Annotated in this window: 55 protein-coding genes and 1 riboswitch (2 of these 56 running past the window's edge); of the genes, 32 read left to right on the forward strand and 23 right to left on the reverse strand. The window is 41.3% G+C overall.

The window, feature by feature from the left end; genetic code table 11:
- Window positions 1-441 carry the 5' end (the start) of a cytosolic protein gene (locus tag QUE46_RS00820; RefSeq protein WP_286245814.1) on the reverse strand. 591 nt of this gene lie to the left of the window's left edge, so the window shows 441 of its 1,032 coding nt (coding positions 1-441); the start codon lies at window positions 439-441; its stop codon lies off the left edge, out of view.
- Window positions 442-563: 122 nt separating this feature from the next.
- Window positions 564-1,022 (reverse strand): EVE domain-containing protein, encoded by a 459-nt coding sequence (locus tag QUE46_RS00825; protein WP_286245815.1) that lies wholly within the window; start codon window positions 1,020-1,022, stop codon window positions 564-566.
- A gap of 79 nt (window positions 1,023-1,101) precedes the next feature.
- Between QUE46_RS00825 and tesB the strand changes: the two genes are divergently transcribed.
- A complete protein-coding gene (gene tesB / locus QUE46_RS00830) occupies window positions 1,102-1,959 on the forward strand; it encodes an acyl-CoA thioesterase II (protein ID WP_286245816.1) in 858 nt (285 codons plus the stop codon).
- A 130-nt stretch (window positions 1,960-2,089) separates the two neighbouring features.
- On the opposite strand, the gene plsB is transcribed toward tesB, so the two are convergent.
- Window positions 2,090-4,528, reverse strand: coding sequence for a glycerol-3-phosphate 1-O-acyltransferase PlsB (plsB, locus tag QUE46_RS00835; protein ID WP_286245817.1), 2,439 nt, complete (start codon window positions 4,526-4,528; stop codon window positions 2,090-2,092).
- Window positions 4,529-4,941: 413 nt separating this feature from the next.
- Between plsB and rpsJ the strand changes: the two genes are divergently transcribed.
- From rpsJ to rpsQ, 11 genes are read left to right on the forward strand one after another with little or no spacing between them, the layout of a single operon-like run.
- The gene (rpsJ, locus tag QUE46_RS00840; protein ID WP_002957900.1) at window positions 4,942-5,253 is read left to right on the forward strand and encodes a 30S ribosomal protein S10; all 312 of its coding nucleotides are present in this window, start codon (window positions 4,942-4,944) and stop codon (window positions 5,251-5,253) included.
- 27 nt (window positions 5,254-5,280) lie between these two features.
- Window positions 5,281-5,916 carry a 50S ribosomal protein L3 gene (gene rplC, locus QUE46_RS00845; RefSeq protein WP_004588685.1) on the forward strand — a complete coding sequence of 212 codons (636 nt, stop codon included), beginning with the start codon at window positions 5,281-5,283 and terminating at the stop codon, window positions 5,914-5,916.
- 17 nt (window positions 5,917-5,933) lie between these two features.
- The gene (gene rplD / locus QUE46_RS00850) at window positions 5,934-6,539 is read left to right on the forward strand and encodes a 50S ribosomal protein L4 (protein WP_004588686.1); all 606 of its coding nucleotides are present in this window, start codon (window positions 5,934-5,936) and stop codon (window positions 6,537-6,539) included.
- The gene (rplW, locus tag QUE46_RS00855) at window positions 6,536-6,838 is read left to right on the forward strand and encodes a 50S ribosomal protein L23 (RefSeq protein WP_004588687.1); all 303 of its coding nucleotides are present in this window, start codon (window positions 6,536-6,538) and stop codon (window positions 6,836-6,838) included. Before rplD ends, rplW begins: the two co-directional genes overlap by 4 nt.
- A gap of 17 nt (window positions 6,839-6,855) precedes the next feature.
- Window positions 6,856-7,680 carry a 50S ribosomal protein L2 gene (gene rplB, locus QUE46_RS00860; protein ID WP_089346354.1) on the forward strand — a complete coding sequence of 275 codons (825 nt, stop codon included), beginning with the start codon at window positions 6,856-6,858 and terminating at the stop codon, window positions 7,678-7,680.
- Between the two features lie 16 nt (window positions 7,681-7,696).
- Window positions 7,697-7,975 carry a 30S ribosomal protein S19 gene (rpsS, locus tag QUE46_RS00865; protein WP_010376377.1) on the forward strand — a complete coding sequence of 93 codons (279 nt, stop codon included), beginning with the start codon at window positions 7,697-7,699 and terminating at the stop codon, window positions 7,973-7,975.
- Window positions 7,976-7,989: 14 nt separating this feature from the next.
- Entirely contained in the window at window positions 7,990-8,322 is a 333-nt protein-coding gene (rplV, locus tag QUE46_RS00870) for a 50S ribosomal protein L22 (RefSeq protein ID WP_004588690.1), read from the forward strand.
- 11 nt (window positions 8,323-8,333) lie between these two features.
- Entirely contained in the window at window positions 8,334-9,035 is a 702-nt protein-coding gene (gene rpsC, locus QUE46_RS00875; RefSeq protein WP_004588691.1) for a 30S ribosomal protein S3, read from the forward strand.
- 12 nt (window positions 9,036-9,047) lie between these two features.
- Window positions 9,048-9,461, forward strand: a complete 414-nt coding sequence (rplP, locus tag QUE46_RS00880; RefSeq protein ID WP_002957890.1) for a 50S ribosomal protein L16 — start codon at window positions 9,048-9,050, stop codon at window positions 9,459-9,461.
- Complete coding sequence (gene rpmC / locus QUE46_RS00885; protein ID WP_004588692.1) at window positions 9,461-9,652, forward strand: 50S ribosomal protein L29; 192 nt, start codon at window positions 9,461-9,463, stop codon at window positions 9,650-9,652. The genes rplP and rpmC overlap by 1 nt, the downstream gene beginning before the upstream one ends.
- Window positions 9,652-9,909 (forward strand): 30S ribosomal protein S17, encoded by a 258-nt coding sequence (gene rpsQ / locus QUE46_RS00890; protein WP_006791355.1) that lies wholly within the window; start codon window positions 9,652-9,654, stop codon window positions 9,907-9,909. The genes rpmC and rpsQ overlap by 1 nt, the downstream gene beginning before the upstream one ends.
- A gap of 262 nt (window positions 9,910-10,171) precedes the next feature.
- On the opposite strand, the gene QUE46_RS00895 is transcribed toward rpsQ, so the two are convergent.
- Window positions 10,172-10,717 carry a helix-turn-helix domain-containing protein gene (locus QUE46_RS00895; RefSeq protein WP_286245820.1) on the reverse strand — a complete coding sequence of 182 codons (546 nt, stop codon included), beginning with the start codon at window positions 10,715-10,717 and terminating at the stop codon, window positions 10,172-10,174.
- 181 nt (window positions 10,718-10,898) lie between these two features.
- Between QUE46_RS00895 and QUE46_RS00900 the strand changes: the two genes are divergently transcribed.
- Window positions 10,899-11,372: a hypothetical protein gene (locus QUE46_RS00900; protein ID WP_286245821.1), complete on the forward strand. Its 474-nt coding sequence runs from the start codon at window positions 10,899-10,901 to the stop codon at window positions 11,370-11,372.
- Between the two features lie 105 nt (window positions 11,373-11,477).
- Entirely contained in the window at window positions 11,478-12,080 is a 603-nt protein-coding gene (locus tag QUE46_RS00905) for a hypothetical protein (RefSeq protein ID WP_286245822.1), read from the forward strand.
- A gap of 23 nt (window positions 12,081-12,103) precedes the next feature.
- Here the strand turns inward: QUE46_RS00905 and QUE46_RS00910 are convergent, their stop codons facing one another.
- Window positions 12,104-13,729 carry an endonuclease gene (locus QUE46_RS00910; RefSeq protein ID WP_286245823.1) on the reverse strand — a complete coding sequence of 542 codons (1,626 nt, stop codon included), beginning with the start codon at window positions 13,727-13,729 and terminating at the stop codon, window positions 12,104-12,106.
- A gap of 306 nt (window positions 13,730-14,035) precedes the next feature.
- On the opposite strand from QUE46_RS00910, the gene QUE46_RS00915 reads away from it, so the two are divergent.
- From QUE46_RS00915 to QUE46_RS00930, 4 genes are all read left to right on the forward strand, one after another.
- A complete protein-coding gene (locus QUE46_RS00915) occupies window positions 14,036-15,847 on the forward strand; it encodes an assimilatory sulfite reductase (NADPH) flavoprotein subunit (protein ID WP_286245824.1) in 1,812 nt (603 codons plus the stop codon).
- Window positions 15,848-15,907: 60 nt separating this feature from the next.
- Window positions 15,908-17,605, forward strand: coding sequence for an assimilatory sulfite reductase (NADPH) hemoprotein subunit (cysI, locus tag QUE46_RS00920; protein ID WP_286245825.1), 1,698 nt, complete (start codon window positions 15,908-15,910; stop codon window positions 17,603-17,605).
- A 42-nt stretch (window positions 17,606-17,647) separates the two neighbouring features.
- Window positions 17,648-18,388, forward strand: coding sequence for a phosphoadenylyl-sulfate reductase (locus QUE46_RS00925; RefSeq protein WP_286245826.1), 741 nt, complete (start codon window positions 17,648-17,650; stop codon window positions 18,386-18,388).
- A 127-nt stretch (window positions 18,389-18,515) separates the two neighbouring features.
- Entirely contained in the window at window positions 18,516-19,058 is a 543-nt protein-coding gene (locus tag QUE46_RS00930) for a DUF4124 domain-containing protein (protein ID WP_286245827.1), read from the forward strand.
- 59 nt (window positions 19,059-19,117) lie between these two features.
- Here the strand turns inward: QUE46_RS00930 and acnA are convergent, their stop codons facing one another.
- From acnA to QUE46_RS00945, 3 genes are all read right to left on the reverse strand, one after another.
- Window positions 19,118-21,859 (reverse strand): aconitate hydratase AcnA, encoded by a 2,742-nt coding sequence (gene acnA / locus QUE46_RS00935; protein ID WP_286245828.1) that lies wholly within the window; start codon window positions 21,857-21,859, stop codon window positions 19,118-19,120.
- 219 nt (window positions 21,860-22,078) lie between these two features.
- Complete coding sequence (locus tag QUE46_RS00940; protein ID WP_286245829.1) at window positions 22,079-22,507, reverse strand: hypothetical protein; 429 nt, start codon at window positions 22,505-22,507, stop codon at window positions 22,079-22,081.
- Between the two features lie 107 nt (window positions 22,508-22,614).
- Window positions 22,615-22,998, reverse strand: a complete 384-nt coding sequence (locus QUE46_RS00945; protein ID WP_286247640.1) for an RNA-binding S4 domain-containing protein — start codon at window positions 22,996-22,998, stop codon at window positions 22,615-22,617.
- Between the two features lie 268 nt (window positions 22,999-23,266).
- On the opposite strand from QUE46_RS00945, the gene QUE46_RS00950 reads away from it, so the two are divergent.
- On the forward strand, window positions 23,267-23,554 hold the full coding sequence (locus QUE46_RS00950; RefSeq protein WP_286245830.1) for a hypothetical protein: 288 nt from the start codon (window positions 23,267-23,269) through the stop codon (window positions 23,552-23,554).
- A gap of 55 nt (window positions 23,555-23,609) precedes the next feature.
- Window positions 23,610-24,275: a hypothetical protein gene (locus tag QUE46_RS00955; RefSeq protein ID WP_286245831.1), complete on the forward strand. Its 666-nt coding sequence runs from the start codon at window positions 23,610-23,612 to the stop codon at window positions 24,273-24,275.
- 9 nt (window positions 24,276-24,284) lie between these two features.
- Here the strand turns inward: QUE46_RS00955 and QUE46_RS00960 are convergent, their stop codons facing one another.
- The 5 genes from QUE46_RS00960 to glnA form a co-directional block, all read right to left on the reverse strand.
- Window positions 24,285-24,743, reverse strand: coding sequence for a cyclic nucleotide-binding domain-containing protein (locus QUE46_RS00960; protein ID WP_286245832.1), 459 nt, complete (start codon window positions 24,741-24,743; stop codon window positions 24,285-24,287).
- A gap of 28 nt (window positions 24,744-24,771) precedes the next feature.
- Window positions 24,772-26,157 (reverse strand): nitrogen regulation protein NR(I), encoded by a 1,386-nt coding sequence (gene glnG / locus QUE46_RS00965; RefSeq protein WP_286245833.1) that lies wholly within the window; start codon window positions 26,155-26,157, stop codon window positions 24,772-24,774.
- Between the two features lie 15 nt (window positions 26,158-26,172).
- The gene (gene glnL / locus QUE46_RS00970; RefSeq protein ID WP_286245834.1) at window positions 26,173-27,243 is read right to left on the reverse strand and encodes a nitrogen regulation protein NR(II); all 1,071 of its coding nucleotides are present in this window, start codon (window positions 27,241-27,243) and stop codon (window positions 26,173-26,175) included.
- Window positions 27,244-27,332: 89 nt separating this feature from the next.
- Window positions 27,333-27,845, reverse strand: a complete 513-nt coding sequence (locus QUE46_RS00975; protein WP_286245835.1) for a DUF4124 domain-containing protein — start codon at window positions 27,843-27,845, stop codon at window positions 27,333-27,335.
- A gap of 132 nt (window positions 27,846-27,977) precedes the next feature.
- Entirely contained in the window at window positions 27,978-29,384 is a 1,407-nt protein-coding gene (glnA, locus tag QUE46_RS00980; protein WP_286245836.1) for a glutamate--ammonia ligase, read from the reverse strand.
- A 506-nt stretch (window positions 29,385-29,890) separates the two neighbouring features.
- On the opposite strand from glnA, the gene typA reads away from it, so the two are divergent.
- A complete protein-coding gene (typA, locus tag QUE46_RS00985; protein ID WP_286245837.1) occupies window positions 29,891-31,714 on the forward strand; it encodes a translational GTPase TypA in 1,824 nt (607 codons plus the stop codon).
- A gap of 300 nt (window positions 31,715-32,014) precedes the next feature.
- Here typA and QUE46_RS00990 read toward each other — a convergent pair whose 3' ends face one another.
- From QUE46_RS00990 to QUE46_RS01000, 3 genes are all read right to left on the reverse strand, one after another.
- Window positions 32,015-32,746 (reverse strand): CBM9 family sugar-binding protein, encoded by a 732-nt coding sequence (locus QUE46_RS00990; protein ID WP_286245838.1) that lies wholly within the window; start codon window positions 32,744-32,746, stop codon window positions 32,015-32,017.
- 57 nt (window positions 32,747-32,803) lie between these two features.
- Window positions 32,804-33,895 (reverse strand): MBL fold metallo-hydrolase, encoded by a 1,092-nt coding sequence (locus tag QUE46_RS00995; RefSeq protein WP_286245839.1) that lies wholly within the window; start codon window positions 33,893-33,895, stop codon window positions 32,804-32,806.
- A 132-nt stretch (window positions 33,896-34,027) separates the two neighbouring features.
- Window positions 34,028-34,684: a DUF2959 domain-containing protein gene (locus tag QUE46_RS01000; RefSeq protein WP_286245840.1), complete on the reverse strand. Its 657-nt coding sequence runs from the start codon at window positions 34,682-34,684 to the stop codon at window positions 34,028-34,030.
- An 85-nt stretch (window positions 34,685-34,769) separates the two neighbouring features.
- On the opposite strand from QUE46_RS01000, the gene QUE46_RS01005 reads away from it, so the two are divergent.
- A complete protein-coding gene (locus QUE46_RS01005) occupies window positions 34,770-35,672 on the forward strand; it encodes a virulence factor BrkB family protein (RefSeq protein WP_286245841.1) in 903 nt (300 codons plus the stop codon).
- A complete protein-coding gene (gene dtd / locus QUE46_RS01010; RefSeq protein ID WP_286245842.1) occupies window positions 35,673-36,110 on the forward strand; it encodes a D-aminoacyl-tRNA deacylase in 438 nt (145 codons plus the stop codon). It begins immediately after the preceding gene.
- Here dtd and QUE46_RS01015 read toward each other — a convergent pair.
- Window positions 36,107-36,820 (reverse strand): spermidine synthase, encoded by a 714-nt coding sequence (locus tag QUE46_RS01015; protein WP_286245843.1) that lies wholly within the window; start codon window positions 36,818-36,820, stop codon window positions 36,107-36,109. The genes dtd and QUE46_RS01015 overlap by 4 nt on opposite strands.
- Before the next feature lie 312 nt (window positions 36,821-37,132).
- On the opposite strand from QUE46_RS01015, the gene QUE46_RS01020 reads away from it, so the two are divergent.
- Window positions 37,133-38,026, forward strand: a complete 894-nt coding sequence (locus QUE46_RS01020; RefSeq protein WP_286245844.1) for a bifunctional GNAT family N-acetyltransferase/hotdog fold thioesterase — start codon at window positions 37,133-37,135, stop codon at window positions 38,024-38,026.
- Window positions 38,027-38,092: 66 nt separating this feature from the next.
- On the opposite strand, the gene QUE46_RS01025 is transcribed toward QUE46_RS01020, so the two are convergent.
- The 5 genes from QUE46_RS01025 to dapA form a co-directional block, all read right to left on the reverse strand.
- Complete coding sequence (locus tag QUE46_RS01025; protein ID WP_286245845.1) at window positions 38,093-39,127, reverse strand: phospholipase A; 1,035 nt, start codon at window positions 39,125-39,127, stop codon at window positions 38,093-38,095.
- 207 nt (window positions 39,128-39,334) lie between these two features.
- Window positions 39,335-40,456 (reverse strand): succinylglutamate desuccinylase/aspartoacylase family protein, encoded by a 1,122-nt coding sequence (locus tag QUE46_RS01030; RefSeq protein ID WP_286245846.1) that lies wholly within the window; start codon window positions 40,454-40,456, stop codon window positions 39,335-39,337.
- 5 nt (window positions 40,457-40,461) lie between these two features.
- Window positions 40,462-41,667 carry a PLP-dependent decarboxylase gene (locus tag QUE46_RS01035; protein ID WP_286245847.1) on the reverse strand — a complete coding sequence of 402 codons (1,206 nt, stop codon included), beginning with the start codon at window positions 41,665-41,667 and terminating at the stop codon, window positions 40,462-40,464.
- Window positions 41,667-42,407: a 2,3,4,5-tetrahydropyridine-2,6-dicarboxylate N-succinyltransferase gene (locus QUE46_RS01040; RefSeq protein WP_006791320.1), complete on the reverse strand. Its 741-nt coding sequence runs from the start codon at window positions 42,405-42,407 to the stop codon at window positions 41,667-41,669. The genes QUE46_RS01035 and QUE46_RS01040 overlap by 1 nt, the downstream gene beginning before the upstream one ends.
- A 15-nt stretch (window positions 42,408-42,422) precedes the next feature.
- A complete protein-coding gene (gene dapA / locus QUE46_RS01045) occupies window positions 42,423-43,307 on the reverse strand; it encodes a 4-hydroxy-tetrahydrodipicolinate synthase (RefSeq protein ID WP_286245848.1) in 885 nt (294 codons plus the stop codon).
- A 128-nt stretch (window positions 43,308-43,435) separates the two neighbouring features.
- Window positions 43,436-43,632: riboswitch (Lysine riboswitch) on the reverse strand.
- A 191-nt stretch (window positions 43,633-43,823) separates the two neighbouring features.
- Between dapA and QUE46_RS01050 the strand changes: the two genes are divergently transcribed.
- The 7 genes from QUE46_RS01050 (at window position 43,824) to QUE46_RS01080 (ending at window position 56,733) form a co-directional block, all read left to right on the forward strand.
- Window positions 43,824-44,528 carry a DNA-3-methyladenine glycosylase I gene (locus QUE46_RS01050; protein ID WP_286245849.1) on the forward strand — a complete coding sequence of 235 codons (705 nt, stop codon included), beginning with the start codon at window positions 43,824-43,826 and terminating at the stop codon, window positions 44,526-44,528.
- A gap of 2 nt (window positions 44,529-44,530) precedes the next feature.
- Window positions 44,531-45,937: a YdiU family protein gene (locus QUE46_RS01055; RefSeq protein WP_286245850.1), complete on the forward strand. Its 1,407-nt coding sequence runs from the start codon at window positions 44,531-44,533 to the stop codon at window positions 45,935-45,937.
- Window positions 45,938-46,272: 335 nt separating this feature from the next.
- Entirely contained in the window at window positions 46,273-47,331 is a 1,059-nt protein-coding gene (locus tag QUE46_RS01060) for an OmpA family protein (RefSeq protein WP_286245851.1), read from the forward strand.
- 309 nt (window positions 47,332-47,640) lie between these two features.
- Window positions 47,641-50,238 carry a bifunctional aconitate hydratase 2/2-methylisocitrate dehydratase gene (gene acnB, locus QUE46_RS01065; RefSeq protein WP_286245852.1) on the forward strand — a complete coding sequence of 866 codons (2,598 nt, stop codon included), beginning with the start codon at window positions 47,641-47,643 and terminating at the stop codon, window positions 50,236-50,238.
- A 218-nt stretch (window positions 50,239-50,456) separates the two neighbouring features.
- Entirely contained in the window at window positions 50,457-54,635 is a 4,179-nt protein-coding gene (locus tag QUE46_RS01070) for a hypothetical protein (RefSeq protein ID WP_286245853.1), read from the forward strand.
- 220 nt (window positions 54,636-54,855) lie between these two features.
- On the forward strand, window positions 54,856-55,488 hold the full coding sequence (locus QUE46_RS01075) for a 2OG-Fe dioxygenase family protein (RefSeq protein ID WP_286245854.1): 633 nt from the start codon (window positions 54,856-54,858) through the stop codon (window positions 55,486-55,488).
- Window positions 55,489-55,497: 9 nt separating this feature from the next.
- On the forward strand, window positions 55,498-56,733 hold the full coding sequence (locus QUE46_RS01080; protein WP_286245855.1) for a cysteine desulfurase-like protein: 1,236 nt from the start codon (window positions 55,498-55,500) through the stop codon (window positions 56,731-56,733).
- 74 nt (window positions 56,734-56,807) lie between these two features.
- Here the strand turns inward: QUE46_RS01080 and QUE46_RS01085 are convergent, their stop codons facing one another.
- Complete coding sequence (locus QUE46_RS01085; RefSeq protein ID WP_286245856.1) at window positions 56,808-57,512, reverse strand: 2OG-Fe(II) oxygenase; 705 nt, start codon at window positions 57,510-57,512, stop codon at window positions 56,808-56,810.
- A gap of 36 nt (window positions 57,513-57,548) precedes the next feature.
- Between QUE46_RS01085 and QUE46_RS01090 the strand changes: the two genes are divergently transcribed.
- A protein-coding gene (locus QUE46_RS01090; protein WP_286245857.1) for a thioesterase family protein crosses the window boundary here: on the forward strand, window positions 57,549-57,671 show its start. Its footprint extends 267 nt past the window's final position; 123 of the gene's 390 nt are visible here — the first part of the coding sequence; the start codon lies at window positions 57,549-57,551; the stop codon falls past the right edge of the window.

A 57,671-nucleotide genomic window follows, 5' to 3' on the forward strand; every position in this document is an offset into this window, starting at 1 on the left:
GCTACTCACAGGATGAAAAAATAAAACCTGGTCAAGCTTTAATAATTTAGCAAATGCACCCACAGCAAAACCACCGCGACTTAAGCCATAGCCTAAGCGGCATTTAAAAGGTTCAAGTAACGTTGCGAGCTGTTCTAAAAAGAAAATTAAATTGCGGCTTCTAAACCAATTACTTTTTCCTAAATGCTGAAATGAAATTACATTAACGTTTTGCTTTTGCGCTAAGTGGTAGCCCCAGGGGGCAAAGTCATCGGTTAGGTCGTGTTCTTGGACGTTAGTGCCTGCGGGGGAAAAAGTAAAAAGCAGGGGTTTATTTAAATCAACAAATTCGTATTTTACATACACATCGCCGAGTAAGTCGCCACCACACATAGGCAGTTTAGTTTGTTGTTCATCACGACAAAGCGTTAACCATTCATCTAACCAATACAGTAATTTCATTAATCCCCCAATTATATCTCGGCGGGGATCGTATCAAACCCAGTTAAAAGAGGTCAAACAGAGCCAAGCTTTAGCCCGTTAATGATTAGCGACTATTACAGCTTGATATTTGCTTACTGAGCTTAATTGCCCATGACTATTATGTGCTCCCAGTCGCTTTGTGTGACTGGCATTACCGAGAGGCGGCCAGCTTTTTTAAGGGCTAATTCGGTAATTGCCTCGTTAGCTTTAATGTCCTTTAAGCTCACGCGTTTGTTTAAATGGCTTTTATAGGTTACTTCAACTACAAACCAGCGTGGCTTGTCGGGCGTGGCTTTCGCATCGTAATAGTCACTATTTAAATCAAACTGAGTTGGGTCGGGGTAGGCTTCTTTAGTAACGGTTGCTATGCCCACAACGCCTACGTGTTTGCAGCTAGAGTGGTAAATAAATACTAAGTCACCTAATTTTATATCGTCGCGCATAAAGTTACGTGCCTGATAATTACGCACGCCTTCCCACAGGGTGGTTTGTTGCGGCGCTGTTTTTAAATCATCAATCGAAAAAGCATCAGGCTCAGTTTTAAATAGCCAATAATTCATGGTGTTACTCATTTAGTTAGATTTACATAGCTGCATTGTATAGTATCATTAGCTTATCTGGGGATTGAGAGAACAGCAAATGAGCCAAGTATTAGATGATTTATTATCGTTATTGTCACTTGAAGAAATTGAACAAGGTTTATATCGTGGGCAAAGCCAAGATTTAGGGTTTAGAGCGGTATTTGGTGGTCAAGTAATGGGGCAGGCGTTGTCTGCTGCAAAAGAAACGCTACCAAAAGGACGTGTTGTTCATTCATTACACTCTTACTTTTTACGCCCCGGCGACGCCGCAAAACCGATAGTTTACGATGTGGAAACCATCCGCGATGGTAAAAGCTTTAGCACACGCCGAGTAAGCGCTATTCAATACGGTAAACCTATTTTTTATATGACTGCGTCGTTTCAGGGTGAAGAAGAGGGCTTATCGCATCAGGCAACTATGCCAAATGTGCCGCCACCTGAGGAGCTTCGCTCGTCGCTTGAGTTTTATCAAGAAAATGCCCACCACATACCCGAGGCAATTCGTAATAAATTTATTCGCGAAATGCCCATTGAAATGCGTCCGGTTACGTTTCATAACCCGTTTAAACCAGAGGTTATAGAACCAGTAAAGCATATTTGGATTAAAGCTAACGGTGAAATGCCTGACGATCAACGCATTCATAACTACTTATTAGCATATGCCTCTGACTTTGAGTTTTTACCTACGGCATTACAGCCGCATGGTGTATCGTTTATGCAGCCAAATATGCAAGTGGCAACGATTGATCATGCTATGTGGTTTCATCGCCCATTTAGAATGGACGATTGGATTTTATATACCATAGATAGCCCAAGCGCTAGCTCTGGTCGAGGTTTAGTGAGAGGCCAGTTTTTTGACCGAGAAGGCAATTTAGTCGCATCAACTATACAAGAAGGGGTTATGCGCCAGCGCTAAGTAAATAACTCTATTTACTATTATTTAAAGTGTTTTGTGAGCATTTAAGTTTAATAGCTAAGCTCATAAAAAAGCCTCAATATTTTGAATGTTGAGGCTTTTTAATGGTATTTAATTAATATGTTTAGCGTTAGTTACATTGATCTTGCACTATATCGCTAACCGATTGCCAAATACGAGCCGGTAGCAAGGTTTTTAAATACATGTATATTTCGCATAGTTGCGCGCTACCGTGAATACCATTTTCACCTTCAGTAATTAGTAGCTCACCGCGTAAATTATCAATAAAGCTTACCAGCACTTTTTTATCAAAAAACTCCGGAGTTTTAATGCCGTGTAAGGTGCCTAAACGGTTTGCTAGTACTTGGCTTTCACGCTCCAGTTCAGCTTTTTCAATTCCGTTACTGGTTTGGATAAAGCCCACTACAATGGCATAACGTTGCAACGTAAAGCTAAGCGACCTACCTAGCATTTCAAGTTTAGCTAAAGAGTCGTTAGTGTTAGTTACATGAATAGTATCGCCATCAAGCTCAATTAAGTTTTGATCGCTAAAGTTGGCCAAAATACGCGTAATATAGTTTTCATCAAGTGGCTGTAAATACCACTCTTTGGCAAATAAAGGGTAAAAAGCAGAAACAAGCTTTTGGCATTGCTCAACGGTACTACTGTGTTGCTTAAATAAGTGCAAAGCAATCAGGCTTGGCACCGCAAATAAGTGCAAAATATTATTACGATAATAGTTAAACAAAGTTTTTTCTTTATCGTTTATGGCAATAATTTCACCAAACTCATCGCTAATCACATCAAACTTATTAAGCTTAATGGCGTGCGTTAATAGTTGCTCTGGTGTTTCATCGGGCGCAGTAACTTTGTCGCTGTAGCTAGCATCACGCTGTAAGCGTAAGTAAAAATCAAGTTGTGCTAATAGCTTAGGTTTACTTAACGCGTGCTTATCGTTAACTAGCAAAATCATAGCCAGTAAATTCACAGCGTTAAGTGCTGCGGCATTATTAATTTTTACCATTACTTGGTCGGCAAGCGCCGCTACTTGCGGCCCTAACCATTGTGGCTTTTGTACATCAGTTGGATGCACAGCATCGCGCCAATCAGGTTGGTTATCGTTTAAGTATTGGTTAATCGAAATAGGATCGCCAAAGTTTAAGTAACCACGGCCATAGTTTTTAAGGTTTTTAATGGCTTTAAAAATACCAAAAATAGACTCACCTTTTTTATCTTTACCGGCAAGCTCTTTTAAGTAGGTATTAATTTCCATCACATGCTCGTAACCAATATATACCGGCACTATAGATACAGGGCGGTCTATACCTCGCAGCATGGCTTGCAACGTCATGGCGAGCATACCGGTTTTTGGCGGTAGTAATCGGCCTGTGCGGCTGCGGCCACCTTCAGTGTAAAACTTAACTGAGTAGCCTTTAATAAATAGCTGGCTTAAATATTCTTTAAATACCGCTGAATATAGCTTATTACCGGCAAACGAGCGGCGGATAAAAAATGCGCCTGAGCGGCGAAAAATACCGCCGGCAGGGAAAAAGTTAAGATTAATACCTGCAGCAATATGGGGCGGCACTAAGCCCTGGTGGTATATAGCATAGGTAAGTAACAAGTAATCCATGTGGCTACGATGACACGGCATATAGATTATCTCGTGGCCTTTATTGGTTAGCTCATGAATTTGTTCGGTGTATTTTATATCTATACCGTTGTAGAGCTTAGTCCAAAGCCACGTTAAGATTCTATCGCCTACGCGTATCATTGCCTCAGAGTAATTAGCCGCAATCTCATCGAGTAGCTTTAATGCATTTTGACGGGCTTCGGTTTGGCTTATCCCTTTTGATTTAGTTTCATCTTGAATCGCTTTTTTTATTGTGGGCGAAGCTAAAAGTGAGTTAAATAATTGCTCGCGTGAAGGCATTTTAGGGCCAGTAGCCGCAAGCTTTTGGCGCTTAAAGTGTACACGAGCAACGCGCAATAGTTTTTGTGGTAACTCGTTTACGTCGGCTTTCTCGTTCACAATAAGTGATAAATCGAGCGGCTGGCTAAAGCGAATAAAGTTATCGCGTCCAGAGAACAACACAACAAAAAACTTTCTAAACCAGCTCGGGGTAAGAGAGTGGGTAATTAAAGTACGAATTCCCGGCTTTTCTTTACCTGGGTCGCGCCCCCATAAAATAGTAACTGGCACAACCTGTACATTTTTTTGGCCGCTATTTAATAGGTGCTCTACTATTTGCTTACCTTGCGATAATGCTGCAGTTGGTTTTGCAGTGTCACCAAATAACGGTGGTGGGTTTTTTATACCTATAAAACGTTCAAGCTCTTGGTTTCCTAGTGTTTGATAGTCGCTTGGATCAGGTAAACCATGCTTTTTACACACATTAGTGAGCGCCGCCAAATCGAAACGCGAATTTAAACGTACTATATAAAAAGTAGGGTGTTCAGGGTTAAGGTCATATTGTTCTATTGGGCTTTGCGGTAGGACCTTACTTTTTACCAAAATACGGCTTACGCAGCTAGTAAGAAAATTCAAACAATAATTTAATAAACGCATCGACTCACCATATTGAGAGTGTTAAAAGCAAAATTAGCGCATAGGATATCATAATATCTATAAAATCCTGTAATTTACGCAATTGATTAAATTGTAAACATAAGACTGTTGCGACGCTTAGCAGTTCAATTATAGCTATTAATAGCTAATGGAGGTTATTTATACAGCACAAGTCCCGTAATTAATTTGCAATTAGTTGTTGCATTTATCACCAATATCACTATAATACGCAGGCTTTCAAGATTCCTCTGGAACTTGAAGGGATAAATTAAGCTTGGATTTCAAGCTAATAAACAGGAGTTCCGATTTGGAACTCATCGTAGATATAAATCAACAACCGGCATCTTAATTATTGAGATTGTTTCGGTCGTTTTTTTATGCTCTTTAAATGCTCTTTATATTGAGGTTTAAGAATGTCAAATCAACGCATTCGTATTCGCCTAAAAGCTTTTGACCACCGTTTGATTGACCAATCAACGGCGGAAATCGTGGAAACTGCGAAACGCACAGGCGCACAAGTACGTGGTCCAATTCCACTACCTACACGCTTTGAACGTTTTACTGTACTAACTTCACCGCACGTAAACAAAGATGCGCGTGATCAGTACGAGATCCGCACCCATAAACGTCTGATCGACATCGTAGAACCAACTGACAAGACTGTTGACGCATTAATGCGTTTAGATCTTGCTGCTGGTGTTGATGTTCAAATCAGCCTGGGTTAATCGAAAGATTAGAGAGGTTATAGGAAAATGGCATTAGGTCTAGTCGGTCGTAAAGTGGGTATGACACGTATCTTCACTGAAGATGGTGTATCTATCCCTGTGACAGTTATCGAAGCGACTCCTAACCGCATTGCTCAGATCAAATCTGACGCAACTGACGGTTATAACGCGCTTCAAGTAACCGCAGGCACTAAAAAAGCAAGCCGTGTAAACAAAGCCGCAGCGGGTCACTTCGCTAAAGCTGGTGTTGAAGCGGGTCGCGGTCTGTGGGAATTCCGCCTAAATGGTGGTGAAGGCGATTTTGAAGTAGGCGCTGAGCTTACTGTTGAATTATTCAACGAAATCAACAAAGTTGACGTAACCGGTACTTCTAAAGGTAAAGGTTTCCAAGGTGGTGTTAAGCGCTGGAATTTCAGCATGCAAGACGCTACTCACGGTAACTCTCTATCTCACCGTGCTCCTGGTTCAATCGGTCAAAACCAATCACCTGGTAAGGTGTTTAAAGGTAAGAAAATGGCCGGTCATATGGGTGCTGAGCGTGTAACGACTCAAAACTTAGAACTAGTTCGCGTTGACGCTGAGCGTAACTTGCTTTTAGTTAAAGGTGCAGTACCTGGCGCTATCGGCGGTGACGTTATCGTTAAACCAGCTGTTAAAGCATAAGTCCTGGAGATTTAGTGATGGAATTAGCAATTAAAGACGCTTCTGGCGCTCTTGAAGTTTCTGAAGCTACTTTTGGACGTGAGTTTAACGAAGCATTAGTACACCAAGTAGTTGTTGCATACGCAGCAGGTGCTCGTCAAGGTACTCGTGCTCAGAAGACACGTTCTGAAGTAAGCGGTGGTGGTAAAAAACCATGGGCTCAAAAAGGTACTGGCCGTGCACGTGCTGGTACAATCCGTAGCCCAATTTGGCGTTCAGGTGGCGTTAGCTTCGCAGCTAAACCACAAGACCACAGCCAAAAAGTAAACCGTAAAATGTACCGCGGTGCGATCAAAAGCATCTTATCTGAATTAGTTCGTCAAGAGCGTTTAATCGTTGTTGAAAGCTTTGGTTTAGAAGCACCAAAAACTAAAGAACTAGTTTCTAAGCTTAAAGAACTTGAGCTTAAAGATGTTCTTATCGTGACTGAAGAAGTAGATGAAAATCTTTTCTTATCGGCACGTAACCTGTACAAGGTTGACACGCGTGATGTAGCTGGTATCGATCCTGTAAGCTTAATTGCTTTCGACAAGGTACTTATTACAGCTGCTGCTGTTAAGCAACTTGAGGAGGCGCTAGCATGATCCGTGAAGAACGTCTTTTAAAAGTGATCCTTGCTCCACATATCTCTGAAAAAAGCACAATTGCTGCTGAAGAAAACAATACTATTGTTTTTAAAGTAACAAATGACGCAACTAAAGCTGAAATTAAAGCAGCAGTTGAGAAGCTTTTTGAAGTAGAAGTAACTGGTGTTCGCACACTTAACGTTAAGGGTAAAACAAAACGTACAGGCATGCGTTTCGGTCGTCGTAGCGACTGGAAGAAAGCTTACGTTACTCTTAAAGAAGGTAGCGAGCTAGACTTTGTCGGCGGCGCCGAGTAATAAGGGGAGTTAGAATTATGGCACTTCAAAAGTGTAAACCAACTTCTGCGGGTCGTCGTCACCTAGTTAAAGTGGTTAACCCAGATTTACATAAGGGTAAACCTTACGCTCCACTTTTAGAGAAAAACTCTAAATCAGGTGGTCGTAATAACAACGGTCGTATTACGGTTCGTCACATTGGTGGTGGTCATAAGCATCATTACCGTGTAATCGATTTTAAACGTACTAAAGATGGCATTCCTGCTACTGTTGAGCGTTTAGAATATGATCCAAATCGTAGCGCAAACATCGCTCTTGTATTATATGCAGACGGTGAGCGTCGTTACATTATCGCACCAAAAGGCTTAAAAGCTGGCGATGCAATCCAGTCTGGTGTTGATGCACCAATTAAACCTGGTAATGCATTACCAATGCGTAATATGCCTGTAGGTTCGACTGTTCACAACGTAGAATTAAAACCAGGTAAAGGTGCTCAAATCGCACGTTCTGCTGGTGCATACGTTCAAATCCTTGCGCGTGATGGTCAATACGTAACATTACGTCTTCGTTCTGGCGAAGTTCGTAAAGTACAATCTGATTGTCGTGCAACACTAGGTGAAGTAGGCAATGCTGAGCATATGCTTCGTTCACTTGGTAAAGCAGGTGCAAATCGCTGGCGTGGTATCCGTCCGACAGTTCGTGGTGTTGCCATGAACCCGGTAGATCACCCACACGGTGGTGGTGAAGGTCGTACATCTGGTGGTCGTCATCCTGTGTCTCCATGGGGTAAGCCGACTAAAGGTGCTAAGACACGTAAGAACAAGCGTACTGATAAATTCATCGTACGTCGTCGTACTAAATAATAGTTGAGGAATAGCCATGCCACGTTCTCTCAAGAAGGGTCCATTTATAGACCTACACTTGCTGAAGAAGGTAGAGAAAGCGTTGGAAAGCGGTGACAAGAAGCCAATTAAAACTTGGAGCCGTCGTTCAATGATCATACCTAACATGATCGGATTGACCATCGCTGTCCATAATGGTCGTCAGCACGTTCCTGTGTTTATCACAGACGAAATGATCGGTCACAAACTGGGTGAATTTGCACCAACTCGCACTTACCGCGGCCATGCTGCGGATAAGAAAGCGAAGAAACGTTAAGAGGGGAATGATAAATGCAAGCATTAGCTAAACATAAATTCGCCTCTGGTTCGGCGCAAAAAGCACGTCTAGTTGCAGATCAGATCCGCGGATTACCTGTCGATCGCGCTCTAGAAATCCTGGCGTACAGCCCTAAGAAAGCGGCTGTATTAGTAAAAAAAGTACTTGAGTCTGCTATTGCTAACGCAGAGCATAACGAAGGTGCTGACATTGATGAGCTTCGTGTAACTACGATTTTTGTGGACGATGGTCCTACAATGAAACGTATTATGCCACGTGCTAAAGGACGCGCAGACCGCATCCTTAAGCGTACAAGCCACATCACTGTTGTGGTTTCAGATAGCTAGGAGTATAAGTAATGGGACAAAAAGTTCATCCTACTGGTATTCGCCTAGGTATATCTAAACCTTGGGTTTCTACCTGGTACGCGAGTTCTAAAGATTTCTCTGATCAGCTTTTTGGCGATCACAAAGTACGTACTTTCCTTACTAAGGAATTAAAAGCGGCTTCTGTGTCTAAAATCGTTATTGAGCGTCCAGCTAAATCTATCCGTGTAACAATTCATACGGCTCGTCCGGGTGTTGTTATCGGTAAAAAAGGCGAAGACGTAGAAAAATTACGTCAAGCGGTAACTAAGATTGCTGGTGTACCTGCTCAGATTAATATTTCTGAAGTACGTAAACCAGAATTAGATGCACAACTAGTAGCAGACGGCATTGCCTCTCAGCTAGAGCGTCGTGTTATGTTCCGTCGCGCTATGAAGCGTTCGGTACAAAATGCAATGCGCATCGGTTCTAAAGGGATCAAAGTTGAAGTTAGCGGTCGTCTTGGCGGCGCAGAAATCGCACGTTCAGAATGGTATCGTGAAGGTCGTGTACCTCTACATACTCTTCGTGCTGATATCGACTACGCAACTTCTGAAGCCTTAACCACTTATGGTATCATTGGTGTTAAAGTTTGGATCTTCAAAGGCGAAGTTATTGGTGGTTTACCACTAGTACAAGAGCAAGAGAAGCCAGCTAAACGCGCACCAAAGAAAGCCAAAAAAAGTGCTAAGTAGAGGTAGCGAGTAATGTTACAGCCAAAACGTACAAAATTCCGTAAAATGCACAAAGGCCGCAACCGCGGTTTAGCGCAAAACGGTAACAAAGTAAGCTTCGGTACTTTCGGTTTGAAAGCTACTGGTCGTGGCCGCATGACTGCTCGTCAAATCGAAGCAGCTCGTCGTGCTATGACGCGTCACGTGAAACGTCAAGGTAAAATCTGGATCCGTGTCTTCCCTGACAAGCCGATCACAGAAAAGCCTCTTGAAGTTCGTATGGGTAAAGGTAAAGGTTCTGTTGAATATTGGGTTGCTGAAATTCAGCCTGGTAAAGTACTTTACGAAATGGAAGGTGTTTCTGAAGAGCTTGCTCGTGAAGCATTTGACCTTGCAGCTCGTAAACTGCCATTCAAAACAACTTTCGTAACTCGGACGGTAATGTGATGAAAGCAAGCGAACTAAAAGACAAAAGCGTAGAAGAGCTTAATGCTGAACTTCTAGGACTTCTTCGTGAGCAGTTTAACCTGCGCATGCAAGCAAGCACTGGTCAGTTAGCTCAGACACACACGCTAAGAACAGTACGTCGCGATATCGCGCGTGTAAAAACAATTATTAACCAGAAGGCAGGTCAATAATGAGCGATAAAATTCGTACTCTTCAAGGCCGTGTAGTAAGCGACAAGATGGAAAAATCTTTCACTATCGCTATCGCACGTTACGTGAAGCACCCAATCTATGGGAAATTCATCAAACGTACTACTAAGCTACACGTACATGACGAAAACAACACAGCAAAAGCGGGTGACGTAGTTACTATCCGTGAATGCGCGCCAATTTCTAAGAATAAATCTTGGACTTTAGTAGACGTTGTTTCTAGTCCAAAGCAAGCTTAATTTTTAAATTAAGTTAGTTTTGTAAAAAGCCCTGGCATTAGCCGGGGCTTTTTGTTTGTATAGAAAGAAGCTATAAGCGGTAAGCTTTTGGCTGTAAGCTGCCCAAAGTGAATATGAGCATCGCAGAGTGGCTTGAGTTTAGGGCATTGCTTGGCATAAGAGAGCCTATAATACGCAATAATCAAATTGCCAACCTGCAATAATACTTAATTTATTTGAGGGGGGATCTAACACTGCGGGCGTTAAGATTTCTTACAACGCATTATCGGGATTCTACATTAATAAACCTATGTCTTTGTGAAAGCAAAGCTGTAACAATAGATATGAATATGCATATGGCAGAGCCTACTACTAAGAAGCGGTTCTCGATTCGACTTACTTGCCTTTCGCCTACAATTTGGTAGGTTACATCCCCTTCAATAAAGCGTTCCCCTTGATATTGTTGAGTAACATTAAATGCTAAAAAATCACCTAACTTTGCTTGATAGGTAAAGTAAGTTTGTGGATAAAAAATTTCATATGTTGCACATAACCACGCTATCAGCCCACACATAAATAAAGTCAGGCTCATAATTAAAATGATGTGTGAGGGCTTATGTATAGCCGAATTTATAGGTAGGCATTTATCAATACAGGCTTCGCCATAGCAAAGTTTGAGCTTTTCAATTACCTCAGTTGAGGGGATAAACTGTCCATTTTCAAGCTTTGAAAGGTACGACTGTTGAATTCCAATTTCACGGGCTGCAAAAGCTTGAGTCCACTTTTTATTTGCTCTAAGGCGCTTTAACTCCATTCCTAACGCTTGCATACCCTTTGCTCTTATTTGATTAATTAAGCGTTTTATTATCGCTAAAATTTGTATTTATAAACAGCCTAAAAGCGCATATTCATGCTTATTAATATAAAGAATATTATGAATATTAATAGCTTATATTTAATTTAACAAAATATAAGGTATGCTCAATTCGATTTTAATAAGGAGATATAATATGTCGAATAATTTTACTAGCGCTATTTTAGTGCTTATCAGTTCACTGTTGTTTGTTAAGCCCAGTTACGCAGAGCCTGTTTTTGCAATTAAAGCCAGTATTTATAAATTACAGAATGAGATTACCGTAGATAGTAAAATAGAGCAGGCTTTAAAAAACTTAAGCCCTACCCATCAACCTCAGCTACTCACACTATTAAATAAAAGTGCAATGATAGAAATTGGTGATGATCGCCAAATGACGGCGCTTGAAGTAAAGCCAAACGCAGAGGGGTCGCACTTTAACGCTAGCTTGAAGTTAAAAGAGCAGGTTGATGGCAAGTGGGAATCTATTTCTTCTTTTATGCCGCAAATCCCAAATGGGCAAACTGTGTATTTAAGCCGTACTTTTACAGATAAAGTATGGCTGATAAAAATTACAGGCAAACGCTACGAATCAATAGAGCGTGCGGAGCAGGGCTTAAATCAAAAGTAATGTTTGCTATACAGTGAGTGGTTGAAAAAAAAGTTTAATATAAGTTTGCTGGTAGAGAGCGGCGGGCACGTTAGTATGCGTTAATAAAGGTACAAGGATCGTAATATGGTTAAGCAATCAGTGTTAATTATAGGTAATGGCCCCGTTGAAAAGGATGTAAGTAAAGCCCTTAACGGCTTTGATAGAGTGGTGCGCTTTAATATGTGTGCAAACATGCCCGCATACTTAGGCAGAAAATGTACTGATTTATGGCTAGTAGGAAAAGGGAAGCAAGGCGCAATACTGTGCGCAGCGTTTCCAGATATAGACATAACACAGCTGAAAAATGTCATGATCACTGACCCAAAACCTAACTTATTTACTCAACCTTTTTATAAGCTAATCAATCGCAGGGGCTGTATTGACCATGGTGATGAAATAATACGTAAATATAGCCCGCATGCAAACGTGAGTCGAATCGCCCAGCACGATAAAACAGCATTATTAAAACATTTATGTACGTTTGGCAAACCTGCTTTTAAAGCTAAAACACCCAGTTCAGGAATGTTAGCCATAGAGTACTTTTTAAAGCAGCAAACACAGGTGTATATTATCGGCTTTGGTTTTAAGGGCTGGAAACGCCACCCCTGGAATTTAGAAAAGCGGTATGTGGAGTCACTTATTGCTGAGCAAAAAGTACAGGTATTAAAAAGCCCCAGTCAGTGCTGAGGCTAAACCTTATAAACTATTTGCTACCAAATCATCTCTACAAATTCCGGGTGATCGATATACGGGTTGCGATTACCTTGAAATTCATAAGCAGCTTGGTTGCGGTCAAGCTCCATTTGGCTAACAGGGTCAGCGTTATGCCAATTAAGTAACATAGTAACCACCCAGCTTTCGAATACTTGATTGCTAGTACCGTTAAGTACCGCGTTACTGGCAGTTGTATTATTTTGCCAAGCGCCAATCACATTTTCGTAGCGGGTCGCCATGTAAAAGTAAGCGCGGGCAAAGTCACCTTTAAATTCATCAATGGGTTCAAAAACCGTTCCTGAGTAATTTAATGAACTAGCGGCACTGCCTAACTTACTACCGTTTGTTGATGTGAAGGTTGCGCTTGCTACTTCGCCAAATGGGAAGTTACTGCGTTTTGAATTTACATAACCGTCAGTAGCATAGATGTGATGTACATCAGAGTTCATCGGTTCAACAGTGCCACCAAACCAGCTTTTAGGGAATGAATGCTCACGGTTGTAGCAATCGGCTTCACTGTTATACGTACCACACTGATCGCTCACCGGGGTGTAAGTGTAACTGTCGTTACCATTTGGTTTTTCACTATACATATCTAAAATACTATTATCGTTTTCAAAGTATTTATCACGGGCTGAGGTATCATAAAAGTTCCAAATAGCCGAATATCCTTGCGAGCTGTGATTTTTAATAATGTTATAAAGCTCAGTTTTTAGCGCATAACCAGATAAACCTTGCGTTGTTACGTAGTAACCTGTTGGAGTAGGGTTAGAGCCGCCGCCCGTATCACCGCTATCGCCCAATTCGAAGGTTGTACTTTCTGTGTTATTAAAACTTGCGCCACTGGCAAGTGTGGTGCTGCCTTGGGTGAGGGCATAATTTCCATTACCTACATTACAGCACATACCGTCGCCGTAGCTGTCACTTATAACTAGGGTATATGCGCCATCAGTTAAACATAACTGCTCATTGTATTGTGTATTAGAGGCATATCCACTGCCACTAGCTACGCTGCTACCTTGGCTGTTGTTAACTACCCAGCTGGTTTCGCTCCCGTAGTTATCGGTATTGAGTGTTAAAGTAAGGCTGTAGTCGTTACAGCTGCCTGAAGCGCCGCCATCGGTATTGGGTAAAAAGTTATCCACGTAAACGGTTTCATTGCCATCAAAGCCGCTTATATCGTAAAAACGTAAACCCACATTAATTGTTTTGTTACTGCTTGGCGTATAGCTGTGGCTAATAGTTTGCCATTGATTTGTTTGCGCTTGGTTTGAGTAGCCTTGATAGCCATCTACATACAGGCGGGCTCTTATATTCCCTTCAGTGTGATATACATCCACTGAAAAATCATATGTTTTACCAGCCTCCACACTCACTTGCTGTAGTAAATCAGTGTTGCTTTGCGAGCCTGTTGTTACATTAACAGCTGCTGCGCTACTTCCGACTTTAACAGTGCTGGTTGAGCGCGCTAAGCTAATACCGCTGTCAATTGTTGTCCACGCGTCAGGGGTATTCCCTGTCCACTGTTCAAAGCCACCATTAGTAACATTGGCCATTGCAGGAGCAGCGGCAATCAGTAATGCTGTGCTAAGTAACTTATTTTTGTATGTCCCGTGTGACATGATTGTTCCTATTTTTATAGTTGAGTAAATAACATACACTATCTGTATAAAGTTACAAATTTGTTAAATACAAAATTAATAAAATAGCAATAATAAGCCTTTAAGCTGTTTTTGAAGGTCTTAATATAAATTAATAACTAAATGGAATAACAAAGCAGATTCTATTCTTTTTTTATCACCGCATAGCCCGCTATCCTGCACACTAATAAAACCTCAAGCAGAGCTACTCTGGGTGAGGTAAAACTCATTTTGAACAGCACTTAATGTTGGCTGTCAGTAATTTTCAGGGTTATGGGGAACAAATTCATGTTGTTAGGTCAACTTAACGCAGCGGCAAGCCCGCTATCGCAAGAGCAAGTACAAAAGCTGCAAGGCTTAGTGGCAGAACTTAATCCGATTCAGCAAGCGTGGGTAAGTGGTTACTTAGCTGCAAATGCAAACGCGTCAGCTCTTGGTGGGCAAGCTCCCACTGCGGCTGCAAGCGATGCTGCGCCACTAACTATTTTGTATGGTTCGCAAACGGGTAACGCAAAAGGTGTGGCAACTAAGCTTAAAGAACAAGCTGAATCGCGCGGTTTAGCTGTAAAACTTGTGAGCATGGCAGACTACAAACCTACAGCCCTGAAAAAAGAAAAGTTTTTAACCGTTGTTGTCTCTACCTACGGTGAGGGTGAACCACCTGAAGATGCTGAAACCCTATATGAATTTTTAACCACCAAAAAAGCGCCTAAGCTTGATGGTGTTAAAGTAGCAGTACTGGGTTTAGGCGACTCTAGTTATGAGTTTTTCTGCCAAACAGCAAAAGATTTTGAAGAGCGTTTAAACAAACTAGGTGCAGAAACCATTTTTCAACGTGCCGACCTAGACGTTGATTACGATGATGAGGCAGCAACGTGGATCGCCGGTGCACTTGATGCATTTGAACCTGATTTAAATGCACAGCAAGGTGCTGCGGGTGGGCAAGTTGTATCTATGCCATTTGGCGCGCCAACAGCGGCAGCAAGCCAATACACTAAGCAAAACCCATTTGCGGCAGAGCTTGTTACCGTACAAAAAATTACAGGGCGCGATTCTACAAAAGATGTACGCCATGTTGAGATTTCGCTTGAAGGCTCAGACATCACCTACTTACCTGGTGACTCATTAGGCGTGTATTTTTTAAATGATGAAATGCGCGTAGATGAGCTACTAACACACACGCAAATCGATGCAAGTGCACAGGTAAAAGTGGGCGAAGAGTCATTGTCTATTCGCGATGCATTAATCGAAAAGTTAGAGCTTACTCAGTCATACCCAGGCTTTGTAGAAAAATACGCAGTTGCAACGGGCACGCCTGAGCTACTTAAGCTTGTTGAAGATAAAGCTGCTATGCGTGAGTATATTGAACCTCGTCAAATCTTTGATGTAGTGGCACAAAATCCTGCAAAAATAGATGCACAAGCCTTAGTCGATTGCCTACGTAAACTACAAGCGCGCTTATACTCAATCGCTTCAAGCCAAAGCGAGGTTGAAGAAGAGGTGCACTTAACGGTAGGTTTAGTTGAGTTTGACGCCTTTGGCAGCGAACATTTAGGTGGATGCTCTGGTTATTTAGCGCGCCGTGCCGAAGAAGGGTGTAAAGTTAAAGTATTTAGTGAGCACAACGATAACTTCCGTTTACCTAGCGATGATAATACCCCCATTATTATGGTTGGCCCAGGTACCGGTATTGCGCCATTCCGTGCATTTTTACAAGAGCGTGACTCGCGAGAAGCACAAGGCAAAAATTGGCTGTTTTTCGGTAACCCACACTTTACACAAGACTTCTTGTACCAAGTAGAAATCCAAGGTTATTTAAAATCAGGCCTATTAAGCAAAGTTGACGTTGCATTTAGCCGTGACCAAGCCGAAAAAGTATACGTACAAGACAAACTACGCAAAAACTCAAAAGAAATTTTTGAGTGGCTAGAAGCAGGCGCGCATTTTTATGTGTGTGGTGATGCAAACCGCATGGCAAAAGATGTACACAATGCCTTGGTTGATATCATCAGCGAAAACACCGGCAAAAGCTACGAAGACGCAGAGCAATATTTAAAAGACTTACGTAGCGCCAACCGCTATCAGAAAGACGTGTATTAATCACGTTTCTTATTTTATTAACAGCTAGCAGCCGTCACTGTAACAAATTTAGGATTTAAAATGAGCGAACAAGATAAAAACGTAAAACTTTCTGATAACGAACGTTTGAAAAGAGAAAGTAACTTTTTACGTGGCACCATAGAGCAAGACTTAAAAGATGAAATTACCGGTGGTTTTACGGCCGATAACTTCCAACTTATACGTTTTCACGGTATGTACCAGCAAGATGACCGCGATATACGCCCAGAGCGTGCCAAGCAAAAGCTAGAGCCGCTGCACAATGTAATGCTACGTGCACGTATGCCTGGCGGTATTATCAAGCCAGAGCAATGGCTAGCAATTGATAAATTTGCCGATGAAAAAACAAGCTACGGCAGTATCCGTTTAACAACACGTCAAACGTTTCAATTTCATGGCGTATTAAAGCCAAATATTAAAGGCATGCACCAAATGCTTAATAGCGTTGGCATTGACTCTATTGCCACCGCAGGCGATGTAAACCGTAACGTACTATGTACGACTAACCCTGTTGAGTCAGAGTTACACCAAGAAGCTTACGAGTGGGCTGCAAAAATTTCTGAACATTTACTTCCAAAAACGAAAGCGTACGCTGAAATTTGGTTAAATGGCGAAAAGGCAGAAACCACAGAAGAGCCAATTTTAGGCTCTAACTACTTACCGCGTAAGTTTAAAACCACGGTCACTATTCCGCCTAACAACGAAGTTGATGTGCATGCGAATGACTTAAACTTTGTTGCCATTGCCGAGGATGGCAAGCTTGTTGGTTTTAACGTACTTGTAGGTGGTGGCCTTGCTATGACCCACGGTGATACGGCTACGTATCCGCGTAAAGCTGATGATTTTGGTTTTATACCACTTGAGCATACACTGAAAATTGCTGAGCACGTTGTATCAGTGCAGCGCGATTGGGGTAACCGCTCTAACCGTAAAAATGCAAAAACTAAATACACACTAGACCGTGTTGGGTCTGACGTATTTAAAGCAGAAGTAGAAAAACGTGCCGGTGTAAGCTTTGCACCAAGCCGCCCTTATGAGTTTACTCACCGTGGCGATCGTATCGGTTGGGTAGAAGGCATTGATGGCAAGCACCACCTTACGCTTTTTATACAAAGCGGCCGTATTTTAGACTACCCAGGCAAGCCATTAAAAACAGGTTGTCGTAAAATCGCAGAAGTGCACCAAGGTGATATGCGCATGACGGCTAACCAAAACTTAATTATTGCTGGGGTACCTGCCGATCAAAAAGCAGTCATTGAAGAAATTGCTCGTAACCACGGCCTAATTGATGACAAAGACACTGAGCAACGTAAAAACTCAATGGCATGTGTAGCATTACCAACGTGTCCGCTTGCTATGGCTGAGGCTGAGCGTTACTTACCAAGCTTAATTGAAAAAACCGAAGCACTACTTGCTAAACATGGCATACCAGATGACAGCATTATTATGCGTGTTGTAGGTTGCCCTAACGGTTGCGGCCGCGCAATGCTTGCAGAAGCTGGTTTAGTAGGTAAAGGCCCTGGTAAATACAACGTTTATCTTGGCGGAAACTTAGAAGGTACACGCATTCCTAAACTGTACCTAGAAAACGTAGGTGAAGATGTTTACCTAGACGCGTTTGATAAGCTAATTGGCCAGTGGGCAAGTGAGCGAAACGACGGTGAATGTTTTGGTGACTTTGTAATTCGCAAAGGCATCGTTGCTGAAGTAAAAGTTTCAGTAACCGATTTTCACGCTTAATTAAATACCCACGCGGAGCGTGGGTGAGGTTTAAAATTGACCATGAGTGAATTTAAAAACATATTACAGCTTGATAAGCAAAGCCAAGCGGCATTGCTTGCAGATGCAAACGGCATACTAGCACCAATGAGTGCAGAGCAGCGTGTTGCATGGGCACTAGAGAACTTACCGGATACTGCTTTTTTATCATCAAGCTTTGGCATTCAAGCGGCGGTAATGCTGCATTTAGTAACATCTCAGCGTCCTGATATTCCTGTGGTATTAACCGATACGGGTTATTTATTTCCAGAAACGTATCAGTTTATTGAGCAAATGAGAGCGCGCCTATCACTTAATTTAAAAGTGTATAAAGCTGAGCTAAGCCCTGCATGGCAAGAAGCTAAATACGGTAAATTATGGGAGCAAGGCGAGGACGGTATTAAGCAATATAATCAGCTTAATAAAGTTGAGCCAATGACTCGCGCGTTAAAAGAAATTGAAGCAGGTACTTGGTTTAGTGGCCTACGTCGCGATCAATCATCGACCCGTGCAGATAAACAGTTTGTAGAAATAAGCCGAGGTACGGTAAAAGTGTACCCGATTATTGAATGGTCAAACCGTGATGTATATCAATACCTTACCAAGCATGATTTACCATACCACCCATTATGGGAGCAAGGTTATGTGTCGATGGGCGATGTGCATACTACGCGTAAACTTGAGCCAGGTATGAGCGAAGAAGAAACGCGCTTTTTTGGTTTAAACCGCGAATGCGGGCTGCATATTGACGGTGATGGTATTTAAAAAAAGCGAATGCTAAACAATGTTTTAAACGCAACTTAGGTTGCGTTTTTTATTGCAAAAAAATTGCCTGATTAAGTATTTTTTATTAGACTTGCCTTTCAAGGATTCATTTTTAAGCAGGAACGCTATGAAATACTTCACCTACTTGGCAATATCAGTCATGATCATTGCTGTTATCTCTTTGTTTTACCTTAAAAAGCCTGATGGCCAAACGTGGCTTTCTGGTTCGTCAATTAGTGCTGAATCTCACAAAATTAAAGAAAAAATGGTCGCGTTATCTACTAATACGCTTAATCAGGCTGTGCAAGGTGCAAAGCAAGCGGGCGATAAAATTGCGCAAAGTGTAAACAGTGATGCCGCAACAATTAAACCAGGTAGCAAAATTTATAAGTGGCAAGATAAAAACGGCCAATGGCATTTTTCTGATACGCCTAATGCAGATGGTAAAAGCATTGAGGTAACACTTGATGCTCGTGACGTGACGGTTGTAGCCGCTGAAGACACCTCGATTTTAAGTAGCAGTGCAAGCACCTCAAAAAAGAGTATTCAACCACCTACCCCTACCGTTTACAACGCTGAATCTATTCAAAAACTGTTTGAAGATGCCGAAAAGGCAAAGCAAAAATTAGAGCAGCGTAGTAAAGAAATACAAAGCATAGGTGGGTACTAAATTTTATTGTGCATAAAAAAGCCTAGCAACTGCTAGGCTTTTTAGTTTTAAGTATATGATTAGTCAAGCATGTTACGTAAAACGTATTGTAGAATACCGCCGTGTTTGTAGTAATCCCACTCTTTAGGGGTATCTATACGTACATCGGCACTAAAGCTGACTTTTTTGCCCTCAGCATTAGTGGCAATAATGCTTACTTCGTTGGTTTTGTCGTACAAGCCTTCAATATCAAATTGCTCTTGGCCAGTTAAACCTAACGATTCATGGCTTTCACCTTCTTTAAATTGCAGTGGCAATACGCCCATACCAATGAGGTTAGAGCGGTGAATACGCTCATAACTTTGTGCAACCACAGCTTTTACCCCTAAAAGGAGCGACCCTTTTGCTGCCCAGTCCCGAGATGAGCCGGTACCGTATTCTTTACCAGCTAACACAATGAGTGGTGTATTACTCTTTTCATACTCCATTGCTGCATCGTAAATACTGGCAAGCTTGTCATCGGGTTGAGTGCGAGTAACACCGCCTTCTGTACCTGGTGCGAGTAAGTTTTTAAGCCTAACGTTCGCAAATGTGCCTCGCATCATTACTTCGTGGTTACCACGGCGTGAACCGTATGAGTTAAATTGCGCTTTTTCTACGCCTTTTTCCTGTAAGTAAATACCGGCCGGCGCTTCCGCTTTAATCGCCCCAGCAGGAGAAATATGGTCGGTTGTTACTGAGTCGCCCAGTTTAGCCAAACAACGCGCCCCTTCAATTGTCGGAATACCCGGAGGCTCAACACTCATACCATCAAAAAATGGTGCTTTTTTAATATAAGTTGACCCATCATCCCAATCGTAAAGCTTGCCATCAGGTATTTGGATTTTTTGCCAACGGCTGTCGCCTTCGTATACGTTGGCATAGCTTTTTTCGAACATTTCTCTGGTTACCGTTTTTTGTACTAGTTCGTTGACTTCGCTTACGCTTGGCCAAATATTCTTCAGGTAAATATCGTTACCGTTTTCATCTTGCGCTAATGGCTCGTTGTATACATCTATGTCTGTACGCCCTGCAATGGCATACGCTACTACAAGTGGAGGCGAGGCTAAAAAGTTCATTTTAACATCTTGGTGTATCCGCCCTTCAAAGTTACGGTTACCCGATAAGATAGAGCTTACAACTAGCTTATGTTTTTGAATGGCTTCGCTAATTTCATCTGCAAGGGGACCTGAGTTACCTATACACGTTGTACAGCCATAACCGACCAAATTAAAGCCTAAACTTTCTAGGTCATCCATTAGGCCTGCTTTTTCAAGGTAGTCGGTTACCACTTGCGAACCCGGTGCAAGCGATGTTTTGACCCATGGTTTTACGTTAATGCCGAGCTGTTTAGCTTTTTGAGCCACTAAGCCTGCGGCTAAAATAACACTGGGGTTAGAGGTGTTTGTACAGCTTGTAATAGCGGCAATAACACAGGCGCCATCGTTTAGTTCAAATTCTTGGCCTTTAAACTTCACTTTGGCTGCACCCATAAACTGCGCTTCGTCTACCGGTTCATTTGGGTTGGTTGTTGGGCCTTCACTTTCAATGCGCGCTTGTTCAATATCGCTTTTATCACGACGAGCCATACGCTCATCTTGGAAACCTTTTAGGTGCTGGCCTATTACATCACCGGCTTTATCAAGTGTAATTCTGTCTTGTGGACGCTTAGGGCCTGCAAGGCTAGGTACTACGTCGTCTAATTTAAGCTCAAGGGTGTCTGTGTAATGCGCTTCGTCGCCTTCGTGGCGCCATAAGCCTTGGTGTTTTGCATAGTCTTCAATTAGTTTAAGCTGGTCTTCATCACGGTTTGTTAATCGTAGGTAGTTAATGGTTTCATCATCGATTGGGAAAATACCACAGGTTGCACCGTACTCTGGCGCCATGTTGGCAATGGTTGCTCTGTCGGCTAGCGGTAAATCAGCTAGGCCATCACCATAAAACTCAACAAACTTACCTACTACTCCGTGGTTACGTAGCATTTCAGTTACGGTGAGCACTAAATCGGTAGCAGTGGTTCCCTCGGGTAAGCGGCCATTTAATTTAAAACCCACTACTTGTGGGATAAGTAAACTAATTGGTTGCCCAAGCATGGCGGCTTCAGCCTCTATACCACCTACGCCCCAGCCTAATACACCTAAACCATTAATCATGGTGGTGTGTGAATCAGTCCCTACAAGGGTGTCTGGGTAGGCGATAGATTTACCGTTTTTACTGTCGTTAAAAACAACGCGCGCCAAAAACTCTAAGTTTACTTGGTGCACTATACCTGTAGCAGGTGGCACTACTTTTAAGTTATCAAAAGCTGTTTGCCCCCAGCGTAAAAATTCGTAGCGTTCTTTATTTCGCTCGTACTCAAGCTTGGCATTTAAGTCAAACGCACCGTCGTCACCGTAACCATCTACTTGCACTGAATGATCAATTACAAGTTCAGCAGGAGAAAGCGGATTTATTTTTGCAGGATCGCCACCTAGCTTTTCCATTGCATCACGCATAGCAGCTAAATCAACAATGGCAGGAACACCCGTAAAGTCTTGCATTACAACGCGTGCCGGCGTAAAGGCCACTTCAGCTGAGGGTTTTGCTTTAGGGTCCCAGTCAAGAAGGGCTTGAATGTCTTGTTCTTTAATATTTACGCCATCTTCATTACGTAACAGGTTTTCTAATAATACTTTGAGAGAAAAGGGCAATCGCTTTGCTTTGTCGCCTAATCCTTTAAGTGAGTGAATATGGTATTGCTCGCCATTAATCGTTAATTGTTGTTGGGTGTCGAAACTATTCATTTTTTGCCCCTTTGATAGTTAGGATTATGTCCTTGATAAAATAACGTGTTTATTTGCCAGTAGTTTGCAAAGTGCATACCAGAGATAATAAATATGGCAAAACAGGCTAAAAAGCAGGTAGTACAATGCATGTTTTTTAGACAGTACTAAGTATAGAAGTGCTACCTAAAATTGTTTTTTCAAGTAGCAAAATAATGAGTTTACAAAAAGGGGGAGAAGTTAGTTTAGCCAACCTTGTTGTTTGCTTTTTATACTTAAATATAAAAGCAAAAACGCAATAACAATCACTAAAATAGGCATAAACACCGCGCTTATACCCAGCATTTTAATGCTATTTATAACAATAAAATTATAAAACTGCTGAATAAATATCGCGACTAACGAAAGCACCAGTGTAGGTGTTGCAAGGGCATTTTTGGCCAATAGTAGTATGCAGCCAAGGGTGCCACCAAACACCGCTACAGCAAATGCAATGGTAGACCATAAAGGCACGTTTGAATATGCAGCTTGTTGATCTAGCGGAAGTTTACTTATCATTTCGGGGGTCATCATAAGGTGCATTATAAATGCAAATACACCTAATAAATTCCAGATAAGTGCTGCCCATAGGGCGGGTTTAAACCAATTGGGTGTGGCTGAGGTTGTCATATTATTACCTTGTTTTTATTGTATTTTACGAGGTAATTAAAGAGTAAAAAGGCTAACTGTTCAAGCTAGCCTATGCATATAATAAAAACCGCACAAAGCGCTAATGGCTAGCCAAATGAGATAGGGCGGCGTCCAGTATTTTCATCAACCTTTGGTTTTTTAGTGCGTTTTCTTTTATTTTTTGCCGGCTGTTGAGCAGTTTCATTGGGTATTTTTTCTTGCTGTGGCTGGGTTGTTACCACTGGACGTTCTACAGGAGTTGCATCTTCACTTAAAGTGAGCTGAAAAAGCTCGCCATCAAATTCAAGTACGTCGCCACTGTATAATTTTTTCCGTTTTATTGTACATATTTCATGGTTAACCCCAACATAGCCTTGCGCTATTAGGTTCTTAGCTTGCCCGCCACCTTCTACTAAATCGAGTACTTTTAGTAATTTACAAAGCTCTATAGGTTCTTCTTCAAGTTCAATTTCAATGTATTCTTCTGACATGGTTATCTCTGTTGGTGGCGCATAAGCAGCAAGTATAAAGGCTTGCACCGTTTTTTGCACCTAGCAAGCCCGCCCTAGCGGGATAAAAAAGTGTGATAAATATTAAACTTTTTTCAACTTTAAAAAAACTGCAGCATTTGATGCGTATGCTCTGGCAAAAATTTGGTGCGCTATTTGCTATTGCTTTGGCAAATAAAAAGCGTACCTAAAACATGGTAATAATTTAACCGTTTTAATTGTTTAGGTCTGCATATAATTGGAGCAGTAAATGGGCATAAGATTAGCAATGAAAAAAGAGCTAATGGGCTTAGATAATTCAGATATGCTGACAGCAGATGATGTAAGAGCTCACTTAGCTAACTCGGTAAAAAAACAAAAAGAGCAAGATGAACGCGGCTTTTCGGTTATTTCTAAGTTTAACGATACGCACAGTCGACTAATTAGTGGCGATCCACTTAAAAGATCAAAGTTGGAATTTGAACGCCACCGTTTATTTAATGAAGTTTTATATACCCGACAAAGTGTTGATGCATGGCTAGACAGCCAAACACGTTAAATTGCTATCAATAGTTACTTTTATTAGACTACACTTGTAATCATTAGGAGTAACCATGAAAAATGGCATTTTAATCTGTATGTGGGCACTTTTATTAACTGCGTGCCAACAACCTACCGTTTATGTTTTTAGCGAAAACTTGCAAGAGGAGCAGCGCAGGCAGTTAGATGCTGCACTAAATGCACAAACACTTCCCTATGAATACGTAGAGCTAGCGATCCCATCGGATTTTGGTGAAGCCACATTGCTTTTATCAAGTGATAAAATTTACCAAAAAGAGACTGAGCAACTAGCTATTATTATGCAGGGGCTAGGTTACGAGCCACAAGTTAGCTATACAACACGATCAAACCACTTTTATGGCGATGGCAATATTGGTTTTTATTTAAAGAATACTGATGGAGAAGACGCTTTTACTATGGCGTCTCGGCTAAGAACAATCCAATGCAGCGACGATAAATACAATGATTTAGCGGTTAGATTTTCAAATGAATACGCTGAATTTACATTACCCAGCGGTGCAGTGGTGAGGCTGAGGTGGGAATATTTATATGGTTATGTTGTTATTTATTATAAATCCTACTCGCAGACATACAGCCACTCACAGCCATTGGTAAATACCCCCTTTGGCGCAAAACCATCCGATACTTACACATTTACGGCACACGTAAATAATCCCGGTTGGCTTGATTGCTCATTGCAAGTCGTTTATATGGACTGAGTGATAGAGTTAACCGTGGGTTTCTATGTGCTCACTAAGCTTTGCGATACGCAGGCTCATACCTTCTATAATTCTATCTTTAATTTTTTCACGTATTACATTTGGTAAGCGAGTCAGTGCTTCTGGTGTAATAGCAAGTACTATGGTGTCGGTTTTAGCGCGAGCGCTGGTACTACGCTCGCGGTTATTTATAAAGGCGCCTTCACCAATAAACTCACCAGGCTCTATAGTGCCAAGCTCCAGCAAGTGGTTATGTTTAAAAACAAGTAACGCACCACTTAATACAATGTATAAGCGTTTGTCGTTATCGTATTGTTTAAACAAAAATTGATGCTGGTTAACTAAATACAATAACCCAAACGACTCTAGTAGCATTTGTCGTTCAGCAAGGGTGAAGTCTTTAAAAAAGTGTAATCTATTCACTATTTCCATTTGTTTAAATAATGGAATGTGTTCTATTAATTTCATCCTAGGGCCAACGAGTAACAGTTCGAAACTAGCTAATATTGCGCTCTTTTAATTTGCGGGTCAACGTGTTGCGCCCCCAACCAATTTTTATGGCTGCATCTTGTTTGTGGCCAGAGCAATTAGCCAGTGCTGTTTTTATAAGGCGAGTTTCAAGCTGAGCTTGAATATCTGGCCAAATGTTTTCTTTACCTTGCTTAAGTTCTTGATTTAGCCATTGCTGAAACGCATCGAGCCAGTCACCTTCTTGTTGAACAGGTGCCGCATCAATGATCTCTGGCGGGAGGTCTTGCTCGCTAACCAGCTCCCCAGGGGCCATAACAGTTAACCAGCGGCAGGTGTTTTCAAGCTGGCGAACATTACCAGGCCAGCTAAATAGCTTAAGTTGCTCTGTAGCTTTTGGGCTTAGTACTTTACTTTCTACTTGCAGATCTTTAGCACTTTTATGTAAAAAGTGCTGTGCTAGGCGCTCAATGTCTTCGGTGCGTTCGCGTAGAGCTGGCAAGCGAAGGCGCACAACGTTTAAACGGTGAAATAAGTCATCTCTAAATTTGCCCTGTTTTACTAAATCTTCTAAATTTTGGTGTGTTGCAGCAATAATACGTACATCAACCTTAATACTTTGATGTCCGCCTACACGGTAAAATTCACCATCGGCAAGTACACGTAATAAACGTGTTTGCACATCTAGTGGCATATCACCAATCTCATCTAAAAACAGTGTACCGCCATTAGCCTGCTCAAAGCGGCCTTTTCGCACGCTATCAGCGCCGGTAAATGCGCCTTTTTCATGGCCAAATAATTCAGACTCCACAAGCTCTTTTGGAATAGCGGCCATGTTTAATGCAATAAACTGGTTTTCTTTACGTGGGCTGTGGTTATGTAAAGCACTGGCCACAAGCTCTTTACCTGTGCCTGACTCACCATTGATGAGTACGCTCATACTTGAAGCTGACAGTTTACCTATCGCTCTAAACACTTCCTGCATAGCAGGGGCTTCACCAATAATATGGGCACTTTTTGGTGGAACTTGTTTACGCTTCGTTTTTTTAGTTGAATTTGCTCTGCAAGCGCTTTCGATTAACGCAACAGCTTCGTTTAAATCAAATGGCTTGGCTAGGTACTCAAACGCACCTTTTTGAAATGCGTTAACCGCAGAGTCTAAATCTGAGTGGGCGGTCATTATAATAACCGGCAGTCCTGGGTTTTGCTCTGCTATGAGTTCTAGTAGTGCCATGCCGTCCATACCTGGCATCCGTACGTCAGATACCAACACGGTTGGCTGGCTAAACTTTAGCGCGCTTAATACGTCTTGCGCATTTGCAAAGCTTTCTGCTTCAAACCCTGCACGAGTGAGCGCTTTTTCTAATACAAAACGAATTGATGCGTCATCATCTACAAGCCAAACTGTTTTCATGCCAACTCCAAAACATTAATCTGCAAAAGGCAGATAGATATTAAATTCAGTATGGCCAGGCCAGCTATCGCAGTCTATATAACCGTCGTGCTGATCTATGAGCGTTTGTGCGATTGAAAGCCCTAGCCCTGAGCCACCTTCTTTATTGGTGATCATTGGGTAAAACAATGTTTCGCGAACGCTTGGGTCTATGCCTGGTCCATTATCAGAAACCTGGATCAACAAGGCTTTTTTAGGGGCTTTTCCGGGGCGGCGGTACTGATGATTAATGCGGGTTTTTATTTTTATTTCACCGCCATCAACTAACGCCTGTTGAGCATTACGTACAATATTAAGTACCACTTGCTGAATCTTGCCTTGGTCAATAAACACATCAGGAATACTTGGGTCGTAATCTTTAACTAGTCTAATATTTTTACAATTATCTAATGTACTTAATTTAACAACAGACTCAAGTGTTTGGTGAATATTGCCATACGACTTTTGCGGAAGCTGATTTGGCCCAAGTAGCCTATCAACTAATTCGCGTAATCGGTCGGCTTGCTCAATTATAAGCTCAGCGCATTCGTCCCTTTCTTGTTGATCTACCTCATACTGCAATAACTGCGCCGCTCCGCGTATTCCCCCTAAAGGATTTTTAATTTCGTGGGCAAGGCCCCTTATTAAATTACGTGCAGCTTGGTATTGATGCATTTGGTTAGAGGCTTTGTCGTGTTTTATTTCTTCATCAGTTTTACGACATTCAAGTAAAATATAGCGTTCGTTTTTAAGCTTAACTTGGCGCGATGTAATGGCTATTTTTGCATGGCGAGAATCGATAAAGACCACGTCAGCTCTGTGCTGACTGCAGTCTACACCATCCACAAGTGAGTACTGGGCTATGCGCTCTAAATCCACAGAGTGATAATTAAATAAGCTGTTAAAGGTTTGCCCAATAATGCGCTTTTTACCTAATCCGAGGAGTTCGCTGGTGCTGGTGTTGGCATAAACAAGGGTAAAACTTTTATCAAGTAACATGACCGATGTTGTTTGGTTTTGCCAAATGGCATTAAGAAGTTCGGGGCTGAAATTTTGATTGTTTGACATTTTTGCACCACTTTAGTGCGTTAATATTTGCAAGCAAGTTTTAATCAGTAAATACTGCTGCGCTAATTCTATTATCTGAGTCATTGTACTTAGTTTATAGCCTTTCTCTGCATAACAAAGGTGCTAGGCTGGCTGATTGCAATGGCTTGATTTTGTTTATTATAAAGTTTGAGATACAAAGTATGAGTGCCGTTTTCTACATCCCGTATAGCAAACGTTGATAAACCGCTTGCGGGTCCATACGCATTACCGTTTAAAAATAGCTGTACAGTAAAGCCTGCCTCAAAACGCGGTGTTATTCTGCTTGTTACGTACACTGAGCCTGTGTTCTCGCGCACAGTTTGGTTATGAGTAGGTGACGATATCATAATTTGAAAACGATTAAGGCGCGTTGGTTGTAGTGAATCAGGGGTGTGTTTATCGGTATCAGACAAAGTAAGATCTTGGCTATTTAATTTTATTTCATGCGCGCCACTGCGTGGTGTATCTGAGAACACTAAAACACCATTTTTATCTTTCCAAGCATAAATCTTATCATTGCCTGCATAACTATAAATGCTTAATCCTAAAGCAAAAAATAGTAATAATATCCTGTAATTCACATTGCTACCCTGCATCTTTTGTAATTACATAACTTTAGTGGAGATAACCCTAATTTACCATAAAAAAAAGCCCGCTAAGCGGGCTTGAGAACACACATTTATTATCTTATCGATAATTTACTCTGCAGCGTATTAAACGCTGTAGTACATTTCAAACTCAACAGGGTGAGTTGTCATGTTAAGCTTTTCAACTTCTTGAGATTTAAGTGCAATGTAAGCATCGATTAAATCATCAGTAAATACGCCACCTTGCGTTAAGAATTCACGGTCAGCACTAAGTGCTTCTAGCGCTTCATCTAGTGAAGATGCAACTTGAGGAATTTCTGCTGCTTCTTCTGCTGGTAGGTCGTATAAATCCTTATCCATAGCATCACCAGGGTGGATCTTGTTTTTAATACCGTCAAGGCCAGCCATAAGCATTGCAGAGAAAGCAAGGTATGGGTTAGCAGTTGGATCTGGGAAGCGTACTTCGATACGACGACCTTTTTCAGATGGTACCACCGGAATACGAATTGATGCAGAACGGTTACGTGCAGAGTATGCAAGCATTACCGGTGCTTCAAAACCTGGTACTAAACGTTTGTACGAGTTAGTAGAGGCATTTGCAAACGCATTAATTGCTTTAGCGTGCTTAATAATACCGCCAATGTAGTAAAGTGCATCTTCAGAAAGACCACCGTACTTATCACCAGCAAAAAGGTTAACGCCGTCTTTTGCTAAAGATTGGTGACAGTGCATACCAGAGCCGTTATCGCCAACAACAGGCTTAGGCATAAACGTAGCTGTTTTTCCGTAAAGGTGAGCCATGTTATGGATAACATATTTCATCTCTTGGATTTCATCCGCTTTTAATACCATAGTATTAAAGCGAGTTGCGATTTCGTTTTGACCTGCTGTTGCTACTTCGTGGTGATGCGCTTCTACTACTTGACCTAGTTCTTCAAGTACTAAACACGTAGCTGAACGCCAGTCTTGTGAAGAGTCAACAGGTGAACATGGGAAGTAACCACCTTTAACACCTGGACGATGACCCGTGTTGCCGCCTTCATACTCTTTATCTGAGTTCCATGCTGCTTCAACAGCATCAATTTTGTACATAGAACCTGACATATCTGATTTGTATTTAACATCATCAAATAAGAAAAATTCTGGTTCAGGACCAAATAAAACTGTATCTGCGATACCGGTAGATTTCATGTACTCTTCAGCGCGTTTAGCAACTGAACGAGGGTCACGCTCGTAACCTTGTAGTGTAGATGGCTCTACAACATCACAACGTACAATTAGCGTTGCTTCTTCTGTAAATGGGTCTAATTTTACTGAATCAGCCACTGGCATAAGTACCATGTCTGATTCGTTAATGCCTTTCCAACCTGCAATTGAAGAGCCGTCAAACATTTTGCCGTCTTCAAAAAAATCTTCATCTACTTGGTGATGAGGAATAGAAACATGTTGTTCTTTACCTCTAGTATCAGTAAAGCGTAAATCAATGAACTTAACGTCATTTTCTTTAATAAAATCTAAAACCGATTGTGACATGTGTCCTCCAACTGTTGGGTTTTATTATTGCTGCATTAAATGCTTTGGTTTTTAGTAAGCTGATTCTATGCCATTATTTTAACCTACTGTTTATTAAGTTAAAAAATATGACTGCACAAAAATGGCCATGCGCATTGCACTTTATTGGTGCGTAAAATATCCATAATGGTGCAAAAAATTCACACTTAAATTTGCATGTATTTTAATCACCTAAATCAGCTTAACTGAAATAGTAAATAGTGCCAAAGCAATCAACAAATTAGCCAAAAAATGACAATTTATGTAATTTGTCGAAATTTATTTCATATAAATGTCATATAAAAAACAGATACTTAGTAAAAGTATTAAGAAAGTTTTTAAAATTGTATTGGATAAACTTTCATCCATGTCATTAATGAGGGATAATATGCGCCCTTTTAAATCCTATGCTGGGACATCTGGTGAAAACGCAGATGAGTGCGTAGATCTTGCAGGATCAATGAGAATAAACTTCTCTGAGTAAAAATATGAGCATCGAACAGTTAAGAAATATAGCGATTATCGCGCACGTTGACCACGGTAAAACAACATTGGTTGACAAACTACTTGAGCAATCAGGTACATTAGAAACACGCGGCGGTAACGAAGAGCGTGTGATGGACTCAAACGACATTGAGAAAGAACGTGGTATTACCATTTTGGCTAAAAACACAGCCATTTCTTGGAAAGACTACCATATCAATATCGTAGATACCCCGGGACACGCCGATTTTGGTGGTGAAGTTGAACGCGTACTTTCGATGGCTGACTCAGTATTATTACTTGTTGATGCTCAAGAAGGTCCAATGCCGCAAACGCGTTTCGTAACGCAAAAAGCATTCGCGCAAGGCTTAAAGCCAATTGTTGTTATCAACAAAATCGACAAGCCAGGTGCACGTCCTGATTGGGTTATGGATCAAATCTTTGATTTATTCGATAACCTTGGTGCAACTGACGAACAGCTAGACTTTAAAGTAATCTACGCTTCAGCAATCAACGGTTGGGCTACACTTGATTTAGACGAGCCGTCTGACAACATGGAACCTATGTTCCAAATGATCGTTGACGAAGTATCACCACCGGATGCAGATCCTGAAGGTGACTTCCAAATGCAAATTTCTCAGCTTGATTACAACTCTTATAAGGGTGTAATCGGTATCGGCCGTATCAAACGTGGTTCTGTTGTGCCTAACCAGCAAGTAACAATTGTTAGTGCTGATGGCTCTACGCGTAACGGCAAAATTGGTTCAGTACAAAGTTACCTAGGTCTTGAGCGTATCGAAACAGAAAAAGCTTACGCTGGTAACATTGTAACTGTAACAGGTCTTGGCGAGCTTAAGATTTCAGATACTGTTTGTTGTCCTAATAACGTTGAAGCATTACCACCACTAAGTGTTGATGAGCCAACAGTTACAATGACGTTCTCTGTAAATAACTCTCCTTTCTGTGGTAAAGAAGGTAAGTTTGTTACATCACGTAATATCCGTGAGCGTTTAGACAAAGAATTAGTACACAACGTTGCACTTCGTGTTGCAGATACAGATAACCCAGATAGCTTCCGCGTATCGGGCCGTGGTGAATTACACCTTGGTATCTTAATCGAAAACATGCGTCGTGAAGGTTACGAGCTAGCTGTATCTCGTCCTGAAGTAATCTTACGTACTGTTGATGGCGTATTAGAAGAACCGTACGAAACACTAACAATTGACTGTGAAGAAGAGCACCAAGGCTCTATCATGGAGCAAATTGGTCTTCGTAAAGGTGAACTTACTGATATGGCACCAGATGGCAAAGGCCGTATGCGTTTAGACTTTATGATCCCAAGCCGTGGTTTAATCGGTTTCCAAACTGAGTTCATGACACTTACTTCAGGCTCTGGTTTACTTTACCATACGTTCGATCACTACGGTCCGCATAAAGGTGGCGAGCTAGGTGTTCGTAAGAACGGTGTAATGATTGCAAATGCAACAGGTAAAGCACTTACTAACGCATTATTCAACTTACAAGAGCGTGGTAAATTATTCATCGGTCACGGTGTTGAAGTTTACGAAGGTATGGTTATCGGTATTCATAGCCGCGATAACGACCTTACAGTAAACGCACTTAAAGGTAAGCAACTTACTAACGTTCGTGCATCTGGTACAGATGAAGCACAAACACTTACGCCACCATTGAACTACACACTTGAGCAAGCGCTTGAGTTTATCGATGATGACGAGTTAGTAGAAGTAACACCTGAGAACATCCGTATTCGTAAACGTCACTTAACTGAAAGTGAGCGTAAGCGTGCGGGTCGTGCTGCTAAAGCTTAATTGCCTTTAGAATAAGCATAGTAAAAGCCGCTGTATTGCAAAATACAGCGGCTTTTTTGTTTTTAAAGTAGAGAAGCTTTCAGTTTTTAGTTATCAGTATAGAGCTCTAAAAGCGCAGCGCCTCTTATCCTCTTGATGAATAATTCACTTAAAAAATATTTGCACAAAGAGAAGGGAGTGAGCAGTAAATGAGTCAGAGCTTAATCAATCGATAACGCAAAGCATCGTAATAGTTGCTATATATTTTTTCGTTGGGTTTCGCTGTGCTCGACCCAACGTTTTCAATTATTGTATTAATGGTTACTTACTTTTTGGCAGCAGGGTGATTTTGCCAAATACGTCTGCATCTATAAAACCACGGTTTCTGTCGCCATTGACTGGTTGTACTTCATGGGAGCCCATAAAGTGCTCGCGTATTTCGCTGCCATCATTATCACAATACGCGAGCATAAAACCAATAACTTGGTTTTCGCTAAGTGTAATGGGTGTGTTTACAACGCCTTCTTGGTAATCGTTAGGGTAGAGCTTTATAGCGACTTCCCAGGTAATATTATAAGGCGCTTGGGTATTACGCTTCCAGTTACTCTGTAAGTGGTCGGTGTATAAATGGGCTTTTTTATCAGGGCCGTAATCGGCGGCTTGGTTATCAAGGCCAATATGATAGGCCAACGCGGTATGATTAAACTGATGAATACCGCCTGAGGCGTCGCTATCGATAAAAATTTCCAGCGCATCGTCATCCCAATATTTTACGGTTGGGTCTGGGTGTGTATCAATTAACACATCATCCACAATGTCAGCTTGAAGGTATAAATAATTTTTATCCCATAATAAACGATAGCGGCCTTTAAAATCTGCATCTGATGAGGGCAATGTACCATCCATTAAATGAGGCATGTCATGCCATGTTGCTTCATTCCATGCACTTTCAGATACGCCATCAACAGTTATAGGTGTAGAGGTATGCGCTACATCTATGGCCATGACCGGTGTACTTAATAAACAGCCTAACGCTAAAAAATGTTTTTTCATGAGTTTCTCAAAACTTTTATTGATATAACAATCATCCTAAAGCAGTTGAGCAATGAGTTACAGTGAAATACTTTCGCCTTCGTTGAGAATATATAGCGGCGTTTGAGTGTTCATTTCATCAGCCATATGTAATAAGCGCAGCAAGGCTGAATGGCTAGTGTGATCGCCCATTCTCCAACTTGAGTTACCATAACCCCACGGTATCATTACTTTGCAGTTAAGATCTTGTGATGCGGTAAGTGCATCCTCAGGTGTAGTGTGCACATAACGATACCATTTGGGGCTCTCTTCGCTGTAATACGAGGCTATGGGCAGTAGGCATATGTCTATATCGCCATATTTTTGTTGAATGTCTTTAAAGTGCTTTGAATAACCGGTGTCGCCTGCAAAAAATAAGGTATTGCCGTTTTGCTCAAGTAACCAGCCATTCCAAAGGTCTTTATCGTTATCTTCATAAATAAAAGGCACTAATATACGGCTACTAAAATGATGCGCTGGTAAGGCGTGAATTGTTAAATCATTAAATTGTGTTTTTGCGTACCAAGCCATTTCGCTAATGTTAAATCCGCCAGTAGGGAAGTTGTCGGCCAAACCGAGTGGCGTTAAGTAGCGAGGTTTATTACCAAGCTCTTTTATATCGGCTTTATTAAAATGATCGTAATGAATATGCGAGTACATCACTGCACTTAAGTTTTTAAGCTCGTGTTGTGTAAGCCAATCGCCGGGTTGCCTGTAAAACCCTGAGGCTAACCTAAAGGCTAAATCAACAGGGGAATCAAATTGCTCTTTTACAGGGTCAAATAGCACGTGTTGCCCGTTCGGTGTGCGAACCATAAACCCAGCGTGCCCCAGCCAGCGTAAAGTAAAGCCCGTATTTAAATTAATGGGGTTTTGCTCAGCAATAAATTGGCAGTTTTTGCTGTCTTTTTCGCACTGTAATTTAGGGCTAGGCGGGTAGCAGTCGGTTTCGCAGGTGGTTAGGTACGTTTTTTTACCTGGGTAGAGGTTGTGGTAGCGGCCTTTGCGATCGCCATCTTGATGTAGCGGAGTAATGGTATTTTCCCCTGCAATCACCTCAATGCGATTAGCGGTTTCGCAAGCGCTAAGCAGTGTTGATGCAAGTATTAGGGTGATAGCTTTGTACTTCATTTTTATTGTTCTAGTTATTGTTTTTACTAAAGTATAACAACAGCAGCGCATTAGCATATAGTTCAAAGGTAACAAAAAGTAACATTAAAAAAGCCTGCAATTTAGCAGGCTTAGTAAACGGGTTTAAACTAATTAGCCAGCGCTATTCATTTGCTCAATAAACTTGTTCGAATCGGCAATTGATTTATTCATGTCATTCATCAGTACTTGAATGTCGCGTTTAAGGTTAGTGAATTCACCTTTAATAGCGGCAACCGCTTGTGCGTTTAAGTTATGCTTTAAGTACAGTACGTTATCTTGTAAAGAAGATAATACTGGTTCCATTTTGCTCTCGGCGCTGCGCATAGAGCGCAGTAACTGGCTAAATTGGCGCTGTGTTGCAGCTAACTTTTTACTGCTTTCGCGTTTAAGTGAGGCACTTTTATATTGCTCTAACTCATCACTCCACTCATCAAATAAAGCCTCGGCTACGTCTTCTACTTTATTAATGTTGCTTGATACTTCGTTAGCCGCGGCTAAGCTCGACTCGTAATCGTCGTTAAGTTGGTTGTAGGCATCTTGTAACTCGCCGCCATCAAAATTAATTAAGGTTGTTAGGCGCTCAAGTGCGGATTGAAATTCTTCTTGCGACTCTTGCTGTGAATCTTTGGTTTCCTCTACGCGGTCAATAAGAATGTCGCGCTTATGTACACCTACTTTTTCCATCGCTGAATAATAGGCCGACTGACAGCCCGATAAGGTAAGCGTAATGGCCAAAACCGATGCGCTAAGTAAAGTTTGTTTTTTCATTTGGTTCCCTATTTACTAGTAAGTGCTGTAAATTATGGTGCTGATTGTTATCATAATCAAAATTCAATTAGCATAAGTCAATTGTATGAATGATAAGCTCTCCCTTTATAAACAGCAAGCTATCTCCTTTTTAAGGCAGCAGCCAGGCTGGTGGATGCAGTATGTTAATCGCTGTATCGACGATCAAATTACAGTGAATGCTGGCTACCTTGCCTATGTTACTTTACTTTCGTTAGTGCCTTTAATTGCGGTAGGTGTGGCAATATTTTCGGCTTTTCCGGGGTTTGAGTCGACCCGCATAGCCATAGAAAGCTTTTTATTCACTAACTTTGTACCTACCTCGTCAGATGTCATTAAAGAGCACATAAGCTCCTTTGCGGGCAATGCAAACCAAATGACAGCAGTCGGTATTGGTTTTTTAGCAGCGATTGCGCTGCTGCTGATACGTAATGTTGATGCCACGCTTAATCGCATTTGGCGAATTAAGAAAAAACGCCCTATGATGATCTCTTTTGCTGTTTATTGGATGGTATTAAGCCTAGGTCCGGTGCTACTGGGTGCAAGTATTGGTGTTACTTCGTATATTGTGTCGTTGGTTTCGTTTGCCGATCAGGGCATTCCTGGGTTTAGTGGCTTTTTATTAAAGCTGGTACCCTATGGTTTTTCGATGATTGGCTTTTTAATGTTATATACCTTAGTGCCTAATACACCTGTCTCTATTAGGGCTGCACTACCAGGCGCGCTTTTTGCGGCAGTTTTATTTGAACTGACTAAAAAAGGCTTTGCACTTTACATTAGTCACTTTCCATCGTACGAAGTAATTTACGGTGCTGTTGCGACCATACCTATTTTATTTGTGTGGGTGTATTTATCTTGGGTGGTGGTGTTACTAGGCGCTGAATTTACAGCATGTATTAGCCCAAATGATATTGAAGATACCCCAGAAATTGAACTTGAAGAAGAGCTAAACTTAAAGGATACGCATTAAATGCAAGGGTTAATACAGCGCGTAAAACACGCAAAAGTAGAAGTTAATAACCAAGTAATTGGCCAAATAGAACAAGGTATATTACTGCTTTTAGGTGTAGAAAAACCAGATGATGAACAAGCAGCCGATAAGCTACTGCATAAAGTAAGTAATTACCGTATTTTTACCGATGAAAACGACAAAATGAACTTAAGCCTAAAAGATATAGGTGGAGAGTTATTAGTGGTTTCGCAATTTACATTAGCGGCTAACACCAAAAAAGGCATGCGGCCGAGCTTTTCATCAGCTGCCACACCTAGCCAAGCTAACGAGCTTTACGAGTACTTTGTAACGCAAGCCAAAGCTCAAGGTATTAGCGTGGCAACAGGAGAGTTTGGCGCCGATATGCAAGTGAGCCTGTGTAACGATGGACCTGTTACCTTTAACTTATCGGTTTAATTATCAGATTTAGTAACAATAACGATATGATTAACAAAGCCTGCTACTTTATGCGGGCTTACTTTTACCCCAAATACATTTAGCAATAACTGCTGCAATTGAATTAACTGCGACTCATGCTGCGATAAAAAGTTAATAAATAGTGTGCCACCCACATTGAGCGCATCATATATTCTTTGATAAAAAGCCCGTTCGAATAAAAACCGCGGTGCATCTATTTGGCTAAATAAATCTAGAATAATCCAGTCATTGCTATGTGCTTTGCTAAGTATATTTTGCGCGTCATCGCATACCACATTAGCTTGTTTTTCTATGGCAAAAAAATCGCTATAGCAGGCGATAATATCAGCGTTTTTCTCAACGGATGTTATTTGAACGTGTGGATAGGTATGTTGTAAGTAATTACGTATAGCACCGCCGCCAAGGCCTAGCTCTAGTACACGATTTGGCGCTGCCAAAGTTTGCCACTGCTTAGCCAAATAGGTTAAATGTGGAAATAGCAGGCGCTGAGGATTGTTAAGCTCTATTACCGATTGCAAAGTATCGTTAATTAGTAGCCAGCGCAGCTGCCCATACTGGCGAACCTGTATGTGATCGCCTGCGTATTTGTGCCAGTAAACAAGCTCACCAATAGCTTGGCTGCGGCTAATAAAGTGGCCAGTAATTACGCCTGTTGAAGGGGCTATAAAGTCGCTCATAACATTTAGCATAAACTACATGGTGCTCTGGGTAAAATAGTTAACTAAAATTGTAGTTAAGCCAAATTATTTAACCTAGTTAGCGCTTAAAGCAGCGCTAAAGGTAGATTTAGTGTTCACACTTTAAATTAGTTATTTTACGCTCGCTTACCAAAGTCGTATTGGCAGTGTTTAAAAGATGGAGTATGGTATTTGCCATAATAATCTCAACCAACTTAATCTTTAATTTTTTAGTTTTTAATAACCAGAGTGTGGGTTAAAGAGTTATTCAGTTGGATTACATGCCGTAGCCTTCATTTTTACGGCAAAACAACAGGAGTATATATGTTTCAGGTAACTACACCCCAAAGCAGCGAAGACTGGCAAGCGTATTATCAATTACGCTGGGAAGTACTGCGCGCCCCTTGGAATGAGCCGCGAGGCTCTGAACAAGACGATATGGAACAAGATTCTGAGCATCGCTTTATAAAAAATAAAGAAGGCGATGTACTGGGTGTTGCCCGTTTGCACTTTAATAACCATGAACAAGCGCAAGTGCGTTACATGGCTGTGGCTGAAGGTAACAGAAACCAGCATATTGGTAGCCGTTTATTGCATGAGCTTGAAAAAATAGCATGGACTCAAAACGCAGGTGAGCTAGTATTATTTGCTCGCGAACGTGCACTTGAGTTTTATAAGCGCCACGGCTACGAGCTAAAAGAAAAAGCACATTTAGCGTATGGCGATGTACAACACTATAAAATGGTAAAACAAAAACCAAGCGAGCCAGGCTGGTTTCGTCACCCTGATTGGACCCAAGTGCTGCAAAATATTTGGCGCGAATCTATCCCCATTAGTGATGCAATGGGTATTAAAGTAGAGAGCTACACCGATTGGCAATTTACAACCAGCGCAGACTTAGATGCTAACTTAAACTTACATAACACCATGTTTGCAGGCTCTATTTATAGTTTAGCAACGCTTACTGGTTGGGGTGCAACGTATTTAGCGCTTAAAGAAGCGGGGCTTGAGGGTAATATAGTGCTGGCCGATGCGAGCATTAAGTACTTAAAACCACTTAATACTGACCCTAAAGGGTGTGTAGATTTACAAACGTGTAAAGGTAAACTCAGCGACTTAGAAACCGATGGTAAAACAAGTTACGAAGTGCCAGTAACTATTTATGATGGTGATAATGTAGTAGCAGAGTTTGAAGGTGTGTTTGCCGTTAAAAAATAGCGAGCCTTTAATTACAAAAAAGCCAAGCACTAAGTAATTAATGCTTGGTTTTTTTATGCACTGATTTTATAACAAATCAGTTAATAATATACCGACACCAATACGCTCAATATCGGCGTTGTAATCAATTAAGCTCTCACCGTAGCCGTTAAAGTACTGAGCATAGCCACGTAAGCGCCCCCAGAGTGGGAATGACCAATCAAGTTGAATCGCACCACGATTATCTGAATTTAAATTATTACGAGTCATAAAGCTAAACTCATGATCGTGATAGCGGTACGCGCCGCTAAATTCAAAATAACCCATGTATTTGTAAATATCAGGGTTGTCATCGCCATCGGCTTCTAATGGATCGTCTTTTTCATCTTCAGCAATGCGGTACCAAGGCTTAAAGCTAAACACAAAGCCTTCATTTTCCCAAATGAAATCAGCGTAAATACGGTTCCACGAACGAGAGTTAGGTTGGCTGCGGCCATTAGACTGATGCGAAATACCCAGCGCGATGGCCATCTCGTCGCCCCACAGTACGTTTTCTTGGTCTAGGTAATTTACCCAAAAAATTTCTGGCTCGTAGTTAGTTTCACGAAATGGAGACGAAATCTCTGAGTTATATATTTGCCAGTATGACTGCAGTGTAAAGCCAAAAAATATGGCTTGGTCATCATCTGCAAAATCATCAAACAGCGGTACTTTAATAGAAAGCTGGTATTTAGCTTCAAGATTATCGAGCGGCTCGCCATTTTCTTCATCGGTTAACTCGTCAAAGCCATCAAACGGTCGATCGTTAGGGTGCGATACATACGACAGTGGCAAAATATAGTTACGTTTATGTGGCGTAATTACGTTACGGTTTTTTTTACTTACTTCTTCGCGGGCTTTTCGTTTATCAAGTGCGGTAAGTTGTTTGTTTTCCTCAAGCGCTGAACATTTTTTACGAAGGTCGTCTAGGGTTTGCTTACCATCGCCACCAATTACTTCGTTTAAAATACATTGCTTAACAAGCTCTATATCGTTGTCTTGTTCGTTTTCTTTCACCTCTTGTTGGGCAAAAGTGGGAGTACTAAGTAAAGCCGTGAGTGCAATCCAATAACGCCAGCTCATTGTATATTCCTTTGAGAGTAGGGTAGATTTATAAATTATAACGTGTTTTTACATATGTAACGGTGAACTTTCACTGAATTTACACTTATTTGATTACTTTACGTTTACACGGTTATCACAGATCAAAAAAAAGCGGCATAAAGCCGCTTTTTTAGTAAGTTAAGTAACTTACTCTCACGCAATGAGAAGGGGGAGCTACAACAAGTGTTATAGCTCAAATACGTTGGTAAAAAACTTATAAAGCTCAGTACCTTGGTTTACGCTTGCCGAGGCAAAATGCAAAATAGCAATTGCATCGCAATCAAGGCTTAATGTTTGTAATGGTTGCTCACTCAAGTAGCGCTCCATACGCAAAACATGTGCAATAGGCTCGCCTGCTTTAATTTGCCCACCTAGTGGGGCTACATATTCAACCATACCGCCAATAGGGGCGTAGTAAGCAAAGTAGTCATCTAAATGACATGCGTAGCGGGTTATATTGCTCGGTTTGTGTGGTGCATCTTCTAACACATTTTTGTGATTTAAATAGCTTAATATGCTATTTGCATCGTTGAGTGCTTCTTTTAAGTCTATTTTTTCTTGGCTACCAAGCTCTACTGTAAAGGCTTCAACTTGTACGTTAAAGTCCCTACCTTTTGCACTAAGTGCATCACTTAGATGCCACCATGGGCAAAAGCTGGCTTCGTCCATGGCGCCATCAAAGTCGCTTGGGATCAGCAGTACATGTTCTATATTAAAATAACGGGCGCTGTCGGTTGCATACGTTGGGCAATATAAGTGCTTGCTTGAAATAGGCCCTGTGTGTAAATCAAGAACTATGTCGGCTTGGTGTGCAAGCTTTTGCAGGTTAAGCGCAATGCGTTTACCCGTATTAAGTAAATAAGCTGGGCCGTTAAGTTTAGTGTCTATTTCATCAAGCAGGGCTTGTTTAAAGTTACTTTTTAAAGCTGCATCGTCATACTGGCTATGATCGTGTGCAAACTGGGTGACTAAATCACTATTATAGTGATACATACGGTTCCAGTTAGTGCCGGTAATCGGGTCGAATCGGCCAAGGGTAAATTCCCCTGATTTTTGATTACAGCCAATAGGGTTAGCATAAGGTACTAAGGTAATGTCGCCTTTTAAATTGTGCTGTTTTAATTGCTCTAAGAGCTGAAAAATAACCGCGTTACCTTGTACTTCAGCGCCGTGCATGTTTGCTTGAATATAAACACTTGGTCCGCTGCCATTGCCTTTTAAGCGATACACAGGAATAGTGAGTGGTAAGCCGTTTGCCACTTCCCCTACTACAATATTTTCTTGGCTAATGGGTGTTGTTATGCTCATGTTTATTACCTTAAATAGTGGCTGGCATCTTCTGCTTGGCGTACACAGGTGAGCTCACCATTGTGTAACACGTATTCTGCTGCCAGTTCATGGCATAAAAAATAGGGCATGCTTTCGGTAAAACCATAGGCGCCACATTGGCTAAATACCAGCCAGTCTTGCTCGTTTAAATCGCTTGGTAGGGTGTGCTCGCCTAAACAATCAAGGGCTGTGCATAATGGGCCATATAGGCTCATTGCTTGTTTTGGCGCTGTTGATTCGCGCAGTAACGCCGCAGGAAAATCTTGGCTTGTAACTGCAGGGCGCAATAGGTGGTTAATGCCACCGGTTAAAATCACTTGCTGTTGGCCGTAGTTTTGTTTGCACTCAACTACAGGGTTAGCGTAATGACCGCATTCGCCTACAGCGTAACGGCCAAGCTCCATCCAGAGTTCATCTACACCTGCATCTTTTTTAATTTTAGCAAGCGCGCCTATAAGGTCATCCCACTCAAGTGTTGCATCGTTTGATGTGTAAGGGATACCTAAACCGCCCCCTAAATCTAAAATTTTAAGGTTTATATTTAAGTTATTGGCAAGGGCTGTAAGCGGTGCAATCATTTGCGACCACAGTTCGCTTAGCTTTTGCGTGCTAAGCATGTTGCCCCACTGAAAAATATGCAGGCCATCAAAATTAAGTGCTGGGTAATCGCCTGTATTGAGCGCTTGCCATTCATCGCAGCCAAGCCCAAACGGAGTTAGGCTATCGCCGCCTAGTGGGTTTTTTTCACCTTCAGGCCAGCGTAGTTGTACACGCAGTAATACTTGCAGCTGCGTATTTTGCAGCTGCGCTTGTTGGTTTAACCAACGTACTTGATTGAGGCTTTCGGCAACAAAAATACGCACGCCGCGCTCAATAAAGTGTTTAATTTGTTTAGGGCTCTTTGCAGGCCCTGTGTTGAGCACGCGCTGCGAACTAATACCTTGTGCAAGTACTTGTTCAAGCTCACCTTTACTTGCTACGTCAAAGTTAAAGCCTGCACTGTCTAGGCATTGAATAACCTTAGAAAGCGGATTGGCTTTTACTGCATACCAAAGCTTTACATCGGTTTGCGCAACTAAACGGGTAAGGTGTGCGTTTAGTTTGTCTAAGTCGTAAACAAAAAAAGGGGTATCAAGTTGCTGAGTAAGTGTATTTACGGCGGCCTTGATAGGCGTGCTCAAAAAGCTCATTATCGTAAAACCTCTTCTAGCAATAACGATGCATCGCTTTGTTCGTCGCGGTATTTAACAATTAACGCACACGACATGCTTAGGCCTTGCTCACGAGCCCATTCATTAGACGCTGGGCGAGAGCCAGGTATTACAATTGCGTATTCTGGAATTGGCTCGCCTTTATCAAGCTGACGCTCATTAACGCAGTCGTATACCGGAATGGTTGCAGATAAACGTACGCCTGGTGCCAGTACTGCACCTTTTTTAACAACTACGCCTTCAACAATGACACAACCAGCACCAATAAATGCATCGTCTTCAACCACGACTGGGCTTGCACCAATTGGTTCAAGTACACCGCCAAGTTGCACAGCTGCGCTCAAATGTACGTTTTTACCAACTTGCGCACACGAGCCTACTAATGCGTGGCTATCAACCATAGTGCCTTCGTCGATGTATGCGCCAATGTTTACGTACGCTGGTGGCATAATAATAGTGCCTTTAGCGACGTATGCACCACGGCGAACGCTTGAACCACCAGGTACCATACGTACGCCGTCGTCAGTACTAAACTCTTGCGGTGCAAGGTTGTGTTTATCTACAAAACCACCTGCAAACTCAGTGTTAGTGCCATTTTTAAAGGCTTCTAAAATGCCTTGTTTTACTTCTACGTTAGCTTCCCATTGGCCGCTTTCGTTTTGTGATGCTGCGCGTACTGCGCCCGATTCTAAATTATTTAGTAGTTCTAACCAGCTCATTATAAAAACCTGTATTTAATGCCAAGATAAAATGGTGTCGTTTGCAGTGGTAATGCAATCGGTTTGCGTTAACTCAAGGTGTGTTAAAGGTGGGCGCAGCAACGGGCTACTTAAGCGGCCTTGTTGGTGCATTAGCACTTTAACGGGAATAGGGTTTGCTACAGCAAATAGGCTATTAATAGCGCGAGTCCACTGAGCAAATAGATTGGGATGTTGGCCACTTAGGCTACGTTTTACAAACTCGTGTGTTTGTAAAGGCCATGCATTGGCCGCAACCGAGATTAAGCCTTTTGCACCGGCTTGAGCAAAGTAGGGCATAAGTGCATCGTCGCCACTGTAGAGCGCTAAATTAGGCGCGGCTTGTCGGTATGCTTCAAATTGGGTGATGTTGCCACTGGCTTCTTTTAAGGCCCAAAGTTTTGGGTGCGCTTTTAAGTTTTCAATGGTTTCGATAGGAATGCTTACACCGCTGCGCCCAGGTACATTGTACAACATACACGGATGCGCGCTTTCGTTTAATAAGCTTTCGTACCAATGTGTTTGACCTACAGCCCCTGGTTTTGCATAAAGAGGCGAGCCTAATAAGTAGCTGTGAATAGGTAATTGGTTACAGTAGCTAACCCATTCTTTTTGTTGGGCTAAATTACTACCGCCCACAGCAACCATAAGCGGTACACTGGGTTTTAATTGGCACACGTGCTCAACAATGCCTTGCTGCTCTTTAAGCGTAAGGGCTAAGCCTTCACCTGTGCTACCGAGCAGTAAAATACCGTTGTGTGCCGCTTCTTGTTCGCTAACAAGTGTTGTGAGCGTGTCGTAGTCAACATTACCTTGTTGATCAAACGGCGTAACAAGCGCTGTCCACAGTGCGTAGTCGTCTAAATTGAAGTTGTTGATCATCTCTTACGAACCTATAAGGTGTTCGAGATATTAAGGAGGCTGTATGATGTGAGCCGCATTAACGTCGTTCGAACAGTATTCGAAGAGCGAATGGGCTTAAAATAATAGGGCGCACGGCCTTATTATTTAAGACCAGAAGCTCTCCACCAAACTAATAAGCTGCTTTAAAGCTGCTATTGGTGACAGTCGCTAGGATTCAACCTAGTCGCCCGAAGTAATTGCTTCGCAAAAGCGTTTACCTCTCGGCGGTATTCCCCTGGCGTATGCTCACTGGAGTTTGCGCTCCTAACATACGCTACCTGAATAACGCACCTCTTCTAGCCCTTTGTATTTTGTTTTAACGCTAAGGCTTTAACAAAATACAATTTAAATAGGGTAATTGCGGCGATTAAAACATTTTAGCCGTCTAGGTGTCAAGCTGCTAAATATAGATTAGCTCATCGAAAATAGCGGTGGTTACGTATTGGCTGCTTTTCTCGTACACTAACCCTATAAGCAGCGAGGTATTTAATAAGTATGGAAAAATTTAGCGATATTTATAAGCGAGCGGTAGAGCGAAAAGGCTCTGAAAAAATGCTTAAGTTATTACTCGCAAAACCTTTATCTAAAAAAGCGTTAAGCACGTTAAGTGACGACGACTGGCTTGAAGAATTTACCCGAAAGGTTTTTCAAAGTGGCTTTTATTGGTCGGTAATAAACAGCAAATGGCCGGGCTTTAGAGAGGTTTTTTGGCAGTTTAGTGTTGATAAGTTATTAATGATGCCGCCCGATATGCTAGAGCAAAAAGCAACGGATGAGCGCATTATTCGTAATTATAAAAAAGTTAAAACGATTCCTGAAAATGCTTACATGATCCACGAAATAGCACAGGAGCATGGCAGTTTTAGCAAGTTTATTGCCCAGTGGCCAACAGATAATATTATTGGTTTATGGGTGCATTTAAAAAAACACGGCGCTCGTTTAGGTGGAAATACTGGCCCCTATGCTTTAAGAGCGCTTGGTAAAGATACATTTTTACTTTCGCGGGATGTAGAAAGTTACCTAAGAGCGCATAAAATAATTGATGGCGGGCTGCAAACTAAAAAATCACTCACTGCTGCGCAGGCATTTTTTAACGAAATGCAAAAGCAAAGTGGTTTAAGCATGCAAGAGCTGAGTTTAATTGTGGCTTACAGTGTGGGCGATAACCGTGTAGGCATAAGCCAACAAACAGAGGATTAACCATGAATCTAGTGCCAAGATACACAGACATAGCAGATAATTTCGCGATAGAGGATCAACCCTCAAGTGTTGCTGCCCCGCAATTGCTGCTGTGGAACGCATCGTTAGCTAAGCAGTTTAATATAGTTGTTGAGCCACAGCTGCGCGCTAGTACCTTTGCAGGCAATGAGCCACAGCAAATAAAGGCGGTAGCGCTTGGTTATTCTGGGCACCAGTTTGGGCGCTTTTCACCACGTTTGGGTGATGGGCGAGCACATTTACTCGGTGCTATAAGTGATGATAAAAACCAGCTGTGGGATATTCAATTAAAAGGCTCTGGCGCTACCCCGTATTCTAGAGGTGGCGATGGGCGGTGCGCACTAGGTCCAGCTATACGTGAATATATTATGAGCGAAGCTATGCATGGCTTAGGCATTAAAACCACGCGGTGTTTGGCTGTTGTAGGCACTGGTGAAGTTGTTTATCGTAATCCACCACAACCTGGCGCAATTGTTACCCGTTTGGCAAGTAGCCATATTCGGGTTGGCTCGTTTCAATATTTAGCAACTCAAGGTGATGTCGAGGGATTAAAAAAATTAGCTGATGTAGCTATTGAGCGGCATTACCCAAGTATTCAATCAACAGGGGCACAGCGCTATTTAGACTTTTTAGCAGCCGTTATAAATAGTCAGCTAGCGCTGGTTATTAGCTGGATGCGAGTGGGCTTTATTCATGGCGTAATGAATACTGATAATACCTTGATAAGCGGCGAAACTATCGACTACGGCCCGTGTGCAATGATGAATAGCTTTGATTTTGATACCGTGTTTAGCTCAATTGATAAGCAAGGTCGTTATGCTTATGGTAATCAACCAAACATAGCGAGCTGGAACTGCGCACGATTAGCTGAGAGCCTAATACCGCTGATAAATGATGACGACGAACAAGCTGTAAGTTTAATGACGCCTATAATCAGCCAGTTCTCAACGCTATTTAACGAGCTGTACAATCAAATGTGGGCGCAAAAACTGGGTTTAGCAGGTCATAACGAAGAAGATGTGGAACTTGTCAGTAAGCTATTATTATTATTTCAAGAGCATAAGCTCGATTACACCAATACCTTTGATGCCTTAACCGAGTCAATAAATGGTGGCAAAGTACCAGATGAATTAACGCAATGGGCCCAGTTATGGCAAAAAAGATGTGATGAAAACAGCTATAACCTAATGAGAGCGGCTAACCCAAGGGTTATACCGCGTAATCACATCGTCGAAGAAATCCTTGCGCAATATAATCAACACGGCGAGAGTGAACTGTTAAGTGACTTCTTAACTGTGATGAGTAACCCATATGATAAAACAGCTAATTTAGTCCGCTTTCAAGAGACTGGTGAAGACGACAAGGGCTATCAAACTTTTTGCGGTACTTAAGTACTGTAAATATATGTAAGTTTTTGATTATAAATAGTCATTTTTACATAATGCAGTGTACAATGATTGAGCAGTTATATACTCAGTGGTATTGTGCACGTTCATAAAAAGTAACTATTTATAAAATACCATTATTTATTAATTGTAGATTAGGTAAAAATTTTTACTTAACCTACAATTGGTGGTTGGAATGCCTGTAGATCGTTGAAAAAATTTATAAACTTTATTTTTCGTTAAGTATTGATTAACAAAAGCTCGGGTAGTGTGTACAAAACTGGTTGAGCTAGTACAGAATTAGCTACAATTTTCTAAGTTGTTAAAATGGGAAGAAAACAATGAAATTAAAATCACTTACAATTGCAATTGCGTTAGCTGCAACTAGCGCGTCTACATTCGCTGCCGATAAAGAAGAAGGTTTCTACATTGGTGCATTTGGTGACTACTATGATGCGTCATGGGAAAACATGCGCGCTCAAGCTGGCCTTGATGTAAACGAGTCAACTGGCTGGGGTGTAGAAGCAGGTTACCGTTTCAGCGATTACTGGAGCGCACGCCTTGAGTATGCAGATATGGACTTTAATGCGTTCGATAAAGCTGCGGGAAATCGTAATAATATTGACGGCGAGCGTTACGGTATTGATGCGCTTTACCACCTTGACGGCGGTCCTTTCTACGGCTTGTTCGGTATTAAAGAAATGGACGTAGTCGATGACAACACATTCTTAAACGCAGGTGTTGGTTACCAACACTTTATTACAGACGGCTTTTTCGTAAACGCTGAAACTGCGGTATATCAAGGTCTTGATAAAGGTTACACAGATGTAGGTGCTAAAATTGGTATTAACTACTTATTTGGCCAAAACTCTATGCCTGAAAAGCCGGTAGAGCCAGCGCCTACAGCAGTAGTAGAAGTACCTGTACAACCTAAAGACAGCGACAACGACAACATCTTAGATAAAGATGATAAATGTCCTAACACACCAATGACAGACGCTGTTGATGGCGATGGCTGTACTTTATATGAAGACCGTGAAGTAACAACTAGCTTACTCGTTACTTTCCCGCATGATTCAGCAGAAGTTGGTTCACAGTACTTTACTGATATCGCTTCAGTATCTGAGTTCTTAAAAGAGCACACAGATACAACAGTACTACTTGAAGGTCATGCTTCAGCTGTAGGTAATGCAAACTACAACAAGATGCTTTCTAAAAAGCGTGCTGATGACGTTGCTAAAGAGCTAATTAAAGATGGTATTGCTGAAGATCGCATTACTACTGTAGGTTTAGGTGAAGAGCGTCTTAAAAACACAGCTAACACTAAAGCAGCTCACGCTGAAAACCGTCGTGTAGAAGCACATGTAAAATCTATTGAACGTGTAAAAGTTAAGCGTTAATAGTTACTTACCTTATTTTAAAAACCCAGCTTAGTGCTGGGTTTTTTTATACCTTTAAAACAGCATGCGCAGTATTGATCTGATTAAACAAGAATGATTATTACTTAACAAACATTCATGAAAATAGAATTTACGCTTACCACTATTCATAATATTTATAGTCGGTATAATCAGTTGCTTAGCTGGATGGATTTTCATCTATACATAAAAGCTTTATAATCCCGCGTTAGAATACTATAAGTATTGGGTTACTTTTTTTTGCGCATGAGGCGCTACCGAATACTTTCACGTCACCAAGAGGGCAATATTGTGCTACAAGAATATCGTAAACACGTAGAAGAACGTGCCGCGTTAGGTATCGTACCAGCGCCATTAGATGCTCAGCAAACGGCTGATCTTATTGAACTAATTAAAACTCCACCAGCAGGTGAAGAAGAGTTCATCCTAGATTTATTAATCAACCGCGTACCACCAGGTGTTGATGATGCAGCATACATTAAAGCAGGCTTTTTAGCAGCAGTGGCTAAAGGCGAAGCACAATCTCCATTAGTATCTAAAGAAAAAGCAGCAGAATTATTAGGTACAATGTTAGGTGGTTACAACATCGCCCCAATGATTGAGCTTCTTGATGACGAAACACTTGCACCTATCGCTGTAAAAGGCCTATCAAACACATTGTTAATGTTTGATGCATTTTACGATGTAGAAGAAAAAGCAAAAGCAGGCAACGAGCACGCTAAAAAGATTATTCAATCTTGGGCTGACGCTGAATGGTTTACTAACAAACCAGCTGTTGCTGAAAAAATCTCAGTTACTGTATTTAAAGTAACCGGCGAGACAAATACCGATGATTTATCACCTGCACCAGATGCATGGTCTCGTCCAGATATCCCGCTTCATGCTTTAGCGATGCTAAAAAATGAGCGTGATGGTATCAACCCTGAAAAACCAGGTGAAGTTGGACCTATCTCACAATTAGAAGAATTAAAAACTAAAGGCTTACCACTTGCATATGTGGGTGACGTTGTAGGTACTGGTTCTTCTCGTAAATCTGCTACTAACTCTGTGCTTTGGTTTATGGGTGATGACATTCCGTTCGTACCAAACAAGCGCGTTGGTGGTGTATGTTTAGGTAACAAAATAGCGCCTATCTTCTTCAACACAATGGAAGATTCGGGTGCGTTACCAATCGAGTTAAATGTTGATGAGTTCAACATGGGTGATCAAATTGATATTTACCCATACGAAGGTGTTGTTAAGCGCCACGGTACTGATGACGTTATCTCTACTTTTGAACTTAAATCAGACGTAATTTTAGATGAAGTACGTGCCGGTGGCCGTATTCCTCTAATCATTGGTCGTGGTTTAACAGATAAAGCACGTACCTCTTTAGGTTTAGGTGCTACTGACGTATTTAAAGTACCAGCAGTAACTGAAGTGTCTGATAAAGGCTTTACACTAGCTCAAAAAATGGTTGGTAAAGCATGTAACGTAGCAGGTATTCGCCCAGGCCAATACTGTGAGCCAAAAATGACGACTGTAGGTTCGCAAGATACTACAGGCCCTATGACACGTGATGAGCTTAAAGACTTAGCATGTTTAGGTTTCTCTGCAGATTTAACAATGCAGTCATTCTGTCATACCTCTGCTTACCCTAAACCAATTGACGTAAACACACACCATACGCTTCCTGATTTCATCATGAACCGTGGCGGTGTTTCACTTCGCCCAGGTGATGGTGTAATTCACTCTTGGTTAAACCGTATGTTATTACCAGATACAGTAGGTACTGGTGGTGATTCACATACACGTTTCCCATTAGGTATTTCGTTCCCAGCGGGTTCTGGTGCAGTAGCGTTTGCAGCTGCAACAGGCGTTATGCCACTTGATATGCCTGAGTCTATTTTGGTTCGCTTTAAAGGTGAAATGCAACCAGGTATCACTTTACGTGACCTAGTACACGCAATCCCTTACTACGGTATTAAGCAAGGCTTATTAACAGTAGAGAAAAAAGGTAAAATCAACGAATTCTCTGGTCGCGTACTAGAAATCGAAGGTGTTGAGCATTTAACTGTTGAACAAGCGTTTGAATTATCAGATGCATCAGCAGAGCGTTCAGCAGCAGGTTGTACTGTTAAACTTTCTAAAGAGTCTATCAGTGAATACCTTGAGTCTAACATTGTTATGCTTAAGTGGATGATCTCTGAAGGTTACGGCGATGTACGTACAATCGAACGTCGTATTACAGCAATGCAAGAGTGGCTAGCAAACCCAGAACTTATGGAAGCTGACGCTGATGCAGAGTACAAGCACGTTGTAGAAATCGACCTAGCAGAAATTAAAGAGCCAATCCTTTGTGCTCCAAATGACCCAGATGATGCACGTTTACTTTCTGATGTAACAGGCGAGAAAATCGACGAAGTATTCATCGGTTCTTGTATGACTAACATTGGTCACTTCCGTGCTGCGGGTAAATTACTAGATGGCTTTAGCGGTCGTATTCCAACTCAACTTTGGGTAGCTCCACCAACGAAGATGGATAAAGACCAACTAACTGACGAAGGTTACTACGGTATCTTTGGCCGTGTTGGTGCACGTATCGAAACGCCAGGGTGTTCATTGTGTATGGGTAACCAAGCACGTGTTGCTGATAAAGCAACGGTTGTTTCTACCTCAACACGTAACTTCCCTAACCGTTTAGGTACAGGTGCAAATGTATTCTTAGCATCAGCTGAGCTTGCTGCAGTAGCTGCAATTTTAGGTAAATTACCTACACCAGCTGAGTACCAAGAATACGCGGCGAAAATCAACGCAACGGCTGCAGATACATACCGTTACTTGAACTTCCACCGTATGCCTCAGTACACTAAAAAAGCAGATAACGTAATTATTCAGCAAGCTGTATAATTAAACCTGTTTTAAAAAACCCGCTTAGGCGGGTTTTTTATTGGCTAAAATAAAATTCAAAACTTTCAGTAGTTAAGTTCTAAAAAAATAATTAGTAAATAAAGTTGAAAATTAACAAAAAGTGAACAATTATAAGTGGCAGTAACATTTGTTAATGATTGAGGGAGCAATCAACAAGTATTTTTTAGCTCCGCATTAAATAACTATCGGAGCACATAATGGAAAATAAAAGTAACTACCGATTAAAACTAATAGCGAGTACTGTGAGTGCGTGTTTTTTAGTATCTGGCTGTAGTTTTGATAAAGATGAGGATAGCGACGAAATTGTAAACTTAGCCCCCTCTGTAGTAATTTCTGACCAAGGCGAAATACAAGAAAAAACCAGCTTTTCACTTACTGCCAGCGCTTCAGACTCAGACGGGCAAATAGTAAATTATTATTGGCAGCATGACTCCACTTTAAACCTCAGCGCACAAAACCCAAACTCAAATGAAATCACTTATCTCTCACCCGACATTACAGAAGATGTAACCGTTAATTTTACAGTAACAGTAGAAGATGATGATGGAGCAACAACAAGCGCTACTCAGCAAGTATTAATTAAACGTAACTCAACGGCAGTTACGCTTAATGGCTTAATTACCGACAACACGATTAGTTTTGCAAATGTAGAAATAACCATAGGTGATAAAACTTATTCAGCTACAGCAGATGAAAATGGTGTTTACACAATAGTATTAGATGTCGATGAAGCCTTAGAGCAAACCCTAGTAAAAGTTAAAGCTAAAGGGCGGGATGATTTAAATCCTGGGGTTGAATTTATATCTCAGCTTAGTTCTGTTAAAAAGTTAGCTACGCAGGCAGGCGATGATGGCATTTTAGACAGTGATGAAAACTTTGGCGTCAACACAACTAATGTGACAACAGCAGAGTATGCACTGATTGTAAGAGACGGTGATGAACCGACAAGTGAAGATGAGCTAGATAATGCACTTTTAAATGTTGATGCTGATGAAAAAGTACAACTTGCAAGCCTGATTAAAATTATTGTAGATAACCCTGATTACGAGCTGCCGGAGGGCGTAGAGAGCACCCTCGATTTAGTAACTAATGAAGAAGCAGCAGAGCAGTTTGAAGAGGACGTTAATGAGCAAGATCCTGACCTAATAGAGCAAACGAAAACCGAAATTAAAGAAGATGAAGATTTAGTAACAGGCTCAAAAGAGTCATTGGTTGGTGAATATATAATTAACTCCCCGCGCTACTATGCAAATCCAGCCAGTCACTTAACTTTAAACGAAAACGGTACTGGTCAGTATCATGCAGTTACGGGTAGCTCACTAACATGGCAAGAAGTGAGTGGTAAAATAGAAGTTACTTTACAGTCTCCTGTACTTATTAATAAATACTCCCAGACCGAAGACGATGTTGAAACTGTTTATGATGAGCATTTAAATTCATTCTCGTTACAAGTACTCGGCGAAAACGATGTTTTTAAAACAATAGATATTAAAAGTGATATTACAGTTTACGAAAACAGCATTGAGGTGCAAAACAAGCAAGAAATACAAACCACCAACCTTATTCTTAAAAGTAAAACCTTAAGTTTGACCGTCGAAGATATTGTCGGTGAGTGGGAAATGGAGCGAACAGAAAGTCGTAATTTCATTAGTCACCTAGAGACTATTGCTTTCTATGATGATGGGACCGGCGCTGTTTTAAGTGATAATTCGGCACCGTTTGAGTGGGAGCTGACTAATAATAAATTACAAGTAACCTATGATGAAGGCGGTAGCGTTGGTACAACAAATTTTTGGTTTACTAAAAATTTAAAAGCAGGCTATCAGCTAGTTTCATTAGATACCACATCAGCGGATCCTGCCGATAGCCAATATGGCCTGATGATAAAAAGAGAAGCGGTGTCTTTATCAAATGATGACTTAGTTGGGCGCTGGCAGGGCTTTATTGGCACGTCACAACTTTATGATATGAACGTATTTGCCGATGGTACGATTATGTTAGGGCTAGGGACTACGTCTTTCCAAGGGATTCTTGAAGATGGCAATCTAATTAGACGCCGCTATGAGTATGAAGGTTACACCGTTAGCAGTTGTGAAGGATTTAATGAAACCTGTTACTTAAGCGCAGAAGTAACCCATGACATCATTGCAGTAGAAGATAGTCATTATTACTTATTAAGAGAGTTTAAATGGTTCTCTCCTGAAGGGGACATGTACGACATTCAGAGAAATTTACTTATTTACCAATATAGTAAAGAGCTGAGCTATTCAGAGTTTACACCTAACTTATTACAAAGCAGTTTTAATCTTTATAAAAGTGCTGGTGAGCAAGTAATAGAAGATCGAATCAGGGTTAATTACGATGACGGCTCACTTACGATAACAATCGATGGCATAGAGTATGAAGCGCAGTTAAATGAAGGCGTAATCGAATATCAAAAAAATGCGCAAACATGGCTTTTTGAAATTGTTAGTGGTGATGGCGAAACATACACTATTTGTAATTACCAACAAGGTAGTAGCTGTACACAGAGCGATAAAACAGTCTATCAATCTAAAAACCCACGAGTGACTTTAACAGCTCCATCTAATGAATTTGGTCAACTACAGCCTGCAGTACAAGAGGTGCCTTTTGCTCAGCTAGTTGGTTTTAATATAGTGCCTAATGAGGGCTATGAGGTTGATTCAATAGAGGGCTGCGAAGGTTATATTGAGGGCGAATATTATATTGCCTTTAGTGGACACAGTGACTGCGAAATTAATGCTACATTTGTGGAAAAGCCAGAAACAATATCAGGGCAATTTTTAATTAATAATCCTGATTACTTTACCTCTACCTCTTTCAAATTAGAGCTTAATGAAAATGAAGAGGGCGCATTTACTGGCAATAACCAGGTTGCGATCACTTGGTCTAAATATTTTGACGAAATTAGAGTTTATTTTTCTGATGAGTATGTCTTAAATGAAAGTGTTGCGTATGAAGTTGAAAATGGCACTCAAGTAGAAGTTAGACGTAAAGATGTAATGACCAGTATTGTACTAAAGGAACGTTTCGATTTAGGTAACGGCTGGTACCAAATGACGCAAAGTTTAAGTAAGTTTCGTAACGAGGAACTAGTTGAAGAGTGGCACAGTGATAGCCATGTTAAGTTATTTGATTCAGTAGCACCTCAAATTGATTTAACCTCAAGCGATTTGGTTGGTAGTTGGTCGTTAGGTATTCCATCTGAAGATACCGTGAAGGAATTACTGCTAAATGATGATGGGACAGGTAGCGTAGTCGATACTATAGATGAAGCGCAAATAGAGGACTTTACTTGGCTGCAAACAGCAGCAGGACTTAAAATTACGACTTCTGATAGCGTTGAAGATATCTATATTACCAAGGATATAGACCTTGGCTATCAAGTAATAATGCAAGGCCAGTATGAAGATGAAAAGCAAGTAAATGTTGCCATAATGGTTAGGCAAGAAGAGCAAGAAATTACCCCGAGTAACTTTACTGGGCGTCACTTATTTAAAGAAGGCCATGACTTAGAGACCATTTGGGATGAGCTACAAATATATGAAGATGGCCAAGTGTTCTTCACTTATTCTACAAGTTCCATTCAAGGTGAGTTTAAAGGGGGGAGCTTTAGCCGCAGCAGAAAATACGATCAACTAACAGAAACATACGGCTCCGATTGTGATTTGACTTTAGAGACGTGTTTTAATGACTATACAATGGATTATAGGCTTATTAATCGCAATGATGACTACCAAGTAGTTGAGCGTGTATCTAGAGCGTTTGATACAAATACGGGAGAAGAAAGCTTTTCTTACGCATCACTTTACTTTGAAAACTATATTGAAAATACAAGTACTGATAAGTTTCATGAGCATGAAATCCCTTTTGAAATTTACGAGCATAGTGGTGAGAACTTCGTAAAATGGGGAGTTTACTATGTGGATGGGTACGAGCTTTGGAAAAACGATATTAAAGCTGCATCACTTGAATTAGTCGAAGGTAAGTTTACCTACGAGCAAGACGGTCAAAGCAAGGTGATTGAATTTATTTCAAATGATCGCGATGAGATAGTGCTTTGTGAGTATTTACAAGGTACAGCATGTCAAAATCAAGAAGAGATGACCTTTACGATTTTTGAGCCAAGGTATGATGTTACAGTTTATTCAGATGGTAATGGTGTAGTAAATAACGGCGTTGAAAACTACACAAGCTTTCATGGCGATACGTTAACCTTTAATATTTCTGCAAATGCAGGCTATAAATTAGAGTCTATAAGCGGGTGTGATGGCGTTTTAGAAGACAATACATACACGGTTCATTATTTGGCGCAAAGCTGCGATATTAATATCGCATTTGAACTAATGGAGTGAATACGCTCTATAGTTTCGAGATAAAATTAGAGCGGTGATTAAATTTAATAAATTGGCTACGCAGCGTAGCCAATTTTTTTGAATTAAATTTTCAATAAACTAGAATTTTAGATCTTAAAATTTAACTTTTAATCTTTTATATCCCAATTTATGCTCAGAAAATCCTCCACACATGCATTAAAATCTCTTTTAATATTCTCATTATTTTAAGCGAGATTTTATGACTGCATTAAACAACCAGAATTTACTGCAACTTCGTTTTATTAACCAAGCAAATATTGATTTGGTTAAGCCTTCTTTTGATAACCTACCTGCTAATCCGTATGCAGATGGTGAATTTCGTAAGCGTCGTTACTCGGTAATTAAATTTCAAAATGGTGAGCTAAAACTTCAAGCTGCCAAAGCGTTTGTTCAAGACGATTCTATTAATACCTTTCAGGGTAATGTTGAGCGTACTTATGAAAATTTAGAGCAGAGCTTACTTGAGTCTCAAGGTATGAAAAGCATTGTAAGTGAGTTTTGTGAGCTTACCGGCATTGATGAAGGCCGTGATATTGAAATACATCAATTTAGAATGCTTGCCATTGATAGCGATACGCCCGCAGCACCTGAAGGTGTGCACCAAGATGGCTTTGACCATGTTTGTGTATGTGGTGTTTCACACGAAAACTTAGAAGGCGGCGAACTGCTAGTATACGAAAACAAGCAAGCTGAACCGTGTTTTAAAATGGAAATTAAAGACGGTATGTTTGCACTAATAAACGACCGTCAGGTTTGGCACAATGCAACGCCAATGAACAAAGTCGATACTAGCAAGCCAGGCTACCTGGATTGTTTTGTACTTACCTCTTAAGGAGTGCTCATGAACATAGCGCAATTACGTGAGCAGTTTCCTGCACTAACACAAACCGTTGATGGTAAATCGCCGATATTTTTAGATGGCCCTGGTGGCTCTCAAGTGCCGCAGTCTGTACTAAATGCAATGACTGCTTATTTAGGGCACTACAACTCAAACTTAGGCGGTGCGTTTTTTTCAAGTGATAAAACGGTAGAGCTAATGGCGAGTGCACGCCAAACAGCGGCAGATTTACTTAATGCGCCAAGTGCACAAAATATTGTGTTTGGCCCTAACATGACCAGCCTGACCTTTAGCTTTAGCCGTGCTATTTCACGCGATTGGCAAGCCGGTGATGAGATTATTGTAACTAACGCTGATCACTTCTCAAATGTATCGTCATGGCAGCAAGCCGCAGAAGATAAAGGCGTTAAAGTTCAAACCGCTTTAATTAACGAGGCTGATTGCAGCTTAGATATGGCGCAGTTTGAAAGCTTGCTTAACAGTAATACTAAATTAGTGGCTGTTACTTATGCTTCAAATACCACAGGCTCTATTAACGATGTAAAACGTATTATAGAGCTTGCCCATGCTGTAGGCGCATTAGTGTACGTTGATGCCGTGCATTATGCACCGCATGAGCTTGTAGATGTACAGGCCCTTGATTGCGACTTTTTGGCCTGCTCAGCATATAAGTTTTTTGGCCCTCACTTAGGCATGGTGTACGGTAAAACACAGCATCTTGAAGGTTTTACGCCTTATAAAGTAGAACCAGCTAAAGATGTAGCACCAGGTCGATGGGAAACAGGCACGCAAAGCTTTGAAGCCTTAGCTGGTTTTGTTGCCGCTGTTGATTACATTGCTGCAATTAGTGGGCTTGATGACAGTCACACGCGCCGTGAAAAACTAACTGCGGCTTTTGCTAAAACAAAACAGCACGAAATGGCATTGAGTGAGTACTTTTTAACGCGTTTAGTTAATTACCCGCGTATTAAGCTATTTGGCATTGATGACCTTGAGCGTTTAAACGAGCGTACACCTACATTTGCTTTAACCTTTGAAGGGCTAGAGCCCCGTGAAGTGTCTGAGTTCTTAGGCAAACAGCATATTTGTGTGTGGGATGGACATTTTTATGCACAAGGCTTATGTGAGCAGTTAGGCGTACTTGATAAAGGCGGTGTAGTGCGCATTGGTTGTATGCATTACAACACAACAGCTGAGCTAGATAAGTTATTTGATTTGTTTGATGAGTTACTAGGTTAAAGCCTTACCCATTCAGCACTTTAAAAGCCATAAGTAAAAGCTTATGGCTTTTTTATTGGCAGATTACTTAGGAGCTAGCCCTTAGGTGTACCGTATATTTGTTCAGCTCGGTTAAATAGCACCCACGAGGTTAAAATATACTTATCGTTAGAAATGGGCTTATTACCTCGATGGGTATGCGTAAAGTAGCCAGGGGCTATCACCATGGTGCCTTTTTTAGGGGCTATTTTACGTTTTTGATAATAAAACTCTGTTTCCCCGCCTTCTTCCACGTCGTTTAAATAAAACATAAATAACAAAATACGGTGCAATGCTTCATTGTGTTGTAGCTGTGGGTACACTTCACTATGCCAATAAGGGTAACCGCCTTTATTTACCTCGTACTTTTGTGCCTGAATATTTCCTAGTCTAAATATTTGCTGCACCAAAACAGGAAGCTGAGGCTTGCCCACCTCGTCAAAGTTCTCATGTGTTAAATCTACAACCTCCCCCGTTTTTGGGTGATAAACTTTTAGGCCAAAAGCGCCAATCAGCATAAAAAAGTGTTCTTCTACATAGTTAAAAACATGCTGTGCAGTGGTTTGTTGAATATGCTTTAATTGTTGGGCGTATTCTGGGTAACTGTTTAATTGCAGGTCGTGGCTGTCTTTCTTTTTTAAGTCCACACCGCCAGAGGTTACTCCTTGCTTTACATGCGGGCTTTTAGAAAAAGTGGTAATAAAGTTATCGCAAAAATCATCGCTTAACGCGTTATCAATAACGTGGATAAAGTCCGTCATGATTTACCTTTTTATTTAGTTATTATTTGGATTTTTATGTTTATTGAAAAAGTGATGCCGCGCTTTAGCGAAACAGATGCACTCGGACACATCAACAATACCGTACTCCCTGTATGGTTTGAAGCAGCACGTGTCCCTATTTTTAAATTTTTTACCCCC

It is taken from the genome of Pseudoalteromonas sp. MM1 (assembly GCF_030296835.1).
In the GTDB taxonomy this organism is placed as follows: Bacteria; Pseudomonadota; Gammaproteobacteria; order Enterobacterales; family Alteromonadaceae; genus Pseudoalteromonas.

Coding starts and splice junctions, on each gene's coding strand:
- QUE46_RS00825 (WP_286245815.1), bottom strand. CDS start 1,022: ATGAATTATTGGCTATTTAAAACTGAGCCTGATGCTTTTTCGATTGAT.
- tesB (WP_286245816.1), top strand. CDS start 1,102: ATGAGCCAAGTATTAGATGATTTATTATCGTTATTGTCACTTGAAGAA.
- plsB (WP_286245817.1), bottom strand. CDS start 4,528: ATGCGTTTATTAAATTATTGTTTGAATTTTCTTACTAGCTGCGTAAGC.
- rpsJ (WP_002957900.1), top strand. CDS start 4,942: ATGTCAAATCAACGCATTCGTATTCGCCTAAAAGCTTTTGACCACCGT.
- rplC (WP_004588685.1), top strand. CDS start 5,281: ATGGCATTAGGTCTAGTCGGTCGTAAAGTGGGTATGACACGTATCTTC.
- rplD (WP_004588686.1), top strand. CDS start 5,934: ATGGAATTAGCAATTAAAGACGCTTCTGGCGCTCTTGAAGTTTCTGAA.
- rplW (WP_004588687.1), top strand. CDS start 6,536: ATGATCCGTGAAGAACGTCTTTTAAAAGTGATCCTTGCTCCACATATC.
- rplB (WP_089346354.1), top strand. CDS start 6,856: ATGGCACTTCAAAAGTGTAAACCAACTTCTGCGGGTCGTCGTCACCTA.
- rpsS (WP_010376377.1), top strand. CDS start 7,697: ATGCCACGTTCTCTCAAGAAGGGTCCATTTATAGACCTACACTTGCTG.
- rplV (WP_004588690.1), top strand. CDS start 7,990: ATGCAAGCATTAGCTAAACATAAATTCGCCTCTGGTTCGGCGCAAAAA.
- rpsC (WP_004588691.1), top strand. CDS start 8,334: ATGGGACAAAAAGTTCATCCTACTGGTATTCGCCTAGGTATATCTAAA.
- rplP (WP_002957890.1), top strand. CDS start 9,048: ATGTTACAGCCAAAACGTACAAAATTCCGTAAAATGCACAAAGGCCGC.
- rpmC (WP_004588692.1), top strand. CDS start 9,461: ATGAAAGCAAGCGAACTAAAAGACAAAAGCGTAGAAGAGCTTAATGCT.
- rpsQ (WP_006791355.1), top strand. CDS start 9,652: ATGAGCGATAAAATTCGTACTCTTCAAGGCCGTGTAGTAAGCGACAAG.
- QUE46_RS00895 (WP_286245820.1), bottom strand. CDS start 10,717: ATGCAAGCGTTAGGAATGGAGTTAAAGCGCCTTAGAGCAAATAAAAAG.
- QUE46_RS00900 (WP_286245821.1), top strand. CDS start 10,899: ATGTCGAATAATTTTACTAGCGCTATTTTAGTGCTTATCAGTTCACTG.
- QUE46_RS00905 (WP_286245822.1), top strand. CDS start 11,478: ATGGTTAAGCAATCAGTGTTAATTATAGGTAATGGCCCCGTTGAAAAG.
- QUE46_RS00910 (WP_286245823.1), bottom strand. CDS start 13,729: ATGTCACACGGGACATACAAAAATAAGTTACTTAGCACAGCATTACTG.
- QUE46_RS00915 (WP_286245824.1), top strand. CDS start 14,036: ATGTTGTTAGGTCAACTTAACGCAGCGGCAAGCCCGCTATCGCAAGAG.
- cysI (WP_286245825.1), top strand. CDS start 15,908: ATGAGCGAACAAGATAAAAACGTAAAACTTTCTGATAACGAACGTTTG.
- QUE46_RS00925 (WP_286245826.1), top strand. CDS start 17,648: ATGAGTGAATTTAAAAACATATTACAGCTTGATAAGCAAAGCCAAGCG.
- QUE46_RS00930 (WP_286245827.1), top strand. CDS start 18,516: ATGAAATACTTCACCTACTTGGCAATATCAGTCATGATCATTGCTGTT.
- acnA (WP_286245828.1), bottom strand. CDS start 21,859: ATGAATAGTTTCGACACCCAACAACAATTAACGATTAATGGCGAGCAA.
- QUE46_RS00940 (WP_286245829.1), bottom strand. CDS start 22,507: ATGACAACCTCAGCCACACCCAATTGGTTTAAACCCGCCCTATGGGCA.
- QUE46_RS00945 (WP_286247640.1), bottom strand. CDS start 22,998: ATGTCAGAAGAATACATTGAAATTGAACTTGAAGAAGAACCTATAGAG.
- QUE46_RS00950 (WP_286245830.1), top strand. CDS start 23,267: ATGGGCATAAGATTAGCAATGAAAAAAGAGCTAATGGGCTTAGATAAT.
- QUE46_RS00955 (WP_286245831.1), top strand. CDS start 23,610: ATGAAAAATGGCATTTTAATCTGTATGTGGGCACTTTTATTAACTGCG.
- QUE46_RS00960 (WP_286245832.1), bottom strand. CDS start 24,743: ATGAAATTAATAGAACACATTCCATTATTTAAACAAATGGAAATAGTG.
- glnG (WP_286245833.1), bottom strand. CDS start 26,157: ATGAAAACAGTTTGGCTTGTAGATGATGACGCATCAATTCGTTTTGTA.
- glnL (WP_286245834.1), bottom strand. CDS start 27,243: ATGTCAAACAATCAAAATTTCAGCCCCGAACTTCTTAATGCCATTTGG.
- glnA (WP_286245836.1), bottom strand. CDS start 29,384: ATGTCACAATCGGTTTTAGATTTTATTAAAGAAAATGACGTTAAGTTC.
- typA (WP_286245837.1), top strand. CDS start 29,891: ATGAGCATCGAACAGTTAAGAAATATAGCGATTATCGCGCACGTTGAC.
- QUE46_RS00990 (WP_286245838.1), bottom strand. CDS start 32,746: ATGAAAAAACATTTTTTAGCGTTAGGCTGTTTATTAAGTACACCGGTC.
- QUE46_RS00995 (WP_286245839.1), bottom strand. CDS start 33,895: ATGAAGTACAAAGCTATCACCCTAATACTTGCATCAACACTGCTTAGC.
- QUE46_RS01000 (WP_286245840.1), bottom strand. CDS start 34,684: ATGAAAAAACAAACTTTACTTAGCGCATCGGTTTTGGCCATTACGCTT.
- QUE46_RS01005 (WP_286245841.1), top strand. CDS start 34,770: ATGAATGATAAGCTCTCCCTTTATAAACAGCAAGCTATCTCCTTTTTA.
- dtd (WP_286245842.1), top strand. CDS start 35,673: ATGCAAGGGTTAATACAGCGCGTAAAACACGCAAAAGTAGAAGTTAAT.
- QUE46_RS01015 (WP_286245843.1), bottom strand. CDS start 36,820: ATGCTAAATGTTATGAGCGACTTTATAGCCCCTTCAACAGGCGTAATT.
- QUE46_RS01020 (WP_286245844.1), top strand. CDS start 37,133: ATGTTTCAGGTAACTACACCCCAAAGCAGCGAAGACTGGCAAGCGTAT.
- QUE46_RS01025 (WP_286245845.1), bottom strand. CDS start 39,127: ATGAGCTGGCGTTATTGGATTGCACTCACGGCTTTACTTAGTACTCCC.
- QUE46_RS01030 (WP_286245846.1), bottom strand. CDS start 40,456: ATGAGCATAACAACACCCATTAGCCAAGAAAATATTGTAGTAGGGGAA.
- QUE46_RS01035 (WP_286245847.1), bottom strand. CDS start 41,667: ATGAGCTTTTTGAGCACGCCTATCAAGGCCGCCGTAAATACACTTACT.
- QUE46_RS01040 (WP_006791320.1), bottom strand. CDS start 42,407: ATGAGCTGGTTAGAACTACTAAATAATTTAGAATCGGGCGCAGTACGC.
- dapA (WP_286245848.1), bottom strand. CDS start 43,307: ATGATCAACAACTTCAATTTAGACGACTACGCACTGTGGACAGCGCTT.
- QUE46_RS01050 (WP_286245849.1), top strand. CDS start 43,824: ATGGAAAAATTTAGCGATATTTATAAGCGAGCGGTAGAGCGAAAAGGC.
- QUE46_RS01055 (WP_286245850.1), top strand. CDS start 44,531: ATGAATCTAGTGCCAAGATACACAGACATAGCAGATAATTTCGCGATA.
- QUE46_RS01060 (WP_286245851.1), top strand. CDS start 46,273: ATGAAATTAAAATCACTTACAATTGCAATTGCGTTAGCTGCAACTAGC.
- QUE46_RS01070 (WP_286245853.1), top strand. CDS start 50,457: ATGGAAAATAAAAGTAACTACCGATTAAAACTAATAGCGAGTACTGTG.
- QUE46_RS01075 (WP_286245854.1), top strand. CDS start 54,856: ATGACTGCATTAAACAACCAGAATTTACTGCAACTTCGTTTTATTAAC.
- QUE46_RS01080 (WP_286245855.1), top strand. CDS start 55,498: ATGAACATAGCGCAATTACGTGAGCAGTTTCCTGCACTAACACAAACC.
- QUE46_RS01085 (WP_286245856.1), bottom strand. CDS start 57,512: ATGACGGACTTTATCCACGTTATTGATAACGCGTTAAGCGATGATTTT.